The sequence below is a fragment of the Nocardioides oceani genome (assembly GCF_030412965.1).
GTDB lineage: Bacteria > Actinomycetota > Actinomycetes > Propionibacteriales > Nocardioidaceae > Nocardioides > Nocardioides oceani.
This window is the reverse complement of record NZ_JAUHJQ010000001.1, coordinates 803,281-858,830: the sequence shown is the minus strand read 5'-3', so window position 1 is coordinate 858,830 and position 55,550 is coordinate 803,281. Positions and strand designations below refer to the sequence as shown.

The window sequence follows — 55,550 nt, the reverse complement described above, 5'->3', positions numbered from 1 at the left end:
GCTCGAGGAGTGAGCGGGCTTCCCGAGCGGGCGTTGCCGGACCGGCCTACCCTGGGTGGGGGAGCTCGGGAGGGAGGACCTGTGGGACCGATGCGTGCCCGGAGCGTGCCGCTCGTCGTGGCCGCGGCGCTGCTGCTCGGCGCGTGCGGTGGCGGGTCCGAGCCCACCCCCGCGCCGGCTCCCGGGACCCCCGCCGGCGGCACGACCGCGGCCGCCGCGCCGCAGTCGGGCGGCAGCACCGCCGCGCCCGCGGGCGACTTCGCCGTCGAGCCGCCCGGCCCGCTGCGCGGCACTCCGCTGCAGGGGCCGGACATGCTGGTCTACAGCCAGGACTCGCTCAGCGCCGACATGGTCGAGCGGATCGAGGGACTGAAGGGCGTCGACGCGGTCGAGCCGCTGGCGATGGCGCAGGTCCCGGTCGAGGACAAGGTCATCAACCTCGCGGCCGTCGACCCGGCGACGTACCGCCGCTTCCTCGAACCGCCCAGCGCCCGCCTCCTCGAGGCGTGGAAGCGGGTGGCCGCGGGCGAGATCGCCGTGCTGCCGACGATGAAGAAGAAGATCCCCATGGACCGGCAGGGGTTCCTCTCCCTCGGCAACGCCACGGGCGCGCCCAAGGCCCACGTCGGCGCGTACGTCGCCCAGGTCCCCCAGATCGACGCCGTCGTCAACGAGAAGTGGGGCGAGCTGCTGGAGATGAAGCCCGGCAACGCGCTGCTCGTCTCGGCCGACATCACCTCGCCGCAGGCGCTGCGCAAGCCGATCCAGCAGATCGCCGGTGACGAGGCCTCGGTGCAGATCCTCGGGCCCGACCTCGACACGAGCGTCCAGCAGACCGCGTTCCTCGTCGGCAGCGTCGCCGACGCGGTCGGCACCTTCAACTACACCGTGCTCGGCGGCGGCCGGATCGCACCCGACCCGGCCTGGGTCACCGAGCACATCCGCACCGAGCCGGTGCCGATCCTCGGCTCGGTCACCTGCAACAAGGCGATCTTCCCGCAGCTGCGCGCCGCGCTGACCGAGGTCGTCGAGCGCGGCCTGGCCGACGAGATCCACCCCGACGAGTACGCCGGGTGCTACTACCCGCGCTTCATCGCCGGCTCCACCAAGCTCTCCAACCACTCCTTCGGCCTCGCACTCGACTTCAACGTCCCCGGCAACCTGCGCGGCACCGTCGGGGAGATCGACCGCACGGTGGTGAGCATCTTCAAGAAGTGGGGCTTCGGCTGGGGCGGCGACTGGCGCTACACCGACCCCATGCACTTCGAGATGGTCGCCATCGTCGAGCCGCGCACCTGAGCGGTCAGCCGGACCGAGCCGCCGGCCGCCGGCCCTCGTCTAGCCTGCCCGGCATGGAGCCGGCGCCGACGACCGTGTTCGCCGGCCGCTACCGTCTGCTCGACCTCCTCGGTGAGGGCGGGATGGGCACGGTGTGGCGCGTCGTTGGACGAGCGCGAGCAGCGGGTCGTCGCGGCCAAGGTGCTGCGCCAGACCGACGCGGCCTCGCTGCTGCGGTTCCTGCGCGAGCAGGCCACCCGGGTCGAGCACCCCCATGTGCTCACCCCGCTCGGCTGGGCCGGCGAGGACGACCTCGTGCTCTTCACGATGCCGGTCGTCGAGGGCGGCTCGCTGGAGGACCTGGTACGCCGGCGGGGACCGCTGCCGCCGCTGCTCGTCGCCGAGCTGGTGCGCCAGCTGCTCGCGGGGCTCGGCGCGATCCACGACGCCGGCGTCGTCCACCGCGACGTCAAGCCGGCCAACCTGCTGCTGCGGGCGACCGGCCCGGGCCGGCCGCACCTGCTCGTCTCCGACTTCGGGGTCGCCGTCGACCTCGCCGGCCCGCGGCTGACCGAGACCGGTGCGGTCGTCGGCACCCCGGGCTACCTCGCCCCCGAGGCGGCGGGCGGCGCCGCCCCGGCCACCCCCACCGACCTGTACGCCGCCGGGCAGGTCGCCCTGTTCCTCCTCACCGGAGTCCCCTCCGCCGCCCCCGCCGTGCTCCCTGCCCGGCCCGACCGGGTGCCGGACCCGCTCTGGTCGCTCGTGGGCGACCTGCTCCTCGCCGACCCGGGCGCGCGACCGACCGCCGCGGCGGCGCTGGCGCGCCTGGGCCACCCCGCGCTGGCCTGGCACCCCGACGCCGTCGGTGACGTCCGCCTCGACGCCGTCACCGCGCCGGTCGCGCCCCCACCGCGTCCGACCGCGCCGGAGCCGACCAGGGTGCGTTCCCCGCAGCCCGGCCCACGGCCCTCGGCGGTCCGCGCCGCGCTGCTCACCGCGCTCGTCGCCGGGGCCGTCGTGGCGCTCGTGCTCGCGCTGTGGCGGCCCTGGGACCGGCCGGTCGAGCAGGAGGACGGTCCCCGGCCGACCCCGACGACCTCAGCCGCCCCGTCGGCTCCTGCCACACCCTCCGCCCCGGCCTCGCCGTCGGACCGCGGGTCGGTGGACGTCGGCCGGGTCGTCACCCGGGTCGGCCAGCCGTGCGAGACCGCCGAGCTGGGGCTGCGGGAGACCACGCTGACCGGGGTGGCCGTCGTGTGCCGGACCGCCGGTGGCGCCGACCCCGCCTGGCGCCGGGCGGGCTGAGCCGGGTACCGGCCGGCCGGGTCGGCCCTCAGCCCCGGCGGCGGACCAGCACGCCCGCGACCACGGCCAGCACGACCACGAGCCCGGCGCCGCCCAGGATCCACGGGAGTGCCGAGCCGGAGCCCTCGCCGGCCGCCCCGTCGGACCCGCCGGACCCCCTGGACCCGTCGGCCGCGGCGGTGTCCTCCTCGGCGGCCGGCGACTCCTCCGCGATCGGGTCGGCGCCGTCGTACGCCGGGGCGCCGGCGGGCTCGCCGATGACGGCGGTCCGCAGCCGCAGGGTGATCGGTGCGGCCTCCGGGGTGCCGGGCTCGGCGGCCGCGCGGGAGACGACGAAGTAGTAGTCGCCGGCGAGGGTGGCCTTGCGCAGGTTCACGTAGGAGTACCCGCGTGCGCTGGACGGCTCCGCGGCACGGTTGCGGTAGCGGACCTCGGGGACGTAGCGCGACGCCTGCAGCGAGGAGGTGCCCGGGCCCAGGGAGGGCAGCGAGCCGACGTCGGTGAGCTCCGCGCGGGCCGGGGTGTAGGTCTGCAGGTCGAAGTGGAGGTAGGAGGAGCGGGGCACGACCTCTCCCGGAGCCGGCAGGTCGACGGTGAACGCCGCCGACTGCCCGTGCTGGACGGCCACCCGGTAGAAGATCTGCTCGCCCGGCAGCAGCGTCTCGCGGTAGGTGCCCGGCGCCAGCAGGAGGGCGTCGGAGAACCCGCCGCCGCCGACCACCGGCGTGCCCCGGCCCTCGGCCGGGGCGACCAGCGGCTCGATCGTGGCCGCGTCGAGGGGCTCGGGGAGGTCGCCGAGGTTCGTCACCGGGGGCTCCTCGACGTAGAGCACCTCGACGGGGACGGGGGCGCCACCCTCGATGCGCTGCACCGCGACCACGAGGCGCTCCGCCTCGACGCAGGGGTCCGCGGGCACGCCGGCCGGGCTGGCTGTCGGGCTGGCTGTCGGGCTGGCTGACGGGCTGGGCGAGGCGGACGCGTCCGAGGACGGCGTCGCCGTGGTGCCCACGGTCTCCTCGAGCCCGTCGACGTGGACGTCGACGACCAGGGCCTGGGTCAGCCCGGCGGGGTCGAACCGGCTCCCGCGCGCGCTCGCGCACTGCTCGCCCTCCGGTGTCCGCACCTCGAGCGTGAGGCTCTCGCGGTTGTACGGGTCGGCGCTCGCGAGCGGGCGCGAGACGACGGAGAAGCGGACCGTGGACCCGGGCCGGCGCAGGAGCTGGTAGTAGCGGACGGGGGTGCCGACGGCGAAGCGGTCGGTGTACTGGCCCGGCTCGAGCTCGGGGCCCTCCTCGGGGAGCTCGGTGGCCTCGACGGGCTCGCCGACGACCGTGAAGGGCCGGGTGGCGCGCTGGGAGAGCTTCCCCAGGGAGGCGGTGAGGGCCTCGGCGTCGGCGGCGTCGTAGTAGGTGCCGCCGCCGGCCTCGGCGATGCAGCGCAGCTGGCCACGGGCGGCGGCGCCGACGCCGAAGCCGACCGTGTCGATGCGCAGGTCGACGCCGGAGCCGACGAGGGCGCGGACGGCCTTGCACGGGTCGGGCGCGCACGTCTCCTCGCCGTCGGAGACGAGCACGATCGTGCGGCGGCCCTCGGGGCCGAGGTCCTCGACCGCCTGGCGCAGGGAGTAGGCGATCGGGGTCTCGCCGGTCGGCTCCGTCCGTGCGATCGCCGCACGGAGCGCGGCGCGGTCGAGGGTGGTCAACGGGGCGACGAGGCGGGAGTCGGTGCAGGAGTCGCTGCGGTCGCCGTAGACCCGCAGCCCCACCGTGGCGTCCTCCGGCAGGGTGTCGACGACGCTGGTGAGGGCCCGCTTGGCCGCCACCATCTTGGTGGTGCCCGACGGGTCGGGCTCCTTCATCGAGCCCGACGCGTCGAGCATGAGCAGCAGCTGGCCGGGTTCGCCGTCGGCTCGCGGGGCAGCAGGGGCAGCAGGGGCAGCAGGGGCAGCAGCACGGGCAGCAGCAGGGGCGGTGGAACCGGCCGGTGCGGTCGTGGCGGGTGCGGGCGCCAGCAGCAGCACGACGAGCCCGAGCAGGACGGACAGTGTTCGGGTGGCGGTCCCCATGGATGGACTCCTCGGCAGCGCTGGCGGTCACCCCACCCTCCCCGCGCCGCCGGGGCGGAAACCCCGCTACGGTCGGCGCGTGCGGGTCGTCGAGGTCCACCGGTGGCCGGTGAAGTCGCTGCGCGGTGAGTCCCTGGACCGGGCCGAGGTGGGCGCACGCGGCCTCGACGGGGACAGGTTGTGGGCGCTGCGCGAGCCCGACGGGAAGCTGGGCAGCGGCAAGTCGACGCGGCGGTTCCGGCGGATGGCCGGCCTGCTCGAGCTCGCGGCGACGTACGACGGTCCGGTCGGTGCGGGGCCCGTGGTCTCGCTGCCCGGCGGCCGCTCCTGGCGCGGCCCGGACCCGGACCTCGACGCCGCGCTCACGGCGTACGTCGGCAGGCCGGTCGGCCTCGCGCGCGAGGACCGCGTCGCGCACCACGACGAGGGGCCGCTGCACCTGGTGACCACCGCGACGCTCGGGCGGCTGGGCACCGACGGGGCGACCCTGCGCGCGAACCTGGTGCTCGACGCGCCGGGGCTCGAGCCGTTCGCCGAGGACGCCTGGTCCGGGCGGGAGCTGCGGCTCGGCGACGGCGGGCCGGTGCTCGTCGTGCGCGAGCCGATGCCGCGGTGCGTGATGGTGGGCGCCGCCGTGCTGCAGGAGGTCACCCGGGCCAACGACGGCTGTGCGGGCGTGGTGGTCGACGTGGTCGCGGGCGGGACGGTCGCGGTGGGCCAGCACGTCGTGCTGGGCCACCGAGCGCCCGCTCGGTAGCCTCCCTCCATGCGCGCCGCCAGAGTCCTCGCCACCACCGGTCCCGCCGACGTCCGCGTCGAGGAGGTCGACGAGCCCACGCCGGGCGAGGGCGACGTCCTGGTCGAGGTGCACAGCGTCGGGGTGTCCTTCCCCGACCTGCTGCTGAGCCGGGGTGAGTACCAGATGAAGCCGGAGCCGCCGTTCACCCTCGGCGTCGACTTCGCCGGCACCGTGGTCTCCGGCCCCGGCTTCGAGCCGGGGCAGCGGGTGGCCGGCGTCGGCGGCTGGGGCGGCGCGGCCGAGCGGGTCGCCAACCCGGCCGGCTTCGTCTTCGCGCTGCCGGACGCGCTGTCCCTCGACGAGGGCGCGGCGCTGCCGATGAACTACCTGACCGCCGACTTCACCCTCCACGAGCGCGCCGGCCTCCGCGAGGGCGAGACCGTCCTCGTGCACGGCGCCGCCGGCGGCGTGGGCACCGCGACGATCCAGGTCGCCAAGGGCATGGGAGCGCGGACCATCGCGGTCGTCTCCACCGAGGAGAAGGCCCAGGTCGCCCGGGACGCCGGCGCCGACGAGGCCGTGCTCGTCGAGGGCTTCAAGGACGCCGCCAAGGAGCTGACCGGCGGCACGGGCGTCGACGTCGTGGTCGACGTGGTCGGCGGGGACCTGTTCACCGACTCGCTGCGGGTGCTCGCGCCCCAGGGCCGGCTGATGGTCGTCGGCTTCGCCGCCGGCCAGGGCATCCCGCAGGTCAAGGTCAACCGGCTGCTGCTCAACAACGTCGACGTCCGCGGCGTCGGGTGGGGCGCCTACGCGATGGTCCGCGACGGCTACATGCACCAGCAGTGGGACCGGCTGGTGCCGATGATGACCTCCGGGGTCGTGAAGCCGCCGATCGGCTCGACCTACGCGCTCGAGGACTTCTCCCAGGCGCTCCTCGACATGGACGCCCGCCGGACGCTCGGGAAGTCGGTCGTCCGCGTCCGTGGCTGACGCCGGGCCCGCCTTCCTCCCCGCCCACCGGCAGCCGGACCACCGGGTCCGGCTGGAGTGGGGCCCGACCGGCGCCACCGCCGTGGTCGGCGGGGACCGGCCGGCCGACGTCGCGGTCGTGGTGGACCTGCTCTCGTTCACCACGACGCTCGGCATCGCCGTCGAGCGCGGCACCACCGTGCTGCCGTTCCGGTGGAGGGACGAGCGGGCCGAGGCGTACGCCGCCGCGCAGGACGCCGTCCTCGCGGTCGGCCGGCTCGAGGCCCGCTCGCTGCCCGCGGGAGCCGCCCCCGTCCCGACCCTCTCGCCGGCCGCGATGACCCGCGTCGCCGGCGTCCCGCGACTGGTGCTCCCCTCGCCCAACGGCTCGACGATCTGCGCGGCGCTGGCCGCCGGCGGGGCCACCGTCGCGGCGGCCTCCCTCCGCAACGCCGACGCCGTGGCCGCGTGGCTCGCGCCGCAGGTGGCCGACGGCGCGACGGTCGCCCTCGTGCCGGCCGGCGAGCGGTGGCCGGACGGCTCGCTGCGGCCGGCCGCGGAGGACCTCTGGGGCGCCGGGGCCGTGCTCGCCGGGCTCCCGCCCGGGGTTCTCGACGACCCGACCGTCGCCTCGCCCGAGGCCCGGGTGGCCGTCGCCGCGTGGCGGGCCGTCGCCGACCGGCTGCCCGCCGAGCTCGCCGCGTGCGCGGGCGGTCGCGAGCTGGCCGACCTCGGGTTCGCCGACGACGTGGCCGTCGCCTCCGAGGTCGGCGCCTCACGCGTCGTACCGCTCCTCGTGGCGGGTGAGTTCCGCCCGGCCCCGGTCATGTAACGGACCGTTCGCCGCTGTTCCTGCACGCTGCAACGTGCAGGAACAGCAGCGGACGGTGCGTTACATGTCCCGCCGGGGGCGCCCGCCGGCGAGCGCTCAGACCGCCCGCAACGGGTAGATCGCGACGTCGCCGGCGAGCACCGGACCGAGCACGCCGAACGCCTCGGCGACGTGCGGAGCGGCCATGTGGGCGTCGATGGCGGCCTGCGACTCCCACGCCTCGATGGTGATGAACGTGCCGGGCGCGGTGGCCGACTCGAAGGCGTCGTACTGCAGGCAGCCCTCGTCGTGGGCGAGGGAGGCGGCGGCGAGCGCGGCGAGGGCGGTGCGGGCGGCGTCGGCCTGGTCGGGTTGGACGGGCAGCGTGGCGACGACGCGGATCGGGGTGCTCATGGCCGAGAACCTAGCGGCCACGGGGCCGCCGGCGGGGTGGTCGTGGCGGTTAGGGTCGGTCCCGTGACGATCCTCGATGACGCCCGCCCGGGCATGGACACCGACATCCGTCCGCAGGACGACCTGTTCGGCCACGTCAACGGCCGCTGGCTGGCCGAGACCGAGATCCCGAGCGACCGGTCGAGCTGGGGCCCGTTCGTGCAGCTCGCCGACGCGGCCGAGGCGCACGTCAAGGAGATCATCGAGGAGCTCGCCGCCGGCGACCCGGCGACGATGACCGAGGACGCCCGCAAGGTCGGCGACCTCTACGCCTCCTTCATGGACACCGAGGCGATCGCCCGGCGCGGCACCCGCCCGATCCGGGCGCTGCTGGACGCGGTGGAGGGGCTGCGCGACGTGCGCGACCTGGCGGCGTTCCTCGGCGAGTTCGAGCGCGTCGGCGGCCACGGCCTCTTCGGCTCCTACGTCGACACCGACGACCGCCGCTCGGACCGCTACCTCTTCCACGTGGTGCAGGGCGGCCTGGGCCTGCCCGACGAGTCCTACTACCGCGAGGAGAAGTTCGCCGAGATCCGCGAGGCCTACCTCGCCTACCTCGAGCGGCTCTTCACCCTCGCCGAGCACCCGCACGCCGAGGCCGCCGCCCGCACGGTGCTGGAGATCGACACCCGGCTCGCGGCCGGCCACTGGGAGCGGGCGGAGACGCGCGACGTCCAGAAGACCTACAACCTGATGACGCTGGCCGAGATCAAGGCGCTGTGCCCGGCCTTCGACTGGGACGCCTACGTCACCAACCTCGGCGGCAGCGACCAGACCCTCGCCGAGGCGTGCGTGCGCCAGCCGTCGTACCTCGGCCACCTCTCCACGGTCCTGGAGGAGGTGCCGATCGACGCGTGGCGCCCGTGGATGCTCAGCCACGTGCTGCGCAGCTCCGCGCCCTACCTCACCGACGACTTCGTCGAGACCAACTTCGACTTCTACGGCCGGACCCTCAACGGCACCCCCGAGCTGCGCGCCCGCTGGAAGCGCGGGGTCGCGTTCGTCGAGGGCGCGATCGGCGAGGCGGTCGGCCAGGAGTACGTCGCGCGGCACTTCCCGCCGACCGCCAAGGCGCTCATGGACGACCTGGTCGCCAACCTGCTCGCGGCGTACCGCGAGTCGATCTCGCAGCTGGACTGGATGACCGAGGAGACCAAGCAGCGGGCCTACGAGAAGCTCGCGACCTTCCGGCCCAAGATCGGCTACCCGGAGAAGTTCCGCGACTACTCCGCGCTCCACGTCACCGCCGACGACCTGCTCGGCAACGTCGCGGCCGCGGCGGCCTTCGAGACCGACCGGCAGCTGGCCAAGATCGGCTCGCCGGTCGACCGCGACGAGTGGTTCATGCTCCCGCAGACCGTCAACGCCTACTACAACCCCGGCACCAACGAGATCTGCTTCCCCGCAGGCATCCTGCAGAAGCCGTTCTTCAGCGCCGACGCGCACGCGGCGGAGAACTACGGCGGCATCGGCGCGGTCATCGGCCACGAGATCGGCCACGGCTTCGACGACCAGGGCGCGCAGTACGACGGCGAGGGCAACCTCAACGACTGGTGGACCGCGGACGACAAGGCCGCCTTCGAGGTGAAGTCGAAGGCGCTCATCGAGCAGTACGACGGGTTCGAGCCGCGCAACCTCCCCGGCGAGCACGTCAACGGCGCCCTGACCGTCGGCGAGAACATCGGCGACCTCGGCGGCCTGACGATCGCGCACAAGGCCTACCTGATCTCCGAGGGCGGGACGGCCGCGGAGGAGGACCGCCGCCGGCTGTTCCTCAACTGGGCCTACGTCTGGCGGACCAAGCGCCGCCAGCAGCAGGAGCAGCAGTACCTCACCATCGACCCGCACAGCCCGCCGGAGTTCCGCGCCAACATCGTGCGCAACCTCGACGAGTTCCACGAGGTCTTCGGCACCCGCGAGGGCGACGGCCTGTGGCTGGACCCCGACCGGCGCGTCCGGATCTGGTGACCAGCTGAGCGCCGCGCCCTCCTCCGGGAGGGCGCGGCGTACGCCGCCGGGCTAGCGGCCGTCGCGGCCGAGCCGTGCGGTGTACTCCCCGAAGAGCGCGCGCTCGCTCTCGGCGCGCACCAGCTCGGGCCGGGCGTCGAGGACCGGGCGGAGCGCGACGAGGAGCGGGTCGATCGTCTGGACCTGCTGGCGGGTGACCTTGATGCCGGTGCGCCGCCCCTCGGGCGTGCGGCCGAGCAGCACCACGGCCTTGTTCCACAGCTCCGGGGTGACGATGCCGGCCGAGCCGTCGACGACCGGGCGGACCTCGGTAAGGTCGGCGTAGCGCAGCCGGCGGCGCACCGTCGAGCCCGAGCAGACCGTCACCTCGTCGGGGCCGACGAGGATCCGCTCGCGCAGGAGCCGCCACGCCGCCCACAGCGGCAGGACGACGAACACCAGCGCCACGACGGCCGCCACGGCCACCGCGGCCGCGCCCTCCTCGTCGACGGCGCCGAGCGCCACCACCGGGATCGGCGCGCACCCGATCCCGACGACCAGGGCCGCCCAGGCCAGCGTGCGGCGCGGTGGGAGCTCTCGAGCCGGCGGGTGCACGTCTCGGAGGTTAGGGGATGCGGACCCGGGGCGTCGGCGGCACGGACGACCGGACGCCGTACGCCGCCACGTGACCGCTCACACGGCGGCCGGCTCCGGCCGGGCGGCCTCGCCGCCGGCGACGGGGGCGAGGTCCTCGGACAGGTCGCGGCCACGGGTCTCGGGCAGCAGCCGGGCGCAGACCAGGCTGATGGCGGCGACCACGACGTTGTAGGTCGCGACGAGCCACAGCGTGCCGTCGCCCTGGGTCACCAGCCAGGCCGCGATGAGCGGGGTCAGGCCGGAGGCGAGGATGCCGGAGACCTGGTAGAGCGTGCTGAGCGCGGAGTAGCGGTAGCGGGTGTCGAACAGCTCGCTCCAGAACGCCGCGAGCGGGCCGTAGACCCAGCCGTAGATGATGCCGAGCCCGCCGACGAAGGTCAGGAAGACGCCGAGCGTCGTGCCGGTCTGGATCAACCACGCCGCCGGGAAGGCGAAGACCAGGGCGAAGGCGGCGCCGGAGGCGAACACCGGCCGGCGGCCGACCCGGTCGCTCAGCCGCCCGGAGACCAGCACCAGCACGACGCCGAGCAGGGCGCCGACCATGATGCAGTTCAGCGCGGTGGACTTGGTGACGCCGACCTCGTCGACGGCGTAGGCGAGCAGGTAGACCGAGAACAGGTTGAACGTGAACCCCTCGATGAACCGCGTGCCCATCCCGAGGAGGAGGGTGCGGCCCTGGCGGGCGAACAGCTCGGTCACCGGCATCGCCGAGACCTGCTTCTCCTCCTGCACCCGCTGGAAGGACGGCGTCTCCATGACGCTGAGCCGGATCCACGCGCCGATGGCGAGCAGCACGATGCTCAGCAGGAAGCACGCGCGCCAGCCCCACGCCAGGAACGCCTCGTCGGGCAGCTGCGAGGCGATCGCGAACGCGCCGCTGGCCAGGAACAGGCCGCCCGGCACCCCGATGTGGGCGAAGCTGCCGAAGAAGCCGCGCCGTCGCGCCGGCGCGAACTCCACCGCGAGCAGCACCGCCCCGCCGTACTCCCCGCCCACGCCGATGCCCTGCAGCACCCGCAGCACGACGAGCAGCACCGGCGCCCACACGCCGATCTGGTCGTACGTCGGCAGCAGCCCGATCACGGCCGTGCCGATCCCCATGATCATGAGCGTCCAGATCAGCATGGTCTTGCGGCCGACCCGGTCGCCGAAGTGGCCGAAGACGAGCCCGCCGACGGGCCGGGCGAGGAACCCGACCGCGAAGGTGCCGAACGCCGCGAACTGGGCCGCTGGTCCGTCGAGGCCGTTGAAGTAGAGCTCGTCGAAGACCAGGCCGGCCGCCGTGCCGTAGAGGAAGAAGTCGTACCACTCGATCGTCGCGCCGACGGCCGAGGCCATCGCGACCCGGCGCGGGTCGGCCGCCGCTGCTCCCGCGGCCCCGGTCGTCGCGGTGCCTGTGCTGCCTGCCATGTCGGGCTCCCGTCATGTCCCACAGTTGTGGATACGTTTGTGGACTGAAAAACGCGACTAACCATAGAAGGCTTTGCCTGCCACTGGTGTGTCCGCCGTCTCGCGGAGTGGCAGGAGGTGCCGATGGCCGGTTCGGCGAGTCCTGTCGCCTGTGGAGGGCCGGTCCGGACCGTCCGCGGCCGCTGGTAGACAGGGCGGCATGACCACTCCCGCCACCGCCCCGTCCCCGAGCGCGACCGACGTCCGCGAGCAGGCCGAGGCGCACCTGCGTGCACTGGTCGGCAGGGACGACGCGGTGCTCCGCGAGGACCAGTGGTCGGCGATCGAGGCGCTGGCGGTCGACCGGCGCCGCGCGCTGGTCGTGCAGCGCACCGGCTGGGGCAAGTCGGCGGTCTACTTCGTCGCCACCCTGCTGCTGCGCGGCCAGGGGGCGGGACCGACGGTGATCGTCTCCCCGCTGCTGGCGCTGATGCGCAACCAGATCGCCGCCGCGGAGCGTGCCGGCATCCGCGCGGTGACGATCAACTCCACCAACATCGAGGACTGGGAGCCGACCCACCAGGCGATCCGCGACGGCGAGGTCGACGTGCTGCTGGTCGGCCCCGAGCGGCTCAACAACCCGGGCTTCCGGGACGAGGTGCTGCCGAAGCTCGCGGCGACCTGCGGGCTGCTCGTGGTCGACGAGGCGCACTGCATCTCCGACTGGGGCCACGACTTCCGGCCCGACTACCGCCGGATCCGCACGCTGCTGGCCGAGCTCCCCGACGGCATCCCGGTCCTCGCGACCACCGCCACCGCCAACGAGCGGGTCACCGCCGACGTCGCCGAGCAGCTGGGCCCCCTGGGCCAGCAGGTGCTGGTCCTGCGCGGGTCGCTGGACCGCGAGTCGCTCCGCCTGGGGGTGGTGCGGCTGCGCACGGCCGAGCAGCGGCTGGCCTGGCTGGCCGACCACCTCGCCGAGCAGCCGGGGTCGGGCATCGTCTACTGCCTGACCGTGGCCGCGACCCAGGAGATCGCGGACTACCTGCGCTCGCGGGGCCACGACGTGGCGGCGTACTCCGGCCAGACCGACACCACCGAGCGCCAGGCGCTCGAGCAGGACCTCGCCGCGGGCCGGGTCAAGGCGCTGGTCGCCACCAGCGCGCTCGGGATGGGCTTCGACGCGACGCTCGGGTTCGTGGTCAACATGGGCGCACCGTCCTCGCCGGTGGCCTACTACCAGCAGGTCGGCCGCGCCGGCCGCGGCACCGACGAGGCGGTGGTCGTGCTGCTGCCGGCCACCGAGGACCGCGACATCTGGAACTACTTCGCCTCGCTGGCCTTCCCCCGGGAGGAGCTGGTCCGCCAGACGCTGCAGGTGCTGGCCGAGGAGGGCCGCCCGATGAGCACCGCCGCGCTCGAGACGCGGGTCGAGCTCAACCGCACCCGCCTGGAGACGATGCTCAAGGTGCTCGACGTCGACGGCGCCGTGCGTCGCGTGCGCGGCGGGTGGGAGTCGACCGGGCGCGAGTGGGCCTACGACGAGGAGCGGTACCGCCGGGTGACCGAGGCGCGCGAGCGCGAGCAGCAGGCGATGCTGGACTACATCGCCACCGACCGGTGCCGCATGCGCTTCCTGCGCGACCAGCTCGACGACCCCGAGGCGGCCGACTGCGGCCGCTGCGACAACTGCGGCGGGCTCGCGGTGTCGACCGAGGTCTCCGCGGCGGCGCTGGAGGAGGCCGGTGCCCGGCTGGCCCGGCCCGGCGTCGTCGTCGAGCCGCGCAAGATGTGGCCCACCGCGCTGGCCAACCTCGGTGTCGACCTCAAGGGCAAGATCGGGGAGGGCGCCGCCGAGGGCCGCGCCGTCGCCCGGCTCACCGACCTCGGGCACGGGCAGGCGCTGCGGGAGCTGTTCGCCCCGGGCACGCCCGACGGCCCGGTGCCGGTGCCGCTCGTGCGGGCGGTCGTCGAGGTGCTCGAGGAGTGGCGACCGCGGGTGGACGCGATCGTCGTGGTGGAGTCGGCGAGCCGACCGACGCTGACCACCGACCTGGCCGCCGGTCTCTCGCGCTACCTCCAGGTGCCGGTCGTCGGGACCTGGGCCGTGGTGGACCCCGACGTCGCGCCGGGCCAGGGTGCGATGAACTCCGCCCAGCGGGTCGCGGCGGTCGGTCGCCGCTCGGCGCTGCACGCCGACGTGCCGGAGGGCGCGCGCGTGCTGCTGGTCGACGACCGCACCGACACCGGCTGGAGCCTGACCCTCGCCGCCCTGGCGCTGCGCCGGGCCGGCGCCGCCGAGGTGCTGCCGCTCGTCCTGGCCGTCACCGGCTGACCCCCTCGAGTGCCTCGTGCTGCCCACCGTGCGCCGGAGCGCACGCTGGACAGCACGAGGAGGTGGAGCGAGGACCGGGTCAGTGACCCATGAGCGCGGTCTGGTCGACCGGCTCGGCCGGGGGCCGGCGCGGCAGGAAGAACGCCGGCAGGAGCACGACGGCCACCATCACCGTGGCCACCCAGAAGGTGCTGCTGAAGACGCCGGCCAGGTCGTCGGCGATCGCGACCGGGTTGCCGGAGGTCATGTCGACGTCGTTCTTGATGCCGTTGGTCAGCAGCACGGAGAAGATCGCGGTGCCGATCGAGGCGGCGACCTGCTGGACGATGTTGAGCAGCGTCGAGCCGCGGGCGACGGTGTGGCCGCGGAGCGTCTGCAGCGCCGCCGACATGATCGGCATCATCGTCGCGCCCATGCCCAGGCCCATGACGAACAGCGCGCCCATGAGGAACGTGTACGACGTGGTGGCGTCGAGGGTGGCGAACATGCCCATGCCCACGGTGATCACCGCGATGCCGGCGAGCACGATCTTGCCGGGGCCGATCTTGTCGCTGAGCACGCCGGCGACCGGCATGACGAGCATCGCGCCGACACCCTGCGGGGCGAGCAGCAGGCCGGCGTCGAGGGCGCCCTCACCCCGGACGTTCTGGAAGTAGAGCGGGAAGAGCAGGCTCGCGCCGAAGAAGGCGATCGCGAACAGCGACATCGCGATGACGGCGACCGTCATCGTGCCGTTGGCGAACAGGCGGAGGTCGACGAGCGGGTGCTTGTTGGACCGGGCGAGCGCCCACGGGACGAACGCGGCGATGAGCAGCACGCCGACCACGGCCGGCACCAGGACCTCCGCGTCCCAGACCGTCCCGGTCTCGGGGATGGTCGAGACGCCGTACAGGAACGCCGCGAGGCCGGGGGAGAGCAGCACCATGCCCAGCCAGTCGAAGGTCTCCGACGGCTCGACGGAGTCCTTCGGCAGCACCTTGGCGGCGTACACGATGGCGACGAGGCCGATCGGGACGTTGATGAGGAAGATCCAGTGCCAGCTGGCGTTGTCGATGAGCGCGCCGCCGATGATCGGGCCGAAGATCGGGCCGAGCAGCATCGGGATGCCCATGACGGCCATGACCCGGCCGATCCGCTCCGGGCCGGCGGCCCGGGTCAGGATCGTCATGCCGAGCGGCACCAGCATGCCGCCGCCCAGGCCCTGCAGGACGCGGAAGGCGACGAGCACCTCCAGCGAGTCCGCCACCGCGCACAGCGCCGAGCCGGCCGCGAAGAGCGCGATCGCGATCAGGTACAGGCGCTTGGTGCCGAACCGGTCCGAGGCCCAACCGGTCAGCGGGATGACGCTGGCCAGGGCCAGGGTGTAGGCCGTCATCGTCCACGCGACCTGGGCCGTCGTGGCGTCGAACTCCCGCTGGAAGGTCTCGAGGGCGACCGAGACGACGGTGATGTCGAGGATGGACATGATCGCGCCCAGGACGACGACGCCGGCCACCACGAGGACCTGGCGGTCGAGCTTGTCCGGGGCGGGGGCGCCCGGGTGACCGGGCGTGCTGCTGGAGAGGTCTGTGCTCACCGGGGGAGGTTAGTCGGCCCTCTTACCCCCGGTCACCCGACTTCGGTCGGGGCGGGCCGTGGGGTTGGTCACCCGCCGGCCGGGCCCCTCCGCCGGGGTGAGGCGCCGGGGTCAGGCCGGGGTCAGGCCGGGGTCAGGCCGGGGTCAGGCCGGGGTCAGGCCGGGGTCAGGCGCCGGCGCTGGAGGCGAGCGCGCGCGCCGCGTCGCGCACCCGCGGGTCGTCCGGCTCGACGCCGGGCCGGAAGCGTGCGACCACGTGGCCGCTGCCGTCGACGAGGAACTTCTCGAAGTTCCACTGGACGTCGCCCGCCTCGCCCTCCTCGTCGGGGGTGCGGACCAGCTGCTCGTAGACGGGGTGCCGGCCGGCGCCGTTGACCTCGATCTTCTCGGTCATCGGGAAGGTCACGCCGTACGTCGAGGAGCAGAACTGCTCGATCTCCTCGGCCGTGCCGGGCTCCTGGCCCAGGAACTGGTTGCAGGGCAGCCCGACGACGGTGAAGCCGCTGCCCGCCAGCTCCTCGTGGAGCGCCTCGAGGCCGGCGTACTGCGGGGTCAGCCCGCACTTGCTCGCCACGTTGACCAGCAGGGCGGGCTTGCCGCCGGTGATCTCGCCGAGGGTGGCCGGCGTGCCGTCGAGGCGGTTGATCGGCTCGTCGAGGATGCTCATGCCGCGACCGTACCGGCCTGTCGGCGACACCGGTTACGGTCTCGCGGGTGAGCTTCGTGCCCGTCACCGGACCGGCCACGTTCCGGCCGGGCGTTCCGCCGCGCGAGGGCGTGGTCGAGTTCAGCGACGACCGCCGGTCGGTCGCCCTGCCGGTGCGCGCGGCGCTGCCGGTGCTGACCAAGGCGCACGCCCGCGACGACCTGCACCCGAGCGTGCGGCTGCTCTCCGGCGCCGCCCTGCTGGGCCTGCGCCTGGTCGCCGCCGGGCGGCTCGAGCCCGCCGACGGCGACGGGCCCCCGTCGTGGCGGGTCGCCGGGCTGGACGCCTCCGACACCGACCGCGTGGAGATGCTCGCCCGCTCGCGGACGTACGACGGCACCGACGCCGTGGCCGCGGAGGCGCTCGTGCGGCAGGTGCTCGACGCGGTGGCCGACGCCGTGCCCCGCACCGCACCCCGGGCCGGCCGGCGGCCGGCGACCGCCCCGGCGACCCGCCCGGCCCCCGGTCCACGGGCGGCTGCGGGCCCACGGGCGGCCGATCCCGGGTTCGCCGCGCGGCTGCAGGCCCGGATCGACCGGCACCGCACCGGCGACGGCCGCGTCGGCGAGCTGCCCCAGCTGGTCACCGTGTCGCTGCGGGTGGAGGCCGACGAGGAGGAGCTGGTCGCCGGCGCCGTCCGGCTGGTGCTGCAGGTGCACGACGAGCAGGACCCGCTCCACGTCTGCGACGCGGCCCGGCTGTGGACCGAGACCGGGCCGGACGCCACCCACGGGTTCGGCGAGCGGGCGCGCACGCACGCCACGATCGCGCTGCGGGCGGCGGCCGAGGCCTGGCCGGTGCTGGACCGGATGCTCGAGCTGCGCGTCCCCGACCAGGTCACCCTCGACACCGACGAGATCGTGAGCCTGCTCGAGGACGGCGTCGCCGCGCTGCGCGAGCGCGGGGTCGACGTGCTCTGGCCGCGCAGCCTGGGCCGGGACCTGACCGCCACCACGGTCCTCGACGCCGCGCCGGCAGGGGGGTCGGCGGGCGGCAGCGGGGTCCGGGAGGAGCCGCTCGACAAGCCGCTGCTCGGCACCGAGGACCTCTTCGCGTTCCGCTGGCAGGTCGCGCTGCACGGCGAGCCCCTCACCGACGAGGAGATGGACCAGCTGGCCCGGGCCGCCTCGCCGGTGCTCAAGCTGCGCGGCAGCTGGACCGTGGTCGACCCGGCGACCGCCCGCAAGGCGCGCAAGCGGCTGGTGCGCACCGCCACGCCCGCGCAGGCGGTGGCCGCCGCGCTGACGGGGACCGTCCAGGTGGAGGAGGCCGAGGAGCAGGTCGTCGTCGGCGCCAGCCTCCAGCGGGTGCGCGAGCGGCTGACGACGGCGGCCACCCGGGGGCCGGTGGAGCCGCCGGCCGCGCTCCGCGCCGAGCTGCGCGACTACCAGCGCCACGGCCTGACCTGGCTGGCCGAGCTGACCTCGCTGGGCCTCGGCGCGTGCCTGGCCGACGACATGGGCCTGGGCAAGACCGTCACCCTGATCGCGCTCCACCTCCACCGGCGCGAGCGCGGGGCCACCGGCCCGACGTTGGTGGTCTGCCCGACCAGCCTGCTCGGCAACTGGGAGGCCGAGGTCGCGCGGTTCGCGCCCGGCACGCCGGTCCGCCGCTTCCACGGCTCCGGCCGGGACCTCGCCGGCCTCGAGGAGGGCCTGCCCGGCACCGACCCCGGCTTCGTGCTGACGACGTACGGCACCGCCCGCCGCGACGCCGCCGTGCTGGGCGCGGTCGGCTGGGACCTCGTGGTCGCCGACGAGGCGCAGCACGTCAAGAACGCCCGCACCGCCACCGCTCGCGCGCTGCGGACCATCCCCTCGCGCGCCCGCGTCGCGCTGACCGGCACGCCGATCGAGAACGACCTGACCGAGCTGTGGTCGGTCCTCGACTGGGCGACGCCGGGGCTCCTCGGCAGCCGCAACGCGTTCCGGAAGGTGTGGGCCGCGCCCATCGAGTCCGGCCAGGAGCCGACCAAGGCCCGCCGGTTCGCGGAGCTGATCGGGCCGTTCCTGCTGCGGCGGCGCAAGTCCGACCCGGGCATCGCGCCGGAGCTGCCCGCCAAGACCGAGACCGACCACCCGCTGCGGCTGACCCGGGAGCAGGTCGTGCTCTACGAGGCGTTCGTCCGCGACACGATGGAGCGCATCGAGCGCGCCGACGAGGACACCCGCCGCGGGCTGGTCCTCGCGCTCCTCACCGGCCTGAAGCAGATCTGCAACCACCCCGCCCAGTTCCTCAAGCAGTCCGGCGCCGTCCGGCTCGGCGGCCGCTCGCAGAAGCTCGACCTGCTCGAGGAGCTGCTCGGCACCGTCGTGGCCGAGGGCGGCGCGGCGCTCGTGTTCACCCAGTACGTCGCGATGGCCCGCCTCGTCGAGGCGCACCTGACCCGGCTGGGCATCGGCCACCAGCTGCTCCACGGCGGCACGCCGGTCCGCGAGCGCGAGGCGATGGTCGCCCGTTTCCAGGGCGGCGCGCCGGACGGGGTGCCCGCGGTGCCGGTCTTCCTGCTCTCGCTCAAGGCCGGCGGCACCGGCCTCAACCTCACCCGCGCCGACCACGTCATCCACCTCGACCGCTGGTGGAACCCCGCGGTCGAGGAGCAGGCGACCGACCGCGCCTACCGGATCGGGCAGACCAAGCCGGTCCAGGTGCACCGGATGGTCACCCGCGGGACGATCGAGGAGCGGGTCGCCGAGCTCCTCACCCGCAAGCGGGCGCTGGCCGACTCGGTCCTGGCCAGCGGTGAGGCGGCGTTCACCGAGCTGTCCGACGCCGACCTGCGCGAGCTGGTCACCCTGCGACCGGAGGCCTGAGGTGGCCGGGCCGGGCACCCGGGTGGTGCACCCGCGCGTGCCGCCGCGGCGCGGGGGCGCGCGGTCGGCCAGCTGGTGGGCGCGCGCCTGGTCGCGGGCGGTCGAGGAGGCGGCGTACGACGAGGCCGACCTGGTGGCCGCCCGGCGCCTGGCCCGGTCCGGCCGGATCGGCGGGATCATCGTCGACGCGGGGTCGTTCGTCGCCGCGGTCGAGGACGACGGCGGGCTCTGGACCACGTCGGGGACGATCCCGGTGCTGGACGCCGCGGGCACGGAGACCTTCGTGGAGACCGTGGCGGCCGAGGCCGGCCGGGTCGCGGCGCTCCTGGCCGGGGACCTGCCGCACAGCCTGGTCGAGCACGCCGAGGACGCCGGGGTCGAGCTGCTGCCCTACGGCGGGGAGCTGGGCTCGACCTGCACCTGCGAGGGCTGGACCGACCCGTGCGTGCACGCCCTCGCCGTGCTGCACCAGCTGGGCTGGTTGATGGAGGGCGACCCGTTCGTGCTGCTCCACCTGCGCGGGCTGCCGCGGGAGGAGCTGCTCGCGCGGCTGCACGCCCGCGCAGGCCCGGCGCCGGTCGAGGACCCGGTCGCCACCGACGACGACACGGCGTACGACGCCGCGCTCCGCGCCGCCCGGGCGCTCGACCTGCTCGCCGAGGGGCACGCGGTCGACCACCTGCTCTGAGTCGCCCGGCGGCCGGGCGCAGGGTCAGAAGTCGTAGCCGCCGCAGGCGCGGTCGCGGATCGCGCGCCACGACGACTCGTCGACCGGGTTGCCCGGCTCGATGTCGTGGAAGGCCTGCAGCGGCGCCATCCGCGCGGCGGTCGCCTCGTCGTACCGGCCGGTGACGCGCTCCTCGGGGAACCGCCCGGGGTCGATGTCGACGAGCATCCCCTGCAGCGCGCGGACCCAGATGCCGAGCTCGGGGTCGACCGGCATCCCGAGGTGCAGGTCGGGCATGACGGCGGTCGGCAGCACGCACACGCACCGGACGAGGTCGGTCGTCCCGTCGGTGAGCACGGTGACGCTGTCGCCCTTGTGGTCGAGCGTCATCCGGGCCGCGCACGGCTCGGTGAGGTCGGCGTAGGGGCCGAGGTACGCCGCCCACGTCGGGGTCGGCCGGTCCTCGTCGGCGCTCCAGCGGGTGGCGCAGGAGTCGGCCGTGCGCAGGTAGCGGACCTGCTCGCCGTGGTCGGCCACCGCCCCGCGCAGGGCGGTCGGGGTGTCCCCGACGGCGACGACCAGCAGCGCCTCGCCCGTGCAGCCGCGGTCCTCCTGGGCGACGCCCAGCCGCAGCGGGTCGGCCGCGGCCGGCCCCGACCCCGGCCGGTCGAGGAGCGCGGCGGTCGCCCCGCCGCCGGCCCCGAGGACCGCGGCGAGGACCAGGACCACGAGCCGGCTGCGCACCCGTCGAGCCTAGGTGGCCGGCCCGGTCCGCGGCGCCACCCCGAGCGCGGCCAGGGCCATGTCGGCCAGCAGCGCGTGCATCGGGTCGTCGGGGAGCAGGCCGCTGTGTGGCGTGGAGTTGAGCAGCCCGAACGCCGCGTGCGCCATCGCCCGCGCGCGGTCCGGCTCCAACCCGTCGTGCACCAGCCGCAGCTGGTCGGCCCACAGGTCGACGTACGCCCGCTGCAGGGCGCGCACCCGCTCCCGGGCGGTCGCCGGCAGCGACTCCCAGTCACGGTCCTGCACCACGATGAGCGCCCGCTGGCCCAGCGCGAACGACGCGTGCCAGTCCACCAGCGCCGCCAGCGCCGCCGCCGGGTCCGCGGCCTCCTCCACCCGCGCCCGGCCGACCGCGAGCAGCTCCTCGCTGATCGAGACGAGCATCTCGGCGAGCATCGCGTCCTTGGACGGGAAGTGCTTGTAGAGCGCCGGCCCGCTGATCCCGCACGCCGCCCCCAGGTCGGCCACGGACACCCCGTGGAACCCCCGCGCCGCGAACAGCTCGGCCGCGGTCGCCAGGATCTGGGTGCGGCGGCTCACCGGGGCAGGTTAGCGGCTGTTAACCGGGGGCAGGCGTACCGCGGGCTCAACGTCCCAAGTTCACTTGGGACCTTGAGGCTTCGCGGCCATCGCGATGGCCGAGAACCTCCAACATCCCAGGTTCACTTGGGATGTTGGCACTCCGCGGCCTTTCCCTCCGGCCCGCCGAGGAACAGCCTCAGTCGACCAGGAACGCCCGCAGCCGCTCGTGGTAGCCGGGCGGCTCGAGGAGGAACGAGTCGTGCCCCCAGGGCGAGGGGAGCTCGGCGAGGTCGACGTCGACGCCGCAGGCGGCCAGCTCGCGGGCCATCCGCTCGGACTGGGCGGTGTCGAAGCGCCAGTCGGAGTCGAAGGAGGTGACCTGGAAGCGGGTGGCGGTGGAGCGCAGCCGCTCGGCGGTCCAGGGGTCGGCGAAGGGGTCGAAGTAGTCGAGCAGCCGGGTGAGGTAGAGGTAGGACAGAGCGTCGAACCGGTCGAGGAACGTCTCGCCCTGGTGCTGGAGGTAGTGCTCGACCTCGAAGTCGGGTCCCATCCGCCAGTCGTCGCCGGTGCTGGTGCGGCGGTGGCCGAACTTCGCCTCGAGGGACGCCGCGGAGACGTAGGTGATGTGGGCCATCATCCGCGCGACCTTCTGGCCCAGCCGCGGCTGCACGCCCTTCTCGGCGTACCGCCCGTCGTGGAAGTCCGGGTCGCTCATGATCGCCTCGCGCGCGACGGAGGAGAACGCGATGTTCTCCGGCGTCAGCCGCGAGGACGCCGCCACGACGACGGCCCGGTCGATCTCGGAGGGTGCGTCGACGACCCACTGCAGCACCTGCATCCCGCCGAGCGAGCCGCCGACGGCCGCGTGCAGCCGGGTGACGCCGAGGGACGCGAGCAGCCGCCGGTGCACGGCGACGAGGTCGCTCATGTGGAGCAGCGGGAAGTCCAGGCCGTACGCCGCGCCGGTGGCCGGGTCCGTCGACAGCGGCCCGGTGGTGCCCGAGCAGCCGCCGAGCAGGTTGGCCGAGACCACGAAGAACCGGTCGGTGTCGACCGGCTTGCCGGGGCCGATCAGGTTGTCCCACCAGCCGCGCTTCTTCGCACCGAGGTGCAGGCCGGCGGCGTGGGCGTCGCCGGTGAGGGCGTGGCAGACGAAGACCGCGTTGTCGCACTCGGCCGAGAGCTCGCCGTACGTCTCGTAGGCGACCTCGACGTGGTCGAGCCGGCCGCCGCCACGCAGGACCAGCGGGTCGTCCCCGGTCGCGAGGACGACCCGCTGGGTCTCGACGTGCCCGAGCGGGCCGGTCACGGGTGCGTCACTTGGTCGCGGTCAGCGCCTGCTCGAGGTCGGCGATGATGTCGTCGACGTGCTCGATGCCGATCGAGAGCCGCACCATGTCCTCGGGCACCCCGGCGGCGACGAGCTCGTCGGGCGTGAGCTGGGAGTGGGTCGTCGTGGCGTTGTGGATCGCCAGCGACTTCGCGTCGCCGATGTTGGCCAGGTGGCTGAACAGCTGCAGCGACTCGATGAACGTGCGGCCGCCGTCGCGCCCGGCCTTGAGGCCGAAGCTCACCAGGCCGCCGTACCCCTTGCCGGTGAACGTCCGGTCCGCGACCTCCTTGTAGGCGCTGGACTCCAGGCCGGGGTAGCTCACCCACGACACCGCGTCGTGCCCCTCGAGGTAGCGGGCGACCGCCAGCGCGTTCTCGCTGTGCCGCTCCATGCGCAGGTGCAGGGTCTCCAGGCCCTGGAGGAACAGCCAGGAGTTCATCGGCGTGATGGCCGCGCCGGTGTTGCGCAGCAGCACCGTGCGCGCCCGGATGATGTACGCCGCCGGGCCGGCCGCCTCGGTCCAGACCGCGCCGTGGTAGGCCGGGTCGGGCTTGGTCAGGCCGGGGAACCGCTCGGAGTGCGCGGCCCAGTCGAACTTCCCGGAGTCGACGATCACGCCGCCGATGGAGGTGCCGTGGCCGCCGATGTACTTGGTCGCGGCGTGCACGACGACGTCCGCGCCCTGCTCGATCGCCCGCACGAGGTAGGGCGAGGGGGTCGTGTTGTCGATGACCAGCGGCAGGCCCTGGGCGTGGGCGGCCTCGGACCAGGCGGGAATGTCGATGACGTTGATCCGCGGGTTGCCGATGGTCTCGCCGAAGACCATCTTGGTCTTCTCGTCGACGTGCTGCGCGAGCTCCTCGGGCTTCTCGGGGTCGACGAAGCGGACCTCGATGCCGAACTGCGGCAGCGTGTGGGCGAACAGCGCGTAGGTGCCGCCGTAGAGCGTGGACAGCGCCACGATGTTGTCGCCGGCGTAGCAGAGGTTCAGCACGGCGTACGTCGTGGCCGCCGAGCCGCTGGCCGTGGCGAGCGCGCCGACACCGCCCTCGAGCTGGTTGACCCGGTCCTCGAAGACCGACTGGGTCGGGTTCATGATCCGCGTGTAGATGTTGCCGGGCTCGGCCAGCGCGAACAGGTTCGCGGCGTGCTCGGTGTCGTTGAAGACGTAGGACGTCGTCTGGTAGATCGGGACGGCGCGCGCGTTGGTCGCCGGGTCGGCCTGCTCCTGGCCGGCGTGGACGGCGAGGGTCTCGGGGCTGTGCGGCACGGTGTTCCTCCTGGGTGGGGTCGGGCGCGGGTCAGCGTATTGTCGACTGATCCAGTGGACAATGCGCGTCCGCGGACCGGACGCGCCCGGGCGCTCGACGCTACCGGTTAACGATCGCTAACCTGCGGGGGTGACCCAGGACCTGAGATCGCTCGTCGCGGACCTCCGCGAGCGCCTCGCGACCGCCCGGCTCGGCGGCTCGCAGGCGGCCCGCGACAAGCACACCGCCCGCGGCAAGATGCTGGTGCGCGACCGGGTCGACCGCCTGCTCGACCCCGGCAGCGCGTTCCTCGAGCTGAGCCCGCTCGCGGCGACCGGGATGTACGGCGCGCCCGGCGAGACGCCCGTCCCCTCGGCGGGCGTGGTCACCGGCATCGGCCGGGTCAGCGGCCGCGAGTGCGTGGTGGTCGCCAACGACGCCACGGTCAAGGGCGGCACCTACTACCCGGTGACGGTCAAGAAGCACCTGCGCGCCCAGCAGGTCGCAGCCGACAACCACCTGCCGTGCGTCTACCTCGTCGACTCCGGCGGGGCGTTCCTGCCGCTGCAGGACGAGGTCTTCCCCGACCGCGAGCACTTCGGCCGGATCTTCTTCAACCAGGCCAACCTCTCCGCGCGCGGCATCCCGCAGGTCGCCTCGGTGATGGGCTCGTGCACCGCCGGCGGCGCCTACGTCCCGGCGATGTCGGACGAGACCGTCATCGTCAAGGAGCAGGGCACGATCTTCCTCGGCGGCCCGCCGCTGGTGAAGGCCGCGACCGGCGAGGTCGTCACCGCCGAGGAGCTCGGCGGGGGCGAGGTCCACGCGCGCACCTCCGGCGTCGTCGACCACCTCGCCGAGGACGACGCCCACGCGCTCGCGATCGTCCGCTCGATCGTCGCGACCTTCGAGCGGCCCCCGCACCGGGGCGACGGGTCCGCGCCGTGGCAGGTGCGCGAGGTCGAGGAGCCGCTGGAGGACCCCGAGACGCTGTACGACGTCGTGCCGGCCGACACCCGCACGCCGTACGACGTCCGCGAGGTGATCCGGCGGGTCGTCGACGGCAGCCGGTTCCAGGAGTTCAAGAAGCTCTACGGCGAGACGCTGGTGACCGGGTTCGCGCACGTCTGGGGCCACCCGGTGGGGATCGTCGCGAACAACGGCATCCTCTTCGGCGAGTCGGCGCTCAAGGGCGCGCACTTCATCGAGCTGTGCAACCAGCGCGGGATCCCGCTGGTGTTCCTGCAGAACATCTCCGGCTTCATGGTGGGCCGGGAGTACGAGAACAAGGGGATCGCCCGCGACGGCGCCAAGCTCGTCACCGCGGTCGCGTGCTCGGTCGTCCCGAAGCTCACCGTCGTCATCGGCGGCTCCTTCGGCGCCGGCAACTACGGCATGTGCGGGCGGGCCTACGACCCGCGGTTCCTGTGGATGTGGCCCAACGCGCGGATCTCGGTCATGGGCGGCGAGCAGGCCGCGTCGGTGCTGGCCACGGTCGCCGGGAGGCCGGAGGACGACGACTTCAAGGCGCCGATCCGCGAGCAGTACGAGACCCAGGGCTCGCCCTACTACGCCACCGCCCGCCTCTGGGACGACGGCGTCATCGACCCGGTCGACACCCGCCGGGTGCTCGGCATGGGCCTCGCGGCCGCCGCGCACGCCCCGATCCCGGCGCCCTCCTACGGCATCTTCAGGATGTGAACGCGATGGACATCCGCACCCTGCTCGTCGCCAACCGCGGCGAGATCGCGCTGCGCGTCTTCCGGACCGCGGCCCGCCTCGGCATCCGCACGGTGGCGATCCACACCGACCTCGACGCCACCGCGCCGCACGTGCGTGCGGCCGACGACGCGGTCCGCGTGGGCAGCTACCTCGACGTCGACGCGGTCGTCGCGGCCGCTGTCGCGGCCGGCGCGGACGCGGTCCACCCCGGCTACGGCTTCCTCTCCGAGCGGTCCGCCTTCGCGGCCGCCCTCGAGGCGGCCGGGATCGCCCTGGTCGGCCCGAGCGCCCGGGTCATGGAGCAGATGGGCCGCAAGGACCTGGCCCGCGACGTCGCGGTGGCCGCGGGCGTGCCGGTCGTGCCGTCGTACTCCCTCGAGGCAGACCCCGCCACCCTCGCCTACCCCGTCCTGGTCAAGGCCGCGGCCGGAGGCGGCGGCAAGGGCATGCGCGTGGTCCGCTCGGCCTCGGAGCTGCCCGAGGCCCGGGCCGCCGCGGCGCGGGAGGCGGCGAGCGCGTTCGGCGACGACACCCTGTTGGTCGAGCGGTACGTCGAGCGCGGCCGCCACATCGAGGTGCAGGTCGTCGGCGACACCCACGGCACCGTGCTGTCCTTCGGCGAGCGGGACTGCTCGACCCAGCGCCGGCACCAGAAGGTGCTCGAGGAGGCGCCCGCCCCCACCCTCGACGAGACCACGCGGGCGGAGGTCGCGGCCGCCGCGGTCGCGCTGACGACCCAGGTGGGGTACGTCGGCGCCGGCACCGTCGAGCTGCTGCTCGACGCCGACACCGGCGAGTTCTGGTTCCTCGAGATGAACACCCGGCTCCAGGTGGAGCACCCCGTCACGGAGCTCGTGCACGGCGTCGACCTGGTGGAGCTGCAGCTGCTCGTCGCGGCAGGTGGCCGCCTCGACGGGCTCGGCCCGTTCGCGGCGTCCGGCCACGCCATCGAGGCCCGGGTGTACGCCGAGGACGCGTTCGGCGGCTTCCTGCCCCAGGCCGGCCGTGCCGACATCGTCCGGTGGCCGACCGGCCCGGGCATCCGCGTCGACCACGCGCTGGAGAGCGGGCAGGTCGTCTCGACGGCGTACGACCCCATGCTCGGCAAGGTCATCGCCCACGGGCCCGACCGCGAGTCCGCGCGGCTGGCGCTGCTGCGCGCGCTCGACGAGACCGCGGTGACCGGGCTGACCACCAACACCGGCTTCCTCCGCGCGCTGGTGGCGGGCGAGGACTTCCGCGACGCCACGATCGACACCGCCTGGCTGGACCGTCACGAGGTCCCGGCTCCCGGCGACGACGAGGCCCGGCTGTTCGCGGCGTGGACCTCGGCGTTCCTGCTCTCCCCGGGCGTCGGCGGGGACCCGCACCCGTTCCAGGCCGACGGCTGGCGGCTCGCCGGGCCGCCAGCCCCCGTCGTGGTCGAGCTGGACCGCCCAGTCGTCGTCGAGCACGCCCGGATCGGCGCGGCCGGCACCGTCGACGGCGTGCCGGTGACCGCGGTCGGCGCGCAGCGGCACGTCGTCGTCCTCGAGGTCGAGGGGCGCCGCCGCCGGGCGGTCGTCGACGCGCAGGCGCACACCGTCGAGGTGGTCCTCGACGGCCAGCGGCACGTCTTCACCCGGCCCGACGTCACCGCGGACTCCGGCGCCGCCGCGGGCGACGGGACCGTCGCCGCCCCGATGCCGGGCACCGTGCTCGACGTACGCGTGACCGAGGGCCAGCAGGTGACGGCCGGGGAGGTGCTCGGGGCGCTGGAGGCGATGAAGATGGAGTTCGCCCTCACCGCGCCGTACGACGGCACGGTCACCGCGGTCGACGCGGTGGCGGGCCGGCAGGTCGCGCTCGGCGCGCGCCTGTTCGAGGTGACGGGTACCGACCAGGCATGACCACCGCACCGACGCCGCAGCTCCCCGAGCACGTCACCGTCTACGAGGTCGGCCCGCGCGACGGCCTGCAGAACGAGGCAGGCCGGGTGCCGACCGACGTGAAGGCGGAGTTCGTCGAGCGGCTCCTGGCCGCCGGCCTCCCGGTGGTCGAGGCGACCAGCTTCGTCCACCCCCGCTGGGTGCCGCAGCTCGCCGATGCCGCCGAGCTGCTCGAGCTCCTGGTCGACCGGATCGGGGATCGCGCCCGCGACCTGCCCGTCCTGGTCCCCAACGACCGCGGGCTGGACCGCGCGCTGGAGCTGGGCTGCCGCCACGTCGCGATCTTCGGCTCGGCCACCGAGACCTTCGCCCAGCGCAACCTCAACCGCTCCCTCGACGAGCAGTTCGCGATGTTCGAGCCGACGGTTCGGCGCGCCCGCGACGCCGGCATGCAGGTCCGGGCCTACCTCTCGATGTGCTTCGGCGACCCGTGGGAGGGCGCCGTGCCCGTCGAGCAGGTCGTCACGGCCGGTCGCCGGCTGCTCGACCTCGGCGCCGGTCAGCTCAGCCTCGGCGACACCATCGGCGTCGGCACGGCCGGTCAGGTCGGCGACCTGGTGGCGGCGTTCGCCGCGGCGGGCGTCGGCCCGGACCGGCTCGCGATGCACTTCCACGACACCTACGGCCAGGCGCTGGCCAACACCTACGCCGCCCTCCAGGCCGGCATCACGACCTTCGACGCCAGCGCCGGCGGGCTGGGCGGCTGCCCGTACGCCGAAAGCGCCACCGGCAACCTCGCCACCGAGGACCTGCTGTGGATGCTGCGCGGGCTCGGCATCGGCACGGGGGACCCGGCCGGGGTCGACCTCGACGCGGTCGTCGCCACGAGCGCGTGGATGGCGCGGCAGCTCGGGCGGCCCAGCCCGTCCGCGGTCGTCCGGGCCCTGGCAGGATCGGGGTCGTGAGCACCCGCCGCGTCTACCTCCACGTCGGGGCGCCGAAGACCGGCACGACGTACGTCCAGGACCGGCTGACCCTCAACGCCCGGCTGCTCGCCAAGCACGGCGTGCACGTGCCGACCGGCTCGCCGCTGGTCACGCCGGCCCTCTTCCACTTCCGGGCCGCGCTCGACCTGCTCGGCCAGGACTGGGGCGGCGCCCCCGGTCACGCCGAGGGCGCCTGGGACGCGCTCGTGCGCAAGGTGCGCCGCACGTCCGGGACGGTCGTGGTCAGCCACGAGATCCTCGCGCCGGCCGGGCCGGCCCAGATCGCCCGCGCCAAGCGCGACCTCGGCGGGCCCGGCACCGAGCTGCACGTCGTCTACAGCGCCCGCGACCTGGCCCGGCAGGTGCCGGCCGCGTGGCAGGAGAGCATCAAGCAGGGCCGCAAGTGGAGCTACCGGCGCTACCTCGCCCGCACCCGCGAGGGCCGGCCGTGGTTCTCCCGCGCCTTCGACTTGCCCACCGTGCTGGGCAGGTGGGGCGCGGACCTGCCGCCGGAGCGGATCCACCTGGTCACGGTGCCGCCGCGGCGCGTGGTGCAGGAGCGCAGCGACGAGCTGTGGCTGCGGTTCTGCCGCGCGCTCGACATCGACCCCGCGTGGGCGCCCCGCGACAGCGACCGCGCCAACCAGTCCCTCGGGATCACCGAGACCCAGGTCGTGCGCCGGCTCAACCGGCGGATGGACCGCGCGACGCGGCGGGAGGCGGCGTACGACGAGCTGATCCGCGAGATGCTCGCCCAGGAGGCGCTCGTCGGGCGGACCTCGGCCCCGGTGCGGCTGCCCCCGGAGATGTACCCCTGGGCCGACGAGCAGGCCCAGCGCTGGATCGACTGGGTCCGCGAGTCCGGCGTCCACGTGGTCGGTGACCTCGAGGAGCTCCGCCCGGGACCGCCGCCGGACGAGCCGTGGCGCGACCCCGACCGGGTGCCGCCCAAGCAGCAGCTGGTCGTCGCGCTCGACGCCCTCGGGGCGATGACCCGCGAGGCCGCGCGCCGCCACGACCCCGACCAGGCGCTGCTGCGCAAGGCCCGCACCCAGCTCGATCGGCTGCGCCGGCAGTGACGTCCGGCGGGACCTCGGGCGAGCGGCGTGCCTGGGGCTGGGTCGCCTCCCTGCGTGAGGGCGGCACGACGCCGTGGTCGGCGTGGACCGGCGAGGCGCAGGCGCGCGGTCGCGTGCTGCCCGGGGCGCAGCAGCTGGAGCTGCTGCGCCGGGTGAACCTCGCCGGCCGCCCCACCCCCGAGCTGGTACGCCGCGTGCTGGGGGCGTCCGCGCCCGGTCGGGGCCGCCCCGACCTCGAGCTCGTCGGCGCGGTCGACCCGGGGCCGTTCGGCCCCCGGCCGGTCGACCCCGCCGACCTGCCGACCGACGAGCTGGTCCGGGTGGCCACCTCGGTGCTGGCCGACGACCTCGTGGCGACCGCCCTGCCGGAGGCGCCGTCCGCCCGCCGGCCGTGGCGTCGGCGCTTCCGGCTCGTGGGCGACCCCTGGCTCGCCGACGCGGCCCGCGCCGAGCTGCGCGCCCGGGGCCGGGCCGCGGGCGGCCGCGGGTCGGTCGCGCTGGTCCTCGCCACCGACCTCGGCACGATGCTCACCCACGCCTGGGCCCACCGGGTCACCGGCGAGGGGGCGCCGCCCTGGCGCGCCTGGCTCGCCGAGGCGGTCGCCCGCGACCGGGTGCCGCCGCGGGCCGACGTGCTGCACGCCCTGCGCGCGTGGGACGCCCGGGTCGGGCGCGAGCGGGTCCGCCTGGTCCTCGATCCGGCCGCGCTGCCGGGGCTCACCGGCACCCGGCGCCCGCTCGCGGCGCCCCCGGCCCTGTCGGCCGACGGGGCGGAGCTGGCGCGCCGCACCGCCCCGGTGCTCGGCCTGCTCGTGCGGCCCGAGCGGCGCACGCGGGTGCTGCGCGAGGTGCTGGTCCCGCGGGTGGTCGCCCTCGGCGGCCCGCCGCTCGTCGTATCCCCGGAGCACGCGGCGTGGGTCGCCGCGCAGGCGGAGCGGGTGCACCGGACCGTCCGGGCGGCTGGCTACCCTGTCGTCGGCGACCCGGGCGCCCTGCTGCCCCGGGAGCACGCGGGGGTCGCGGAGCCGTCGGAGGACGGCGTGCTGGCGCTCGCCGTGCGCCTGCTGCTGGCAGGCCCAGCCGAGAGCGACAGCCGAGACCGACGGGGGGACGAGGACCGATGAGCGCCAAGGTGCTCCTCCACGTCGGCACCCCCAAGACGGGCACGTCGTACCTCCAGGACGTGCTCTTCCGCAACCAGCGGGTGCTCGCCCAGCACGGCATCCTCTACCCGGCCGACCGGTTCGACGCGCACTTCCTGGCCGCGCTCGACCTCATGCGGCTGCCGTGGGGCGGGCTGGAGACCGAGGCGGTCGGCGCCTGGGACCGGCTCGCCGCGCGGGTGCGCGAGCACGGCGGCACGGCCGTCATCAGCCACGAGATCCTCGCGACCGCGTCCCGCTCGCAGGTCGGCCGGGCGCTGGAGTCGCTCGGGCACGGCGACGGCACCGAGGTCCACCTCGTGCTCTCGGTGCGCGACCTGGTCCGCCAGATCCCGGCCGAGTGGCAGGAGAACGTCAAGCACCGCAGCACGATCAGCTACGCCGCGTTCCTCGACCAGGTCCGCGACCCCGCGCGGGAGGGCCGGATCGCCACCTGGTTCTGGGGCGTCCAGGAGATCCCCGACATCCTCGACCGCTGGGGCCACGACCTGCCGCCGGAGCGGGTGCACCTGGTCACCGTGCCGCCGCCCGGCGGGCCGCCGGAGGTGCTCTGGCGGCGGTTCAGCCGTGCCTTCGGGCTCGACGACGTCGACCTCGACCTGCACGCCGAGCGCGCCAACCCCTCCCTCGGCGTCCCCGAGACCGCCCTGCTGCGGCGGGTCAACCGCGCCGCGAACCGCGTCGTGGAGCCGGCCCACTACCGGCCGCTCGTGCGGGAGCTGCTCGCGCACCAGACCCTCTCCCGGCGGACCCGGTCGCCGCGCCTCGCGCTGCCGCCGGACGTCCACCCCTGGGCCCAGCAGCTCGCGGCCTCCTGGGCCGCGGAGATCGACCGGCGGGGGTACGACGTCGTCGGCGACCTCGCCGACCTCACCGGCGCCCCGCCGCTGTCGCGCTGGTCCGACCCCGACCGGCCCGCCGAGCGGCAGGTGGCCGGGGCCGCGGTCGAGGCGATCCGCGCCCTGCTGCTCGAGAACGTCCGGCTCCGCGAGGAGGAGGCCCGGCTGCACGGCGAGCTCGCCGAGACCCGCCGCGCTCTCGAGCGGTCCTACCTGCGGCCGTCGTACCGCCTGCGGGAGAAGGTCGTACGCCGCCTGCAGACCGGCCGCGCCGGCCGCGGCGCGCTCGCGGTCTACCGCCGGTTGCGGGGCAGGAGCTCGCGGTCGGCGTAGCGGCCGACGCGCCACGTCGCGTACCCGTCGGCACCCATGCCGACGAGCCCGCCGACCACCGGCACCCGCCGTCCCACGGTCGTGGCGATGCGCTTGCCGGCCACCTTGGTGATCAGCTCCGAGGCGACCTCCGCCGAGACCACCGCGTCGAGGTCGGGGTCGTGCGCGGGCGCCGTGGCCAGCGCCATCGGCGGTGCGGGCAGCTTGCGCTTCTTGACCAGCTCGTCGACCTTGTCCTCCCCGAGGAGGGTCACCAGCACCGCGTTCCGCACCCGCGGGTCGTCGAGGTCGTAGCCGCGCAGGTGGGCGATGCCGGCGATCATCCGGCACTGGATGAGCGCCTGGCCGGTGATGTTCGCGGGGATCGTCACCGCGGCGGTGACCAGGCCGCCGACGTTCGTGGTGAAGCCGCTCGCCCCGGCGTACCGCACGTGGTTCTCGATGACCTCGTGCACCGCGCGGTCGACGTTCCCGCGCTGCTCGGCCAGCTGCTTCTCCGCCGCCGCGGCCGCCGGGGGCAGGGGGCCGACCCCGTTGATCGCCCGGTGCAGGGCCTCGCGCACGAACGAGGTGGTCAGCCCCGGCGCGAGCTGCGCGATCCGGGGCGCCAGCTGCCTGCCCAGGTGGCCGGTGACGCTGCGCTTGACGCTCATGGCGCCATCGTAGGGAGGGGCCGCTAACGTCGGCGCGTGCCCGAGCCCGCGCCTGAGCCCGTGCCGGTGCCGGGGCCGGTGTCGGCGCCCGTGCCGGTGGAGCCGCCGCCGTCCCCGTGGGCCTTCGGCGACCCGGCGACGTACGACCCCCACGACGACCTCGTCGCGATCGGCGCCGACCTCGCGCCGGGGACGCTGCTCGCGGCCTACCGCCGGGGGCTGTTCCCGATGCCGTCCGGGTCGCCCGGGGACCCGATGTACTGGTTCTGCCCCGTGCGCCGCGGGGTGCTGCCGCTCGGCGGGCTCGTGGTCTCGCGGTCGCTGCGCCGCTCCTGTCGCGACCTCGAGGTCCGGGTCGACACGGCCTTCGCGGAGGTGCTCGACGCCTGCGGCGACCCCACCCGCCCGCAGGGCTGGATCGACGAGGACATCCGGGCGGCGTACCTCCGTCTCTACGAGCTCGGCTGGGCGCACTCGGTCGAGACCTGGCGCGACGGCGAACTGGTCGGAGGGCTGTACGGCGTGGCGATCGGCGGGCTCTTCGCCGGGGAGTCGATGTTCCACCGGGCCCGCGACGCCTCCAAGGTGGCGCTCGTCGGGCTGGTCGAGCGGCTCCGCGACGAGCACGCGTCCGACCGGGTGCTCGACGTCCAGTGGTCGACGCCGCACCTGGCCTCGCTCGGCGTGGTCGAGGTGCCCCGGTCGACGTACCTGGCCCGGCTCCGGCGCGCCCTGCCGCTGCCCCCGGCCGCCGGCCTCGTCCGCACCGCGAGCGGGGACCGGCCGACGCCGGAGGAGTGAAGGCGTGCCAGGGTGGGCAGGGTGAGCCCGCGCCGTCGTGCCGTCCGGCCCGCCGCCGCACCCGCCACCGAACCGTGAGGACACCGATGCTTCCTTCCAGGCTGACCCTGCGCCGCGCCGCGGCCACCTCGTCCCTGCTGCTGCTCGCGCCCTTCGCCGCCGCGTGCGGCGGGGACGACGAAGCCAGCTCGGCGCCGCAGGACGCCTCCACCGAGGACTTCTGCGAGGCGTACAGCAGCATCTTCGACTCGTTGCTCGCGGCGCCCTCGGAGGGCAGCCAGGAGGAGCAGGAGCAGGCCGCCGTCGACGCGCTCAAGGAGTGGACCGAGCAGATGCGGGAGGTCGGCACCCCCGAGGACCTGCCCGACGACGCCCGCGACGGCTTCGAGCTGGTGCTCGACGAGGCCTCCGACATCGAGGACGTCAGCGACCTGCAGGACCTCGACGACAACCAGGACTACTCCGAGAGCGAGCAGGAAGCCTCCCAGGCGCTGAACACCTGGATCGCCGAGAACTGCGCGAACGCCATGCCGGGCCTGCCCAGCGGTGCGCCCTCGGTCGAGGCCCCGGAGCTCCCCGAGTCGAGCCTGACGGAGTCGCCGACCCCCTGAGTCCCGTGGTGCAGGAGTCCCCGGTCAACCGGGGACTCCTGCACATCCCACGGGAGATCTGCCCCGGTATGTGCAGGACTTCCGTGGGAAGTCCCGGTTCGCGGCGATCGGCGCGGGCTCAGACGACCCGGGGCGGCTGGCCGTTCTCGCTCACCATCGGCCGGCCGGCGGCCTCCCAGTCGAGCATGCCGCCGTCGAGGTTCACCACGTCGTGGCCCTGCTGGGCCAGGTAGCCGACCGCCTGCGCCGACCGCCCGCCGACCTTGCACACCACCAGCACCTGCCCGTCCGGCACGTCGGCCAGCCGCTGGGGTAGGTCCATCAGCGGGATGTGCACCGCGCCCTCGACGTGCCCGTGCTCCCACTCGATCGGCTCGCGGACGTCGAGCACGCTCAGCCCCGCCGGGAGCGGGTCGGGCACGCCGTCGATGGACACCGTCGGGATCGCGTTCATGGGTCCAGTGTGACGCGGGAGCAGCCGACGGCCGCTCGCCACCCGTCGCCCGCCGTGCGGAATATACCCCTGGGGGGTACGTGTTGCCGAGGAGCGACGCACCACCCCCGGAGGAGAGACGCGATGACCGAGCCCCACCACGCCCACGACCACGCCGGGCACGCCGGGCACGCCGGGCACGCCGGCGGCGGCATCAACGCCATGGCCGTCTCGGCGACGCTGCACTGCCTGACCGGCTGCGCGATCGGCGAGATCGCCGGCCTGATGATCGGCACCGCGCTGGGCCTGAGCACCGGCTGGACGATCGTGCTGGCGGTGTCGCTGGCGTTCCTCCTCGGCTACACGCTCTCGACCCTCCCGGTGCTCAAGGCCGGGCTCGGGCTGGGTGCGGCGCTGTCGGTGGTCCTCGCCGCGGACACGCTGTCGATCGCGACCATGGAGGTCGTCGACAACGCGGTCATGGCGCTCGTCCCGGGCGCGATGGACGCCGGCCTGGTCAACAGCACCTTCTGGCTCGGCATGATGATCGCCCTCGCGGTGGCCTTCGTCGCCGCCTACCCCGTCAACCGCTGGCTCCTGCAGCGTGGCAAGGGGCACGCCCTGACCCACCACCTCCACCACGGCGCCGCTCAGCCGACCGGCTTCCGCCGGTTCATCCCGTCGCTCCCGACGCCGGTGCTCGTGGCGGCCATCGTGGCGTTCATGCTCGGCGGGCTGGTCGTCTCGGTCGCCGACGGGACCGGCGAGGATGCCGAGGGGGCCGGGCACGCCTCCGCGGTGGTCACGCAGCGCTGACCACCCGGGGCGGCGGCGGCGCCTACTTCAGCAGCTTCGACATCCGCCGGTCGGCGAGCGGCTTGCCACCGGTCTGGCAGGTGGGGCAGTACTGCAGGCTGGAGTCGGCGAAGGACACCTCCCGCACGACGTCCCCGCAGACCGGGCACGGCTGGCCGGTGCGGCCGTGGACGGCGAGGTTCGACTTCTTCTCGCCCTTCAGCTCGCTCGCCGCGAGGCCGCGCGAGCGGGCGACCGCGTCGCCGACGGTGGTCCGCAACGCGTCGTGCAGCGTCTGGAGCTCCTCGCCATCGATCGAGCTCGCCGGCTTGTACGGCGACATCCGCGCCGCGTGCAGGATCTCGTCGGAGTAGGCGTTGCCGATGCCGGCGATCGTCCCCTGGTGGCGCAGCACGCCCTTGATCTGCTTGCGCCCCTCGCGCTGGAGGATCTCCCCGAGGCGCTCGACGGTGAAGTCGTCGGTGAGCGGGTCGGGGCCGAGCGTCGCGATGCCGGGCACGTCGAGCGGGTCGCGGACGACGTACATCGCCAGGCTCTTGCGGGTGCCGGCCTCGGTCACGTCGAGCCCCGACCCGTCGTCGAGCACGATCCGGACCGCCAGGGTGGACTTGGTGCTCGGCTTCGGCGGGATCGTCGGCACCTCCTCGCGCCAGCGCACCCAGCCGGCGCGGGCCAGGTGCAGCACCAGGTGGGTGCCGGAGCAGTCGAGGTCGAGGAACTTCCCGTGCCGCGTCACGTCGTCGACGAGCGTCCCCTCGAGCGCCGTCAGCGGCGGGTCGAAGGTCTTCAACGCGCTGAACGCGGCGATGTGGACCTTGACGATCGCGCGTCCGTCGAGCCGGCCCTTCAGGTCGAGGGCCAGCGCTTCCACCTCGGGCAGCTCGGGCACGTCGCGAGTCTAGGCAGCCCGTCCAGCCTCAGGCGTCGTACTTCTCGCGGTGCTGCTCGCGGAGCCGGCGGTACGCGGGGTCGCCGGCCGCCGCGTCCCAGGCGGCCTTGAACACCTGGGCGGCCTCGGCCTTGACCTCCGCCTTCTCGCCCTCCTGCCGGTTGGCGTACCGGCGGGCCCGCGTGTAGCCCATCTGCAGGTACTTCCGCGCCAGGTCGGCCCCCACGAAGTCGCCCTCGTCCAGGTAGCACCGGAACCGCTCGGTGATCGCGGCGCTGGCCCGCTCGGCCTTCTCGACCGTCGCGAACTCCCACAGCGGCAGCAGCTCGGACTTGTAGGGCTCGACGTGGAAGACGCCTTGCTCGCCGCGCCCCACGGCGTACAGCTCCGGGTGCTCGCGCAGGTCGAGCGAGGCGTAGTCGAGGGAGTAGTCGAAGCCGCGCACCTCCCTCCCGTACCCGCACCGCCGGCCCGGCTGACGGCCGGACCCGGTGACCGGAACCGGTGACAACCGTGCCGCGCGGGTGCACCATGGGTCGATGACCGCCGCGCGACCGCTCCCGGTCTCGGGCTCGATCCACCTCGACGCCCGAGGGGGCGACCGCGCGCTGCGGGTCTCCTGGCACCACGAGTCGGGGCTCGTCGTCCTGTCGCTGTGGCGCGACAACGTCTGCTCAGGATCGTTCCGGCTCACCGTCGACGAGGTCCCGGCCCTGATCGACGCGCTGCGCACCGGCCTCGACGAGGAGTACGACATCGCGCTCGGCCGGCGGCTGGGGTCGACCGGCTAGGAGCGTCGACACGCGTCTAGCGGATCCGCTAGAGACGCCGATATCGCCGATACGGTCGGCGGCATGGACCCCATCCGCAACCCCTACGCGCCCGGCGCCGGCCAGCGCCCGCCGGAGCTGGCGGGCCGCGACCGCGAGCTGGAGCAGTTCGAGATCACCCTCGAGCGGGTGGCGGCGGGTCGCCCCGAGCGCAGCATGGTGCTCTCGGGCCTGCGCGGGGTCGGCAAGACCGTGCTGCTCAACGCGCTGCGCGGCCAAGCCGTGCGGCGGGCGTGGGGGACCGGCAAGATCGAGGCGCGCCCCGACCGCAGCCTCCGGGTGCCGGTCGCGCAGGCCGTCCACGCGGCGGTCCGCGAGGTCGCCCACCGGCACCGCGACCCCGACCGCGTCGACGCCGTCGCCGGCGTGCTCAAGGCCTACGCCCTGCGCACCACGCTGACCGACCGCAAGGGGCTCGGGTGGACGCCGCCGCTGGACGTCCCGGCGACCAAGGGGCGCGCCGACTCCGGCGACCTCGAGCTGGACCTCCTCGAGCTGTTCACCGACGTCGCCTCGCTGGCCGGTGACCTCGGCGTCGGCATCGGGCTCTTCGTCGACGAGATGCAGGACATCGAGCCGGGCGAGCTGGCCGCCCTCTGCGGCGCGTGCCACGAGATCAGCCAGCAGGGCGCCCCGCTGGTCGTCGTCGGGGCCGGCCTGCCGCACCTGCCGGTCGCGCTGGCGGCGTCGAAGTCGTACGCCGAGCGGCTCTTCCGCTACGTCTCGGTCGACCGGCTGCCGCGCGAGATGGCCGACCGCGCGTGGCGCGTGCCGGCCGCGGAGGAGGGCGTCGAGTTCGAGCAGGACGCGCTCGACGAGCTCTACCGGCTGACCGACGGCTACCCGTACTTCGTGCAGGCCTACGGCAAGGTCGTCTGGGACGCCGCCGTCGGCTCGCCGATCACCGTCGAGGACGTCGCCGAGGCGGCGCCGCTGGCCGAGGCGGAGCTCGGGATCGGGTTCTTCGGCGCCCGCTACGAGCGCGCCACCCCCGCCGAGCGGGACTACATGACCGCCATGGCGGACCTCGGAGCCGACGGCGACGGCCCGGTCGCCACCGCCGAGGTGGCCCGGCACCTCGAGCGCAAGCCGCAGTCGCTGTCCCCGGCCCGCGACGGCCTGATCAAGAAGGGGCTCGTCTACTCCGGCGAGCGCGGCTCGGTGGCGTTCACCGTGCCACACTTCGGCCGGTTCCTGCGCGGCCGCTGAGCCGCGTGGGGGACGATGGGGCCGTGCGTCCCGACTCCGCCACGACGGCGAGCCGTCCCCAGGTCGTCGCCCACCGTGGCGCCAGCGAGGAGAAGGCCGAGCACACGCTCGGGGCGTACGTCGCCGCCCTCGACGCCGGCGCGGACGCGCTCGAGTGCGACGTGCGCCTGACCGCCGACGGCCACCTGGTCTGCGTCCACGACCGGAACCTGCGCCGCACCGCCAGCCGCCGCGGCGTGGTCTCGACGATGGAGCTGGCCGACCTCGCGGAGCTCGACTTCGCCTCGTGGAAGAACCCCTGGGCCGACCTCGACGACGAGGCGCCCGAGCGGGACGAGGAGCACGACCGCGTGCTGACGCTGCGCAAGCTGTGCGAGGTCGCCGCCGACTACGACCGCCGCATCGAGGTGGCGATCGAGACCAAGCACCCGACCCGCTACAGCGGGCTGGTCGAGAAGCGGGTCGTCGAGGTGCTGCGTGACTTCGGCTGGGACCGCGCGGGGACGCCGGCCCGGGTGATGAGCTTCAGCTTCACCGCGCTCCAGCGCGTCGAGCGGCTCGCCCCGGAGGTGCCGGTGGTGATGCTGATGGAGCGCGCGCAGTACTGGCCGGCCCTGCGCCGGGTGATCGGCAAGGACTGGCTCGTCGGTCCCGGCGTCGAGGAGCTGGCCGACCACCCGTGGCTCGGTCCGCGGATCACCCGGGCCGGCCACGGCATGCACGTGTGGACCGTCAACACCCGCGAGCACCTCGACCTGTGCCTCGAGCTCGGCGTCCGGGCGGTCATCACCGACCGCCCGGCGTACGTCGTCCGGGAGCTCGGCGCCTAGTCTTCGCGCCATGGCGAAGAAGTCCCGCACCAAGTCCCGTCCCGCAGCGCCCCTCGCCGAGGGCGAGGTCGGCCCGCGCCAGCCCTGCCCGTGCGGCTCGGGCAAGCGGTACAAGGCGTGCCACGGCGCTCCCGGCGGTGCCGCCGCGCCGTACGTCGCGCGGCCCTTCGCGGGCCTGCCCTCGGAGTGCGACATCGTCGCCATGCGCGAGCTCGTCCCGGCCGCCACCGCGCCGCTGACGCTCAAGGACGACCCCGACCGGACCGTCGTGCTGGCCTCGCTGCTGCCGATGGCGGCGCCCGCGATGGCCCGGGAGAGCGGCCAGACCTGGCTGGGGCTGCAGGTGCAGCACTCCTTCGGTGACCCCTCGCGGGACCTGGCGGCCGCCCTGGAGCAGGCGCTGGCCGCCGAGGAGCCCGGCATCATCGGCCTCGTCGAGCCGCCTGCCGAGGGTCCGCGCCTGCAGGACCTGGTCACCGGCGACAAGCTCGACGTGACCGTGCACGAGGGCTTCGAGTTCTGGATCGCCGACCTCGAGGACACCACCGGCATGGAGGCCGCGCTGGAGCAGGCCAACGGCGCGGCCACGCCGACCGCCCGGCTGACCGGTGTGGAGGCGGCGTACTGGACCAACGTCGGCACCAAGGAGCACCTGCGCTGGGTGATGCCCGAGCCGGAGGACGAGCTGCTCACCGCGCTGGCGCGGCTCCACGTCGCCGGTCGCGACGTGCTGGTGCCGGACTCCCGCTTCGTCGGCATGTTCCGCGCCCACGGGCTGCTCGCACCGGTGTGGGACCTGCCGCTCGGCACGGGCGCGGAGGCCCTGGAGGAGCCGGCCGACCGGTTCGCCCGGGACCTCGCCGAGGCACTGGCCGACACCTCCGACCTCACCTCCGAGCAGCGCGCGGCGCGCTCGGGTCTCGCGGGGCGTCAGGTCACCATCCGCTGACGGCGGCTGCTCTCAGCGGCGGCGCAGCACCCACGGCTGCAGCCGGCTGTAGCCCTTGACCGAGGCGCGCCGCAGCCGCCGGAAGCGGTACGGCGTGTCGTCGCCCTCGGCCGGCTCGTCGCGGGCGTCCTCGGAGGAGCGGTCCTCGGCCGGCTCCTCGGCGTCGTCCTGCACGCGGCCCGACAGCACCTCGTAGGCGCCGCGGTCGACCAGCACCGTGCTCGGCCGCGCGAGCGAGGTCAGCCGCGCCGCGATGTTGACGGTGGGGCCGAAGACGTCGCCGAGCCGGCTGACCACGGCGCCGTGCGCGAGCCCGGCGCGCACCTGCGGGAACGGGTCGTCCTCGTCGGCGCCGCTCTCGACCATCGTGAGCGCGATCTCGGCCGCGGCCGCCGGGTCGTCGGCGACCACGAGGACCTCGTCGCCGATGTTCTTGATGACCCGGCCGCCGTGCTCGACGGCGATGTCGGTGCACACCGCCTCGAAGCCCTCGAGCCAGGCGACCAGGCCGGCCTCGTCGAGGGACTTGCTGCGCGAGGTGTAGCCGACGATGTCGACGAAGACGACGGCCAGCGGGGCGGCCGGCGACCCGGGGGACTCCACGGCGAGCAGCCGGCCCGCCGCGCTGACGAGGTGCCGCCGCCAGACGTAGGACTGCAGCGCCTCGACCCGGGGCAGCACCTCCTCCGCGAGCTCGGCGACGCGGGCGACGGGGTCGCCGACGCCCTCCTCGAGCGCGACGTCGGCGAGCAGCGTGGTCTGCCACTCCGCGAGGCGGGCGAAGCTGCGGCCCCAGGTGCGCACGAGCGCGGCCTGCCGGTCCTCGGTGAGCACGCCGAGCTCGACCAGCTCGACCGCCTGGCGCAGCGACTCGACGTCCAGCGTGGTGAACGCGACGGCGTCGTGGTCGGCCTGCGGGAAGCCGAGCCAGCGCCACAGCTCCTCGGCGACGGCCTCGTCGACCCCGGAGCGCGCGAGCACCTCGTCGCGCGTGAAGCGCGGCTCCTCCTGGAGCAGGAACCGCTCGACGGCCTCGACGGCGCCGGTGAGGTCGAGCTGCTCCTCGCCGTCAGCCACGGGACCCGGTCAGCGCGACTCGACCACGGCGTTCAGCGCCTCGCGGAACGACGGCATCTCCTCGCACAGCTGCTCGACCGCCTCGGTCGTGAGGTGGATGAGGTCGAGCGGCGTCAGCGCCACGATCGAGGCGGTGCGCAGCGAGTGCCCCACGATCGCCTTCTCGCCCATGATGTCGCCCGGGCCGAGCTGGGCGATCTCCTCCTTGCCCCGGCGGACCGACACGCGTCCGTCGAGCAGGATGTAGGCCTTGTCCGCAGGGGTCCGCTCCGAGATCGGCGACCACCCCTCGGGCAGGTGCACGCGGGTGCCGGCGGCACTGATCCGGGCGACCTCCTGCGGAGTGAAGTTCTCGAAGAACGAGACGCTCATGTGCGTTCCTTCCTCACCGCGAACGGTGCGACGGGCGGGTCCCTCCCCGCGCTCGATCCTGACAGACCGCTCCCGAGGTGGGAAGGAGACGGGTGCCACACCGGGTCCTGGAGGGGACTCGGCGCTGCTCCTCAGGCCGGCAGCGGGTCGCGGGTGACCGGGCAGCTCATGCAGCGCGGCCCGCCGCGGCCGGAGCCGAGCTCCGAGCCGGCGATCCGGACCACCTCGATGCCGGCCGCCTCCAGCCGGTCGTTGGTCTCGACGTTGCGTTCGTAGGCCACGGCGACCCGCGGCGCGAGCGCCAGGGTGTTGTTGCCGTCGTCCCACTGCTCGCGCTCGGCGGTCACCGGGTCCAGGCCGGTGTCGATCTGGTGAAGGGCGTCGATGCCCATCGCCTTCGCGGCCGCCACGAGGAACGGCTCCGCCTCGGCCACCCGCAGGGTCAGCTCGCCGGCGTCCTGCCCGGGCTCGGCCAGCGTGACGGCGTACGCCTGGAGCGAGTCGGCGACGTTGGGGTACATCACGATCTTGTCGACGTCGACCATGGTGCAGACCGTGTCGAGGTGCATCGTGGCCCGCTCCTGGGCGATCGGGACGGCCAGGACCGTGTGCGCGAGGTCGGCGTGGAAGACCTGGCGGGCGAGCCGCTCGACGCCGGCGGGGGTGGTGCGCTCGCCGACGCCGACCGCGATGACGCCCGGTGCCAGGAGCAGCACGTCGCCGCCCTCGACGTACTCGCTGTGCCAGCCGTGGATGCGGCGGGTGCCGCGGAAGCGCGGGTGCTCGGTGTAGATGAGCTCGGTCAGCTGGGTCTCGCGCTTGCGGGCCGGCATCGACAGCGAGGTGACCGCGACCCGGTCGCGCACCCACACGCTGGAGTCACGGGTGAACAGCAGGTTGGGCAGCGGGTCGACGAGGAAGTCGTCGCTGGCCAGCAGCGAGGTCACCAGCCCGAAGCCGCCGCGGACCTCGTCGTTGCGGATGCCGGCGGTGAGGTACTCGGTCAGCTCGGCGGGCGACGCCTCGCGCAGGAACCGGGCGAGGTACGCGCGCATCGTGTCGCCGAGGTGGAGGCCCGAGAGAGCGGAGGTGATGGCGTGGTTGCGCGCCGACTCGTGCTCGAGGGTCTCGGTCAGCAGCTCGGTGAGGTAGAGCACCTCGACCTCGCGCGAGCGCAGCGCCTCGGCGAACGCGTCGTGCTCCTCCTGGGCGCGGGCGACCCACGGGATCCCGTCGAAGAGCAGCTTGTCGTTGTTGCGCGGCGTCAGGCGCTTCAGCTCCGGGCCGGGGCGGTGGAGCACGACCGTCCGCAGCCGGCCGACCTCGCTGTCGGCCCCGTGCTGGACGACCGGGGTGCTCGCGGGCTCGTTCATGGCCGGAACTGTAGGCCGGTCAGTGCACGAGCTCCCAGACCAGGAACGCCTCGAGCACCAGGCAGACCGCCGCGCCGGCGTAGAAGAGCACGTGCATCGGCACCCAGCGCATCAGCGTCCGGCCGACGACCACGGCGAGCCCGCTGACCGCCAGCAGGGCGCCGAGGGCGCCGACGAAGACCGCGAACGGCGCCTCGTACCGCGCCACCAGCGAGATGGTCAGCAGCTGGCTCAGGTCGCCCCACTCGGCCGCCAGCAGGACCAGGAAGGACGCCAGCACCGCCCGCCAGCCGGTCGCGGGCTTCGCCTTCTCGGCGAACTCCTCGCCCTCGTCGGCGGCCGCCTCGCGCTGGTGGGCACGTGCCTCCCGGAGCAGCACGAGCGCGCCCACCAGGAACAGCACCGCCGCTGCGACCTGCACGACCTCCTCGGGGAGGAACGACGCCGCGTGCCCGAGCAGCACGGCGATCGTGGTCTGCACCGCGAACGCGAGGCCGACGCCGAGCCAGACCAGCAGGGGGCGGTAGCGGGTGGAGAGCACGAGCGTCGCCAGGAACGTCTTGTCCGGCAGCTCGACGACGAAGATCGTGCCGAAGGCGATCGCCGCGACGGCGAGGTCCATGAGGTGCTGCTTTCAGGTGGGGGAGAGCCGGCCGGCAAGCCTAGGCGCCGGCGACCTCAGGTCCGGAACGGGTCGGCGGGATAGACCCCGAGCACCGAGATGTCGGTGGTGAAAAAGGCCAGCTCCTCGAGGGCGCGGGCGAGGCCCGGGTCGTCGGGGTGCCCGTCGACCTCGCAGAGGAACTGGGTGGCGGTGAACTCCCCGCCGACCATGTAGCTCTCCAGCTTGGTCATGTTCACGCCGTTGGTGGCGAAGCCGCCGAGCGCCTTGTAGAGCGCGGCCGGCAGGTTGCGCACGTTGAAGATGAAGCTGGTGACGACCGGGCCGCTGCCGGCCTCGGCCCGCACCAGCTCGGGGGAGAGCACGACGAAGCGCGTCGTGTTGTGGTCCTCGTCCTCGACGTCCTCGGCCAGCACGGTCAGGCCGTAGATCTCGGCGGCCAGGGGCGGGGAGATGGCGGCCTGGGTGGGGTCGGCGGCCTCGGCCACCTCGCGGGCGGCCCCGGCGGTGTCGCCGGAGATCACCGGCACCAGGCCGTGCTCGCGGATCACCTTGCGGCACTGCCCGAGCGCGTGCACGTGGCTGTGCACGGTCCGGACCGACTCCAGCGAGGAGCCCGGGACGCCCATGAGGTGGAAGCGGATCCGCAGGAAGTGCTCGCCGATGATGTGCAGGCCCGAGCTCGGCAGGAAGTGGTGGATGTCGGCCACGCGCCCGGCGATCGAGTTGTCGATCGGGATCATCGCCAGCTCGGCGTCACCGGCCTCCACCGCGGCGAAGACGTCCTCGAACGAGGCGCAGGGCACGGCCTCCCAGTCCGGGTAGTGCTGGGCGCACACGATGTGCGAGTTGGCTCCGGGTTCGCCCTGGTAGGCGATGCGGCGGGCGTCGGGCACGGGCGCAGTCTAGGGTCGGCGCCGTGGTCGTCCTCGCGGTGCTCTCCCTGCTGGTCGCCCTCGTGGCCGTCGCCTTCGCCGTGCTCGCGTTGCGGCGTACCGCCTCGGGTCCACGCACCGCCCCGGTGGACGCGCTGCCCGAGGACGTCCACGGCCTGCGCCAGGAGGTCGCCGCCCTGCGGGCCGAGACCCGCGACGCGCTGCGCCACCTGGCGGTGGTGCGCTACGACGCGTTCGGCGACATGGGCGGGCACCTGTCCTGGTCGCTGGCGCTGGTCGACGACGGCGGCAACGGCGTGGTGCTGACCTCGATCCACGGCCGCAGCGACTCGCGCACCTACGCCAAGACGGTCGCCGGCTGGACCTGCGAGCAGCAGCTCTCCCCCGAGGAGGAGGAGGCGATCGGCGCCGCCCGCCCCTGACCGGAGGCGGGTGCGGCCGGTGGGGCCGGGCTGGTCCTAGCGGGGCACCCGCACCAGCAGCCGGCCGTGGATGCACTCCATCCGCAGCTCACGGCCCGGGCCGATCGAGTCGCCGTCGAGCTGGCGCGGGGTCTCCTTCTCGGCCCGCACGACGACCGAGGCGCCGGTCTTGCGGTCGACGAGCTCGTCGGTGTGCGGCCGCTTGAGCATCACCCGCCAGGCCAGCGGGATCCAGGCCAGGAAGTTCCGCGGGTGCAGGATCACCACGTCGAGGGTGCCGTCGTCGATCGCGGCGTCGGGGAGCAGCGGCATGCCGGCCTGGAGGAACCCGACGTTGCCGACGACCACGGTCCGGGCGCGGTGCTTGGTGAACTCCCCGCCGTCGACGGAGATCTCGACCTTGACCGCGGGGAACATCAGCGACTTCATCCCGGCGACGACGTACGCCACCCAGCCGACCTTCTTCTTCAGCTCCTCGTTGACGCCCTCCATGATCGCGGCGTCGAAGCCCATGCCGGCCATCACCATGAAGTGGGTGTCCGGCTCGACGCCGTCGCCGTCGACCTTGACCAGGTCGATCGCGCGGTCCTGGCCGTTGAGGCCGACGTCGATCGCGGAGCGCATGTAGAGCGGGAGGCCGAGGTTGCGGGCCAGCAGGTTGCCGGTGCCGGCCGGGATGATCCCGACCGGGATGCCGGTGCCCGCCAGCTCGGCGCAGACCTCGCGCACGGTGCCGTCGCCACCGCAGACCAGGACCAGGTCCGCGCCGTCGACCGAGGCCTGCTCGGCCATGCCGGCGCCGGGGTCCTCGACGGTCGTGTAGTGCCAGGTGGGCTCCGACCAGCCACCCTCGACCGCCAGGGAGGTCACCGTCGCGCGGAACGCGTCGAGGTCCTCGACCTTGATCGGGTTGACGATGACCGCGAGCCGGTGGGCCGAGGTGAAGACCTCGGGCAGCGGCTCGCTGCGCACGGCGATGCTGCGCGGCAGCGGGTTGAGCACCGCGAGACCGAGCAGCACCATGCCGAGGCCGAGCAGCACCCCGCCGACCACGTCGGAGGGGAAGTGGCGGCCCAGCAGCACCCGGTCGAGGCAGACGAGCGCGACGAGCAGCCCGATGCCGACGTACGCGGTGCGGCGGGCGCTCGAGCGGCGCACCAGCATCCCGACCAGCACGACCAGGACCCCGCCGAACGCCGCGACCGAGGAGGCGTGGCCCGACGGGAACGACTTGGTGCTGAGCAGCGCCTCGGTCAGCTGCCACTCCGGCCGGTCGCGGCCGACCCACAGCTTGACCCCGGTCGTGGCCAGCGACGTCGCGGCCATCACCGCGACGACGTACGCCGCCGCGCGGACGTGCTTCTTCACGAACATCGCCGCCGCGACCACGACCGTCAGCACGGTCATGCCGACGGTCGCGAAGGCGGCCTCGACCCACCGGAGCGGCCCGTCGAGCCAGCCGGCGTCGACGGCCCAGTCGCGCGCGGGGTCGCCGCGGTCGTCGAAGGCGGCGAGCGGGCCCCAGCCCTGCACGACCCCCAGGCCGAGGAGGGCGAGGAGCACGAAGCAGACGACGGCCCAGGCCAGCGGGGCGACGCGGGGGCGGTCCAGCACCTCGACAGTATGCCCCGCGTCCGGCGGCCGCCCGGAACTCGCGTGAGCGGCCCGGAACCGCCCGGATAGCCTTGCCGACATGATCGACCCCCGCATCCTGCGCGACGACCCCGACCGCGTGCGCGCCGCCCAGGCCAAACGCGGCCTGTCCGACGAGGTGGTCGACCGCGCGCTCTCCGCCGACGCGGCCCGCCGCGCCGCGATCAGCGCCTTCGAGTCGCGCCGCGCCGAGCAGAAGCAGCTCGGCAAGCAGGTCGCGAAGGCGCAGGGCGAGGAGAAGGCCGAGCTGCTGGCCCGCACCAAGGCGCTGGCCGCCGAGGTCAAGGAGGCCGAGGCCGCACAGGCCGCCGCGGAGGAGGAGTGGCAGGCGGCGCTGATGTCGATGCCGAACCTCGCCGCGCCCGAGGCCCCCGAGGGTGGCGAGGACGACTTCGTCGTGCTCGAGGAGGTCGGCACCCCGCGCGACTTCGCCGCGGAGGGGTTCGAGCCCCGCGACCACGTCGAGCTCGGCCGCATGCTCGGCGCCATCGACCTCGAGCGCGGCGCGAAGGTCTCCGGCTCGCGCTTCTACTTCCTGACCGGGGTCGGCGCCCAGCTGGAGCTGGCGCTGGTCAACCTCGCGATGGAGCAGGCCCGCGAGTCCGGCTTCACCCAGGTGGTCGCGCCGTCGCTGGTCCGCCCGCGGGCGATGGAGGGCACCGGCTTCCTGGGCCAGGCCGCCGACGACGTCTACCGGATCGAGGGCGAGGACCTCTACCTGGTGGGCACCTCGGAGGTGCCGATGGCGGCGTACCACTCCGAGGAGATCCTCGACGGTGCCTCGCTGCCGCTGCGGTACGCCGCGTTCAGCCCGTGCTTCCGCAAGGAGGCCGGCTCGCACGGCAAGGACACCAAGGGCATCATCCGCGTGCACTGGTTCGACAAGGTCGAGATGTTCGTCTACTCGACCCTCGAGGAGTCCTACGCCGAGCACGAGCGGCTCCTCGGCTGGGAGAAGCAGTTCCTCGACAAGCTCGAGCTGGCCTACCGGGTCATCGACGTGGCGACCGGCGACCTCGGGCTCTCGGCGATCCGCAAGTTCGACTGCGAGGCGTGGATCCCGACCCAGGGAAAGTACCGCGAGCTCACCTCGACCTCGAACTGCACCGAGTTCCAGTCCCGCCGCCTCGACATCCGGGTCCGCCAGGACGGTGAGGTCCGGCCGGCCGCGACCCTCAACGGCACGCTCACCGCGATCCCGCGGGCGATCGTGGCGATCCTCGAGACCCACCAGCAGGCCGACGGCTCGGTGCGCGTCCCGACGGCGCTGCAGCCGTACATGGGCGGCCGCGAGGTGCTCGAGCCGGTGGCCCCGTGACCGCTCCCGCGCCGGGCACCGACGGCTGGGTCCCGAAGGTCGTCGCGCTCGACATCGACGGCACGCTGCTGAAGTGGGTCGAGGGCGCCGGCACCACCCACGAGGAGGTCGCGCCGGCGGTGTACGACGCCGTGCAGCGCGTCCGCGAGGCCGGCGGCCACGTCGTGCTCGCCTCGGGGCGCTCCCCGCACGGCATGACCACCATCGCCGACCTGCTCGACCTGCACCCCGGGGAGCACGCCGGCTCGACCCCCGAGGACCGCCTGTGGGTGGTCGCCTCCAACGGCGCCGTGGTCTTCCGCTACCCGCCGCTGGAGGTCGTCCACGAGGAGACCTTCGACGCGGGCCCCGCGGTGAAGGCGGTGCTCGACCGCCACCCGAACGCCCTGGTGGCGGTCGAGGAGCGCGGCGTGGGCTACCGGGTCACCTCGCACTTCCCGGAGGGCGAGCTGTCCGGCGACATGATCGTGACCGACCTCGAGGACCTCGTCGCCGGGCCGGTCAGCCGCGTGATCATCCGCGACCCCGAGGCGACCGCCGACGAGTTCGTCGCCCTCGCGGCGGAGCTGGGCCTGCACGGCACCAACTACATCGTCGGCTGGACCGCCTGGCTCGACATCGCGCCGGTGGGGGTCTCCAAGGCCTCCGGCCTGGAGCGGGTCTGCGCCGAGCTCGGCTGCACCGCCGCCGACGTGCTGGCGATCGGCGACGGCCGCAACGACATCGAGATGCTCGGCTGGGCCGGCCGCGGCGTGGCGATGGGCCAGGCGATCGAGGCGGTCCGCGAGGCCGCCGACGCGGTGACCGGGGAGGTCTACGAGGACGGCGCGGCGCAGGAGATCTCGCGCTGGTTCCCGGAGGGCTGAGGCGTGACCGCGCCGGCCCTGCCCGTGGTGCTCGCCTCCGAGCGGCTGCGGCTGCCGCTGTGGTCGGCCGCCGAGGTCGCCGACCTCCGCGCCGGCCGCCGGCGACCGGAGTGGCACCGTGACTTCCCGCGGCCCGACGACGCCGACGCGGCCACCATCTGGGTCGAGGGTGACACCTGGGGCCCGCGCTCGATCGTCCGCGGCCGCACCGTGCTCGGCTCCATCGGCTTCTTCGGGCCGCCCGCGGGCGAGCCGCCCGAGGCGGAGGTCGGCTACGGCCTGGTCGCGGAGGCGCACGGCTGGGGCTTCGCGACCGAGGCCCTGCACACCGTCCTGGCCGCCGCCGACGCCGTCGGGGTCGGGGTCCGCGCGGCGGTCGCCCCGGACAACCGCGCGAGCATCCGCGTGCTCGCCAAGGCCGGCTTCACCGGCCTGCGCGGCTCCGACGAGGACGGCAACCTGGTGATGGCGAGGCCGCTGCCGTGACCGGCGGCCCGCCCGCCCGACGACCGCGCCTGGTCGCCACCGACCTCGACGGCACGCTCGTCCGCTCCGACGGCACCGTCTCGGACTACACCGCCCGGGTGCTCGCGGAGGTCGAGGCGCGGGGGGTACCGGTCGTCTTCGTCACCGGCCGCCCGCTGCGGTGGGCCGAGGACGTCTTCGAGCACGTCGGCGAGCACGGGCTCGCGATCGTCTCCAACGGCGCGCTGGTGTGGGACGTCGCCCGCGGCCGCGTCCACCTCGAGCGGCCGATCCCCCCGGGCCTCGCGCTCGAGGTCTGCCGGGAGCTGCGCGAGGCGGTGCCGGGCACGGCGTACGCCGTGGAGGACCTCGACGGGATCGGTCTCGAGCCGCACTTCATGGAGCGTTACCCGATGCCGCCGGGCTCCCGCCGCGCGCCCGTCGAGGACCTGCTCGCCCGGCCCCCGCTCAAGCTGCTGGTCCGCCACGAGGAGCTCGGGCCCCAGGACTTCTGGGACCGCGCCGAGGAGGTGAACGCCGGGCGGCTGACGTTCACCTGGTCCTCCTCCACGACGCTGCTCGAGGTGAGCGGGCCGGGCGTCACGAAGGCCTCGACCCTCGAGCTGCTCGCCCGCGACCTCGGCGTCGGGGCGGAGGACGTGATCGCCTTCGGCGACATGCCCAACGACCTGCCGATGCTGTCCTGGGCCGGCACGGCGTACGCCATGGCCGACGCGCACCCCACCGTCACCGCCGCCGCGACGCACGTCGCACCGGGCCACGACGAGGACGGCGTCGCGCGGGTGCTGGCTGGTGTCTTCGACCTCTGATCTGTTGTGATGCTCCCCGTGCCCGGCCTCCGACGTACCCTCGCGACCGCCCTCCTGGGCGCCGCGTGCGTCGCCGGGCCGGTCGCCGGCACCGCCGGGCCGGCCTCGGCCGCCCGGGCCGCGCTCCCGCCGCAGTGCCCGGCCGTGACCGTGCAGGACGCGACGCGGCAGGCCGACGCGGTCTTCCGCGGCACCGTCGAGACCGTGACCCGTGCGGGCGGCTCGTCGGGGACGGCCCGCTACGACCAGGAGGTCACCGTCAGCCGCGTCTGGAAGGGCGGGCTGTCGACCGAGCAGGTCGGCGTCCGCACGCAGCGGGCCGACCGCTCGCGCGGCCCCGACTGCGCGACCGGGCTCGGGGGGCTGACCGTGGGCACGGAGTACCTCTTCTTCGTCGACCGCCGCGCCGACGGCTGGATCGCCGACGCGGCCAGCCGCACCGCCCCGGTCGACGACCAGCTCCTCGGCCAGGTGACCCGCCTGCTGGGGTCGGGCACCACGCCGGTCCCGCCGCAGGCCGAGACCGCCGAGTTCACGCGGGTGGCCGACAGCGAGCCGGCCCCGCTCACCCGGACCGCCGCCCCCGGCCTGGCGATGGTGATCGTCGGGCTGCTGGGGCTGGCCGTCGTCCGGCGCCTCGGCCGCCGCTGACCCACCCCGCGCGGCCCGGACCGTGGTGCGGGCTAGAGGTACATGCCCCCGGAGTCGCCGGGGGTGGGGCCGGGGTCCTGCCGCGGCTGCTGGCCCATCGACGGCATGCCGCCGGTGGCACCTGGTACGGCGCCGGGCGGGAGCGCACGGCGCATCTGCTCGAACTGTGCGCGGGCCGCGACCTGCTGGGCGTAGATCGCGGTCTGGATGCCGTGGAAGAGGCCCTCGAGCCATCCGACCAGCTGCGCCTGGGCGATCCGCAGCTCGCCCTCGGAGGGGGTCGCGTCCTCGGTGAAGGGGAGCGCGAGCCGGCTGAGCTCCTCGACCAGCTCGGGGGCCAGGCCGGCCTCCAGCTCCTTGATCGAGGCGGCGTGGATGTCCTTGAGCCGGTTGCGGCTGGCCTCGTCGAGGGGCGCGGCCTTCACCTCCTCGAGCAGCTGGCGGATCATCCCGCCGATCCGCATCACCTTCGCGGGCTGCTCGACCAGGTCGGTCACCGACCGCTGCTGCTCCTCGTCGTCCTCGCCGCCCTCGGCCGCCGGCTGCTGCTGCAGCGCCGAGACGGGGACCGTGCCGAGGGGCTGCCCGTCGGGGCCCACGACGACGACCTGCTGCTCCTGCTCCTCGGGACCCGTCATGGTCTCGAACATAGCGACTGCTCCCCAGCGCCTCAGAGGGTGAGGACGATCTTGCCGCTGTGCTCGCCGGACTCCATGAGGGCGTGGGCGCGGGCGACGTCCTCGAGCGGCATCGTGTCGTGGACGACGACGCGGACCGACCCGTCGGCGAGCAGCGGCCACACGTGCTCGACGACCGACGCGCAGATCGCGGACTTGCCCTCGACCGGCCGCGACCGGAGCGAGGTGGCGATGACCGCGCCCCGCTTGCCGAGCAGCTTCGCGATGTCGAGCTCGGCCTTCGTGCCGCCCTGCATGCCGATGATGACGAGCCGGCCCTCGGGGGCGAGCGCGTCGACGTTGCGGGCGAGGTACTTCGCGCCCATGTTGTCGAGCACCACGTCGGCCCCGGCGCCCTCGGTCGCCGCCCGCACCGCCTCGACGAAGTCCTCCTCGCGGTAGTCGATGGCGACGCTGGCGCCGAGCTCACGGCAGTACGCCAGCTTCTCGGCCGTCCCGCTGGTCGTCAGGACCCGCGCGCCGGTCGCGGCGGCGAGCTGGATCGCGAACGTCCCGATCCCGCCGGCGCCGCCGTGCACGAGCACGTTCTCGTCGGGCCGCAGCCCCGCGACCATGAAGAGGTTCGACCACACCGTGCACGCGACCTCGGGCACCGCGGCGGCGGTCACCAGGTCCAGGCCGTCGGGCACCGGCATCACCTGCCCGGCCGGCACGACCACCCGCGAGGCGTAGCCGCCGCCGGCGAGCAGCGCGCAGACCTCGTCGCCGACCGCCCAGCCCTCGACGCCCTCGCCGAGGGCCGCCACCGTGCCGCTGCACTCCAGGCCGATGACCTCCGAGGCGCCCTTCGGGGGCGGGTAGAACCCCTGCCGCTGGAGCAGGTCGGCGCGGTTGACGGCGGTGGCGGCGACGGCGATCGCCAGCTCCCCGGGCCCCGGCTCGAGGTCCGGCACCTCCTGCACACCCAGGACCTCCGGCCCACCGGCCCCGTCGGCGATCACGGCTCGCATGCCGCCCACCCTAGGAGGGCCGTGGCGAGGCGGGGCCGGGGCGTCAGTCCAGGGCGTCCCCGCTGTGGTCGACGGCGCCGTCGTCGGGGACCGGCTCGTCGACGTCGTCGGGGTCCGGCGCACCGGCCGGCCGGTCCCAGGACTCCGCGAGCCGCTGGGCCCGCGCGGCCAGCCGCTCGACCTCCTCGGCGTCGGCGCCGGCCGCTCCGGCGGCGTACCCCAGCAGGTAGGAGGTGACCGGCGCGGCGGGGCGCTCGACGGCATGGGCCACGACGCGGGCCAGGTCGAGCACGAGGCCCTCGTCCATCTCGTCCTCGACCCCGAGGACGTCGCTGAGCTCGTCGATCCAGTCGTGGAGGTTCACGCCTCCCACGATGACCGAGCCCCGCCGGGGCCCGCAACCGCTCACAGGTCGCGCAGGTCCGCCCAGCTGTCGACGTCGCGGTGCTCGCGGCCCTCGGCCGGGACCATGGCGAGGTCCAGCGGCTCGAGGAGGCGGTGCAGGGCCGCGCCGTGCTGCTGCTCGTGGTCGGGACGCACGGCGTCGAGCCGGGCGACGTCGAGCACGAGCGCCAGCTGCCGGCGGCCGTCGGGGCCGACCAGCGCCGCGCCGTCCCGGCCGGCGGCGGCCTCGTGCAGCCGGCGGAGCGTCCACGGGGTGACGTGCGGCATGTCGACGGCCAGCACGGCGAGGGTGGGCGTGCGCCGCAGGAGCGCGCCCCGGCCGGTGAGCAGGGCGGCGACCGGGCCGCCGTACCGCGGGCTCTCCCGCACGAACGTCACCGGCCGCTCGGTCGGCACCGGGTCGCCGACGACCACGACCTCCGCGGCGTCGACCACCGCGTCGAGCGCGTGCGCGAGCAGGGTGCGGCCGGCGACCTCGACCGAGGCCTTGTCGGCCCCGCCGAGCCGGGCGGCGCGACCGCCGGCGAGCACCACCGCGCAGAAGCTCTCGAGCACGGCTCGATCCTCCCCCACCGCTCCGAGGGTGGCACGCTGGGCCCGTGCGCTCCCCGCTGCGTGTGGCCCTCGTCCAGGAGGCCGCCGGCCTCGACCCCGCCGCCAACCGGGCCCGCCTCGCCGAGCTCGTGCCGGCCGGCGCGGACCTGGTCGTGCTGCCCGAGGCCTTCGCGCGCGACTTCGGCGAGGCCGGCTCCGACGTGAGCACGTACGCCGAGCCGGTCGACGGCCCGTTCGCGGCCGAGGTGGCCCGGGTGGCCGCCGAACGTGGCACGACGGTGGTCGCCGGCATGTTCGAGGCCGGCCCGGACCCGGCCCGCCCCTACAACACCCTCGTCGCCCGCGGCGCTGCGGAGGCGGCGTACCGCAAGGTGCACCTCTACGACTCCTTCGGCTACCGCGAGTCCGAGCGGCTCGCCGCCGGCGAGGTCGAGCCGGTGGTCGTCGAGGTCGCCGGGACCCGGGTGGGGCTGATGACCTGCTACGACCTGCGCTTCCCGGAGCTGGCCCGGTTGCTCGTCGACCACGGCGCGGAGGTGATCGTGGTCCCGGCGGCATGGGTCGCGGGGGAGCGCAAGGTCGACCACTGGCGCACGCTGGTGCGCGCCCGCGCCATCGAGAACACCGTCTTCGTGCTCGCCTGCGGGCAGCCCGGACCGCGCTACAGCGGTCACTCGATGGTCGTCGACCCGCTGGGGGACGTGCTGGCCGAGGCCGGCGAGGGCGCCGACGTGCTGCGCGCCGAGCTGGTCCCGGAGGTGCTCGAGCAGGCCCGTCGGACCAACCCCTCGCTGGCCAACCGTCGTCTGTAACGTTGCCCGCCGTGCCCCGCACCGCCCCCCGCCGTCGCGCCGAGCCGCTCCCCCCGGAGCCGCGGCCCCGGCGGGGCCTGCCACGGCCCAGCGGCCGGACCAAGGTGACCGTCGCCTGGGTCGTGGTCGCGCTCGCCGTGGCCGCGCTGGTGGCCGCCATGGTGCCGGTCGGCCCCGGGTGGCTCCCGGGCGTCGGCTCGGTCGCGGTCGCGACGACGTACACCTGGGCGCTGGCGGCGCGCACCGGCGGCCGGCCGCTGGTCTTCAGCGGCCTGGCGCTGGTGCTCGGCACCGCCGCGCTGGTGCTCGACGAGGAGGCCCTGCGCACCGGGGCGGCCGTGCTGACGTGCGTGGTCAGCGCGGTGCTGGCGGTGATGGGGACGGTGCCGGCACGGCGGTTCCGGCAGGCGGCGCGCGAGTGCGGCTTCGCGCTCCTCGTCGCGGCGGTCGGCGCCCTGGCGACGGTCGGCTTCGAGCCGCGGATCGCGCTGGTCCGCTTCGAGTACGTCACCCTCGGCCTCGCGCTCGTCGCCGCCTTCGTCCTCGTCCACCGCCTCGGCGCGGGCCTGCACGGCCTCGGCCGGCGCGGCGTCGCGGTCGTGCTGATCGGCACCGTGCTGCTCGCGGTCACGCTGGCCTACGCCGAGCTGCTGCGCCGCTACGGCACCCCCGGCCTGGTCACCTCGCTGCTCGACGCCGTCCGCTGGAGCCGCGAGAACCTCGGCGCGTTCCCGCGGCCCATCGAGACGGTCCTGGGCGTCCCGGCCCTGGTCTGGGGCTGCCACATGCGCGCCCGCCGCCGTCAGGGCTGGTGGGTCTGCGCGTTCGGGGTCTGCGCCACCGCGCCGGTCGCCAACGCGCTGGCCAACCCGTCGATCTCGCTGCTGGAGTGCACGCTCTCGGTCCTGTACGGCGCCGTGGTCGGGCTGCTGCTGGGGTACGCCGTCATCCGCGCCGACCTCGCGCTGACCGGACCCCGTGGCCGGCGCTCGCGGCGAGCCGAGGAGGCCGCGGCCGGGCGCCCGGAGCCGCGCCGCACCGACGCGCTCCTCTGACGACCCGCAGCCGACCCGCAGCCGACCCGCGGCCGACCCGGCTAGAGCAGGACCTCGAGCAGGACGTCGCCCTCCTGGACGACGTCGCCGGCGGCGACCTTGACCGCGCGGACGGTCCCGGCGTGCTCGACGACGACCGGGATCTCCATCTTCATCGACTCCAGCAGCACCACGGTGTCGCCGGGGGCGACGGCGGCGCCGGGCTCGACGACCACCGACATGACGTTGGCGACCATCTCGGCGACGATCTCGCTGACCTGCTCCCGGGGCATGCTGGCGACGCTAGCCGTTACCGGGGGGTACCCGCGCATCGGTCGCGACCGGGCCGTTCCTGGCAGAGGGGGCGGGATTCGAACCCGCGGTAGGTCTCCCTACGACCGCTTTCAAGGCGGTTCCGATCGGCCACTCCGGCACCCCTCCGTGCCGGCCGCCGCTGTGCGCCGGTCCGACGGGAGGAGTGTAGGAGACGGCTAGTCCGAGCCGCCGAGCTCCAGCTCGACCTCGTCGTAGGCCAGGTCGTGCAGGCGCTGGACGTGGCGGCCGAGGTCGACCAGCAGCCGGTCGAGCTCGCGACGTACGACGGGTGCGTCGCCGTCGGCGAGGACGTGCGCGCCGGTGGTGCCGAGCCGGGCGAGCAGCGTGCCGCGCTCCCGGGAGGTCGTGCCGCCGCGCGCGGCCAGCCACGCCTCGGACTGGCCGCCGACCTCGGCTACGAGCGCGTCGCGGACCGCGCCCATCCGCCGGTGCACCTGCCAGCGCCACGCGCCGGAGGAGGTGCCCTGCGGCGGGGAGGCGGCCGCGACGAGGCCGGCGAGCGCGTGCTCGAGGCCGACGGCGGGGGCGGGCTGGGCGGCGAGCGTCATGACGACCTCCCGAGGACGGGGCGCGGGCTTCGAGCATGGACCCGGCGGCCCC

General features: G+C 74.7%; 57 protein-coding genes and 1 tRNA gene (1 of these 58 running past the window's edge). 31 read left to right on the top strand and 27 right to left on the bottom strand.

Annotation, left to right across the window (positions count from 1 at the left end; translation table 11 throughout):
• From QWY28_RS04130 to QWY28_RS04120, 3 genes are all read left to right on the top strand, one after another.
• Positions 1–13, top strand: the 3' end of a protein-coding gene (locus QWY28_RS04130; RefSeq protein ID WP_300951033.1) for an MFS transporter. 1,379 nt of this gene lie to the left of the window's left edge; 13 of the gene's 1,392 nt are visible here — the last part of the coding sequence; its start codon lies off the left edge, out of view; it ends in the stop codon at positions 11–13.
• A gap of 77 nt (positions 14–90) precedes the next feature.
• Positions 91–1,299: a M15 family metallopeptidase gene (locus QWY28_RS04125; RefSeq protein ID WP_300951032.1), complete on the top strand. Its 1,209-nt coding sequence runs from the start codon at positions 91–93 to the stop codon at positions 1,297–1,299.
• Positions 1,300–1,443: 144 nt separating this feature from the next.
• Complete coding sequence (locus QWY28_RS04120; RefSeq protein WP_300951031.1) at positions 1,444–2,586, top strand: serine/threonine-protein kinase; 1,143 nt, start codon at positions 1,444–1,446, stop codon at positions 2,584–2,586.
• Between the two features lie 28 nt (positions 2,587–2,614).
• Here QWY28_RS04120 and QWY28_RS04115 read toward each other — a convergent pair whose 3' ends face one another.
• Positions 2,615–4,651 carry a vWA domain-containing protein gene (locus tag QWY28_RS04115; RefSeq protein WP_300951030.1) on the bottom strand — a complete coding sequence of 679 codons (2,037 nt, stop codon included), beginning with the start codon at positions 4,649–4,651 and terminating at the stop codon, positions 2,615–2,617.
• Positions 4,652–4,730: 79 nt separating this feature from the next.
• On the opposite strand from QWY28_RS04115, the gene QWY28_RS04110 reads away from it, so the two are divergent.
• Genes QWY28_RS04110 through QWY28_RS04100 form a run of 3 tightly spaced genes read left to right on the top strand, consistent with a single transcriptional unit; the run spans position 4,731 to position 7,194 of the window.
• Positions 4,731–5,408 carry an MOSC domain-containing protein gene (locus QWY28_RS04110; RefSeq protein WP_300951029.1) on the top strand — a complete coding sequence of 226 codons (678 nt, stop codon included), beginning with the start codon at positions 4,731–4,733 and terminating at the stop codon, positions 5,406–5,408.
• Between the two features lie 9 nt (positions 5,409–5,417).
• Complete coding sequence (locus tag QWY28_RS04105; protein WP_300951028.1) at positions 5,418–6,383, top strand: NADPH:quinone oxidoreductase family protein; 966 nt, start codon at positions 5,418–5,420, stop codon at positions 6,381–6,383.
• On the top strand, positions 6,376–7,194 hold the full coding sequence (locus QWY28_RS04100) for a 2-phosphosulfolactate phosphatase (protein ID WP_300951027.1): 819 nt from the start codon (positions 6,376–6,378) through the stop codon (positions 7,192–7,194). Before QWY28_RS04105 ends, QWY28_RS04100 begins: the two co-directional genes overlap by 8 nt.
• Before the next feature lie 96 nt (positions 7,195–7,290).
• On the opposite strand, the gene QWY28_RS04095 is transcribed toward QWY28_RS04100, so the two are convergent.
• Positions 7,291–7,587: a putative quinol monooxygenase gene (locus QWY28_RS04095; protein WP_300951026.1), complete on the bottom strand. Its 297-nt coding sequence runs from the start codon at positions 7,585–7,587 to the stop codon at positions 7,291–7,293.
• Positions 7,588–7,650: 63 nt separating this feature from the next.
• On the opposite strand from QWY28_RS04095, the gene QWY28_RS04090 reads away from it, so the two are divergent.
• Positions 7,651–9,594 (top strand): M13 family metallopeptidase, encoded by a 1,944-nt coding sequence (locus tag QWY28_RS04090; protein WP_300951025.1) that lies wholly within the window; start codon positions 7,651–7,653, stop codon positions 9,592–9,594.
• Positions 9,595–9,645: 51 nt separating this feature from the next.
• On the opposite strand, the gene QWY28_RS04085 is transcribed toward QWY28_RS04090, so the two are convergent.
• On the bottom strand, positions 9,646–10,188 hold the full coding sequence (locus QWY28_RS04085) for a hypothetical protein (RefSeq protein ID WP_300951024.1): 543 nt from the start codon (positions 10,186–10,188) through the stop codon (positions 9,646–9,648).
• A 78-nt stretch (positions 10,189–10,266) separates the two neighbouring features.
• Positions 10,267–11,640 (bottom strand): MFS transporter, encoded by a 1,374-nt coding sequence (locus tag QWY28_RS04080; protein ID WP_300951023.1) that lies wholly within the window; start codon positions 11,638–11,640, stop codon positions 10,267–10,269.
• Between the two features lie 199 nt (positions 11,641–11,839).
• Here QWY28_RS04080 and QWY28_RS04075 point away from each other — a divergent pair, with 199 nt between their 5' ends.
• Positions 11,840–13,954 (top strand): RecQ family ATP-dependent DNA helicase, encoded by a 2,115-nt coding sequence (locus QWY28_RS04075; RefSeq protein WP_300951022.1) that lies wholly within the window; start codon positions 11,840–11,842, stop codon positions 13,952–13,954.
• 79 nt (positions 13,955–14,033) lie between these two features.
• On the opposite strand, the gene QWY28_RS04070 is transcribed toward QWY28_RS04075, so the two are convergent.
• Both QWY28_RS04070 and QWY28_RS04065 read right to left on the bottom strand, forming a co-directional pair.
• Positions 14,034–15,530: a DHA2 family efflux MFS transporter permease subunit gene (locus tag QWY28_RS04070; RefSeq protein WP_300951021.1), complete on the bottom strand. Its 1,497-nt coding sequence runs from the start codon at positions 15,528–15,530 to the stop codon at positions 14,034–14,036.
• A 166-nt stretch (positions 15,531–15,696) separates the two neighbouring features.
• The gene (locus QWY28_RS04065; protein WP_300951020.1) at positions 15,697–16,197 is read right to left on the bottom strand and encodes a glutathione peroxidase; all 501 of its coding nucleotides are present in this window, start codon (positions 16,195–16,197) and stop codon (positions 15,697–15,699) included.
• Between the two features lie 47 nt (positions 16,198–16,244).
• Between QWY28_RS04065 and QWY28_RS04060 the strand changes: the two genes are divergently transcribed.
• Both QWY28_RS04060 and QWY28_RS04055 read left to right on the top strand, forming a co-directional pair.
• Positions 16,245–19,049, top strand: a complete 2,805-nt coding sequence (locus QWY28_RS04060) for a DEAD/DEAH box helicase (RefSeq protein ID WP_300951019.1) — start codon at positions 16,245–16,247, stop codon at positions 19,047–19,049.
• Position 19,050: 1 nt separating this feature from the next.
• Positions 19,051–19,737, top strand: a complete 687-nt coding sequence (locus tag QWY28_RS04055; protein WP_300951018.1) for an SWIM zinc finger family protein — start codon at positions 19,051–19,053, stop codon at positions 19,735–19,737.
• 24 nt (positions 19,738–19,761) lie between these two features.
• Here QWY28_RS04055 and QWY28_RS04050 read toward each other — a convergent pair whose 3' ends face one another.
• The 4 genes from QWY28_RS04050 to QWY28_RS04035 form a co-directional block, all read right to left on the bottom strand.
• A complete protein-coding gene (locus tag QWY28_RS04050) occupies positions 19,762–20,460 on the bottom strand; it encodes a hypothetical protein (protein WP_300951017.1) in 699 nt (232 codons plus the stop codon).
• 9 nt (positions 20,461–20,469) lie between these two features.
• Entirely contained in the window at positions 20,470–21,039 is a 570-nt protein-coding gene (locus tag QWY28_RS04045; RefSeq protein ID WP_300951016.1) for an SACE_7040 family transcriptional regulator, read from the bottom strand.
• Between the two features lie 178 nt (positions 21,040–21,217).
• Positions 21,218–22,330: a homoserine O-acetyltransferase MetX gene (gene metX, locus QWY28_RS04040; protein ID WP_300951015.1), complete on the bottom strand. Its 1,113-nt coding sequence runs from the start codon at positions 22,328–22,330 to the stop codon at positions 21,218–21,220.
• Positions 22,331–22,337: 7 nt separating this feature from the next.
• Complete coding sequence (locus QWY28_RS04035) at positions 22,338–23,624, bottom strand: O-acetylhomoserine aminocarboxypropyltransferase/cysteine synthase family protein (RefSeq protein ID WP_300951014.1); 1,287 nt, start codon at positions 23,622–23,624, stop codon at positions 22,338–22,340.
• A 130-nt stretch (positions 23,625–23,754) separates the two neighbouring features.
• On the opposite strand from QWY28_RS04035, the gene QWY28_RS04030 reads away from it, so the two are divergent.
• Genes QWY28_RS04030 through QWY28_RS04005 form a run of 6 tightly spaced genes read left to right on the top strand, consistent with a single transcriptional unit; the run spans position 23,755 to position 31,594 of the window.
• Entirely contained in the window at positions 23,755–25,305 is a 1,551-nt protein-coding gene (locus QWY28_RS04030) for a carboxyl transferase domain-containing protein (RefSeq protein ID WP_300951013.1), read from the top strand.
• Between the two features lie 5 nt (positions 25,306–25,310).
• Positions 25,311–27,215, top strand: coding sequence for an ATP-binding protein (locus QWY28_RS04025; RefSeq protein WP_300951012.1), 1,905 nt, complete (start codon positions 25,311–25,313; stop codon positions 27,213–27,215).
• Positions 27,212–28,159: a hydroxymethylglutaryl-CoA lyase gene (locus tag QWY28_RS04020; protein ID WP_300951011.1), complete on the top strand. Its 948-nt coding sequence runs from the start codon at positions 27,212–27,214 to the stop codon at positions 28,157–28,159. The genes QWY28_RS04025 and QWY28_RS04020 overlap by 4 nt, the downstream gene beginning before the upstream one ends.
• A complete protein-coding gene (locus tag QWY28_RS04015) occupies positions 28,156–29,259 on the top strand; it encodes a hypothetical protein (RefSeq protein WP_300951010.1) in 1,104 nt (367 codons plus the stop codon). The genes QWY28_RS04020 and QWY28_RS04015 overlap by 4 nt, the downstream gene beginning before the upstream one ends.
• Positions 29,256–30,383, top strand: coding sequence for a hypothetical protein (locus QWY28_RS04010; RefSeq protein ID WP_300951009.1), 1,128 nt, complete (start codon positions 29,256–29,258; stop codon positions 30,381–30,383). The genes QWY28_RS04015 and QWY28_RS04010 overlap by 4 nt, the downstream gene beginning before the upstream one ends.
• Positions 30,380–31,594: a hypothetical protein gene (locus QWY28_RS04005; protein ID WP_300951008.1), complete on the top strand. Its 1,215-nt coding sequence runs from the start codon at positions 30,380–30,382 to the stop codon at positions 31,592–31,594. Before QWY28_RS04010 ends, QWY28_RS04005 begins: the two co-directional genes overlap by 4 nt.
• Here QWY28_RS04005 and QWY28_RS04000 read toward each other — a convergent pair.
• On the bottom strand, positions 31,555–32,247 hold the full coding sequence (locus tag QWY28_RS04000) for an EcsC family protein (RefSeq protein WP_300951007.1): 693 nt from the start codon (positions 32,245–32,247) through the stop codon (positions 31,555–31,557). The genes QWY28_RS04005 and QWY28_RS04000 overlap by 40 nt on opposite strands.
• A 36-nt stretch (positions 32,248–32,283) precedes the next feature.
• Here QWY28_RS04000 and aat point away from each other — a divergent pair, with 36 nt between their 5' ends.
• Complete coding sequence (aat, locus tag QWY28_RS03995; RefSeq protein ID WP_336622402.1) at positions 32,284–33,048, top strand: leucyl/phenylalanyl-tRNA--protein transferase; 765 nt, start codon at positions 32,284–32,286, stop codon at positions 33,046–33,048.
• Positions 33,049–33,134: 86 nt separating this feature from the next.
• A complete protein-coding gene (locus QWY28_RS03990; protein WP_300951006.1) occupies positions 33,135–33,659 on the top strand; it encodes a hypothetical protein in 525 nt (174 codons plus the stop codon).
• A gap of 118 nt (positions 33,660–33,777) precedes the next feature.
• On the opposite strand, the gene QWY28_RS03985 is transcribed toward QWY28_RS03990, so the two are convergent.
• Positions 33,778–34,113, bottom strand: a complete 336-nt coding sequence (locus QWY28_RS03985; protein WP_300951004.1) for a rhodanese-like domain-containing protein — start codon at positions 34,111–34,113, stop codon at positions 33,778–33,780.
• Between the two features lie 123 nt (positions 34,114–34,236).
• On the opposite strand from QWY28_RS03985, the gene QWY28_RS03980 reads away from it, so the two are divergent.
• Entirely contained in the window at positions 34,237–34,908 is a 672-nt protein-coding gene (locus tag QWY28_RS03980) for a DUF4396 domain-containing protein (RefSeq protein WP_300951003.1), read from the top strand.
• A 22-nt stretch (positions 34,909–34,930) separates the two neighbouring features.
• Here the strand turns inward: QWY28_RS03980 and QWY28_RS03975 are convergent, their stop codons facing one another.
• A complete protein-coding gene (locus QWY28_RS03975; RefSeq protein ID WP_300951002.1) occupies positions 34,931–35,797 on the bottom strand; it encodes an Fpg/Nei family DNA glycosylase in 867 nt (288 codons plus the stop codon).
• Between the two features lie 28 nt (positions 35,798–35,825).
• Positions 35,826–36,242: a DUF4385 family protein gene (locus tag QWY28_RS03970; RefSeq protein WP_300951001.1), complete on the bottom strand. Its 417-nt coding sequence runs from the start codon at positions 36,240–36,242 to the stop codon at positions 35,826–35,828.
• Between the two features lie 94 nt (positions 36,243–36,336).
• Here QWY28_RS03970 and QWY28_RS03965 point away from each other — a divergent pair, with 94 nt between their 5' ends.
• The 4 genes from QWY28_RS03965 to QWY28_RS03950 all read left to right on the top strand — a co-directional run bounded on the left by QWY28_RS03965 (position 36,337) and on the right by QWY28_RS03950 (position 39,615).
• Entirely contained in the window at positions 36,337–36,588 is a 252-nt protein-coding gene (locus tag QWY28_RS03965; protein ID WP_300951000.1) for a hypothetical protein, read from the top strand.
• 63 nt (positions 36,589–36,651) lie between these two features.
• Entirely contained in the window at positions 36,652–37,836 is a 1,185-nt protein-coding gene (locus tag QWY28_RS03960; RefSeq protein ID WP_300950999.1) for an ATP-binding protein, read from the top strand.
• A gap of 23 nt (positions 37,837–37,859) precedes the next feature.
• Positions 37,860–38,666 carry a glycerophosphodiester phosphodiesterase family protein gene (locus QWY28_RS03955; RefSeq protein ID WP_300950998.1) on the top strand — a complete coding sequence of 269 codons (807 nt, stop codon included), beginning with the start codon at positions 37,860–37,862 and terminating at the stop codon, positions 38,664–38,666.
• A gap of 10 nt (positions 38,667–38,676) precedes the next feature.
• Positions 38,677–39,615, top strand: coding sequence for a DUF5926 family protein (locus tag QWY28_RS03950; RefSeq protein WP_300950997.1), 939 nt, complete (start codon positions 38,677–38,679; stop codon positions 39,613–39,615).
• Between the two features lie 12 nt (positions 39,616–39,627).
• Here the strand turns inward: QWY28_RS03950 and QWY28_RS03945 are convergent, their stop codons facing one another.
• From QWY28_RS03945 to QWY28_RS03925, 5 genes are all read right to left on the bottom strand, one after another.
• Positions 39,628–40,692 carry an adenylate/guanylate cyclase domain-containing protein gene (locus QWY28_RS03945; protein WP_300950996.1) on the bottom strand — a complete coding sequence of 355 codons (1,065 nt, stop codon included), beginning with the start codon at positions 40,690–40,692 and terminating at the stop codon, positions 39,628–39,630.
• 9 nt (positions 40,693–40,701) lie between these two features.
• Positions 40,702–41,064, bottom strand: a complete 363-nt coding sequence (locus QWY28_RS03940; RefSeq protein ID WP_300950995.1) for a Crp/Fnr family transcriptional regulator — start codon at positions 41,062–41,064, stop codon at positions 40,702–40,704.
• Between the two features lie 131 nt (positions 41,065–41,195).
• Complete coding sequence (locus QWY28_RS03935) at positions 41,196–42,437, bottom strand: arginine deiminase (RefSeq protein ID WP_300950994.1); 1,242 nt, start codon at positions 42,435–42,437, stop codon at positions 41,196–41,198.
• A gap of 19 nt (positions 42,438–42,456) precedes the next feature.
• Entirely contained in the window at positions 42,457–43,059 is a 603-nt protein-coding gene (locus QWY28_RS03930) for a TMEM165/GDT1 family protein (protein WP_300950993.1), read from the bottom strand.
• A 56-nt stretch (positions 43,060–43,115) separates the two neighbouring features.
• The gene (locus tag QWY28_RS03925) at positions 43,116–43,955 is read right to left on the bottom strand and encodes a prephenate dehydratase (RefSeq protein WP_300950992.1); all 840 of its coding nucleotides are present in this window, start codon (positions 43,953–43,955) and stop codon (positions 43,116–43,118) included.
• A gap of 23 nt (positions 43,956–43,978) precedes the next feature.
• On the opposite strand from QWY28_RS03925, the gene QWY28_RS03920 reads away from it, so the two are divergent.
• Positions 43,979–44,377, top strand: coding sequence for a DUF4446 family protein (locus tag QWY28_RS03920; protein ID WP_300950991.1), 399 nt, complete (start codon positions 43,979–43,981; stop codon positions 44,375–44,377).
• Between the two features lie 36 nt (positions 44,378–44,413).
• On the opposite strand, the gene QWY28_RS03915 is transcribed toward QWY28_RS03920, so the two are convergent.
• Complete coding sequence (locus QWY28_RS03915; protein ID WP_300950990.1) at positions 44,414–45,991, bottom strand: bifunctional phosphatase PAP2/diacylglycerol kinase family protein; 1,578 nt, start codon at positions 45,989–45,991, stop codon at positions 44,414–44,416.
• Positions 45,992–46,070: 79 nt separating this feature from the next.
• On the opposite strand from QWY28_RS03915, the gene serS reads away from it, so the two are divergent.
• From serS to QWY28_RS03890, 5 genes are read left to right on the top strand one after another with little or no spacing between them, the layout of a single operon-like run.
• The gene (gene serS / locus QWY28_RS03910; protein ID WP_300950989.1) at positions 46,071–47,348 is read left to right on the top strand and encodes a serine--tRNA ligase; all 1,278 of its coding nucleotides are present in this window, start codon (positions 46,071–46,073) and stop codon (positions 47,346–47,348) included.
• Positions 47,345–48,214 carry an HAD family hydrolase gene (locus tag QWY28_RS03905; RefSeq protein WP_300950988.1) on the top strand — a complete coding sequence of 290 codons (870 nt, stop codon included), beginning with the start codon at positions 47,345–47,347 and terminating at the stop codon, positions 48,212–48,214. Before serS ends, QWY28_RS03905 begins: the two co-directional genes overlap by 4 nt.
• A gap of 3 nt (positions 48,215–48,217) precedes the next feature.
• On the top strand, positions 48,218–48,700 hold the full coding sequence (locus QWY28_RS03900) for a GNAT family N-acetyltransferase (protein WP_300950987.1): 483 nt from the start codon (positions 48,218–48,220) through the stop codon (positions 48,698–48,700).
• On the top strand, positions 48,697–49,509 hold the full coding sequence (locus QWY28_RS03895) for an HAD family hydrolase (protein ID WP_300950986.1): 813 nt from the start codon (positions 48,697–48,699) through the stop codon (positions 49,507–49,509). Before QWY28_RS03900 ends, QWY28_RS03895 begins: the two co-directional genes overlap by 4 nt.
• Before the next feature lie 9 nt (positions 49,510–49,518).
• Positions 49,519–50,160: a hypothetical protein gene (locus QWY28_RS03890; RefSeq protein ID WP_300950985.1), complete on the top strand. Its 642-nt coding sequence runs from the start codon at positions 49,519–49,521 to the stop codon at positions 50,158–50,160.
• 32 nt (positions 50,161–50,192) lie between these two features.
• Here the strand turns inward: QWY28_RS03890 and QWY28_RS03885 are convergent, their stop codons facing one another.
• Genes QWY28_RS03885 through mobA form a run of 4 tightly spaced genes read right to left on the bottom strand, consistent with a single transcriptional unit; the run spans position 50,193 to position 52,768 of the window.
• The gene (locus QWY28_RS03885; RefSeq protein ID WP_300950984.1) at positions 50,193–50,798 is read right to left on the bottom strand and encodes a bacterial proteasome activator family protein; all 606 of its coding nucleotides are present in this window, start codon (positions 50,796–50,798) and stop codon (positions 50,193–50,195) included.
• 32 nt (positions 50,799–50,830) lie between these two features.
• Positions 50,831–51,808: an NAD(P)H-quinone oxidoreductase gene (locus tag QWY28_RS03880; protein ID WP_300950983.1), complete on the bottom strand. Its 978-nt coding sequence runs from the start codon at positions 51,806–51,808 to the stop codon at positions 50,831–50,833.
• 43 nt (positions 51,809–51,851) lie between these two features.
• Positions 51,852–52,172, bottom strand: coding sequence for a DUF6457 domain-containing protein (locus tag QWY28_RS03875; RefSeq protein ID WP_300950982.1), 321 nt, complete (start codon positions 52,170–52,172; stop codon positions 51,852–51,854).
• Positions 52,173–52,213: 41 nt separating this feature from the next.
• Positions 52,214–52,768 carry a molybdenum cofactor guanylyltransferase gene (gene mobA / locus QWY28_RS03870; protein WP_300950981.1) on the bottom strand — a complete coding sequence of 185 codons (555 nt, stop codon included), beginning with the start codon at positions 52,766–52,768 and terminating at the stop codon, positions 52,214–52,216.
• Positions 52,769–52,812: 44 nt separating this feature from the next.
• Here mobA and QWY28_RS03865 point away from each other — a divergent pair, with 44 nt between their 5' ends.
• On the top strand, positions 52,813–53,580 hold the full coding sequence (locus QWY28_RS03865; protein WP_300950980.1) for a carbon-nitrogen hydrolase family protein: 768 nt from the start codon (positions 52,813–52,815) through the stop codon (positions 53,578–53,580).
• Between the two features lie 11 nt (positions 53,581–53,591).
• Positions 53,592–54,635, top strand: a complete 1,044-nt coding sequence (locus QWY28_RS03860) for a hypothetical protein (protein ID WP_300950979.1) — start codon at positions 53,592–53,594, stop codon at positions 54,633–54,635.
• 41 nt (positions 54,636–54,676) lie between these two features.
• Here the strand turns inward: QWY28_RS03860 and QWY28_RS03855 are convergent, their stop codons facing one another.
• The 3 genes from QWY28_RS03855 to QWY28_RS03845 all read right to left on the bottom strand — a co-directional run bounded on the left by QWY28_RS03855 (position 54,677) and on the right by QWY28_RS03845 (position 55,498).
• Complete coding sequence (locus QWY28_RS03855; RefSeq protein WP_300950978.1) at positions 54,677–54,907, bottom strand: biotin/lipoyl-binding carrier protein; 231 nt, start codon at positions 54,905–54,907, stop codon at positions 54,677–54,679.
• 60 nt (positions 54,908–54,967) lie between these two features.
• Positions 54,968–55,055: transfer RNA gene (locus QWY28_RS03850), tRNA-Ser, on the bottom strand.
• Between the two features lie 50 nt (positions 55,056–55,105).
• Positions 55,106–55,498 (bottom strand): hypothetical protein, encoded by a 393-nt coding sequence (locus tag QWY28_RS03845; RefSeq protein ID WP_300950977.1) that lies wholly within the window; start codon positions 55,496–55,498, stop codon positions 55,106–55,108.
• Between the last annotated feature and the right edge of the window lie 52 nt (positions 55,499–55,550).

Excerpts from the sequence above, each read along its gene's own strand:
- QWY28_RS03960 (WP_300950999.1), top strand. The coding sequence starts at position 36,652 with ATGGACCCCATCCGCAACCCCTACGCGCCCGGCGCCGGCCAGCGCCCG.
- QWY28_RS03845 (WP_300950977.1), bottom strand. The coding sequence starts at position 55,498 with ATGACGCTCGCCGCCCAGCCCGCCCCCGCCGTCGGCCTCGAGCACGCG.
- QWY28_RS04075 (WP_300951022.1), top strand. The coding sequence starts at position 11,840 with ATGACCACTCCCGCCACCGCCCCGTCCCCGAGCGCGACCGACGTCCGC.
- QWY28_RS04025 (WP_300951012.1), top strand. The coding sequence starts at position 25,311 with ATGGACATCCGCACCCTGCTCGTCGCCAACCGCGGCGAGATCGCGCTG.
- QWY28_RS04065 (WP_300951020.1), bottom strand. The coding sequence starts at position 16,197 with ATGAGCATCCTCGACGAGCCGATCAACCGCCTCGACGGCACGCCGGCC.
- QWY28_RS03950 (WP_300950997.1), top strand. The coding sequence starts at position 38,677 with ATGGCGAAGAAGTCCCGCACCAAGTCCCGTCCCGCAGCGCCCCTCGCC.
- QWY28_RS03855 (WP_300950978.1), bottom strand. The coding sequence starts at position 54,907 with ATGCCCCGGGAGCAGGTCAGCGAGATCGTCGCCGAGATGGTCGCCAAC.
- QWY28_RS03980 (WP_300951003.1), top strand. The coding sequence starts at position 34,237 with ATGACCGAGCCCCACCACGCCCACGACCACGCCGGGCACGCCGGGCAC.
- QWY28_RS03965 (WP_300951000.1), top strand. The coding sequence starts at position 36,337 with ATGACCGCCGCGCGACCGCTCCCGGTCTCGGGCTCGATCCACCTCGAC.
- QWY28_RS03930 (WP_300950993.1), bottom strand. The coding sequence starts at position 43,059 with ATGGACCTCGCCGTCGCGGCGATCGCCTTCGGCACGATCTTCGTCGTC.
- QWY28_RS03935 (WP_300950994.1), bottom strand. The coding sequence starts at position 42,437 with ATGAACGAGCCCGCGAGCACCCCGGTCGTCCAGCACGGGGCCGACAGC.
- QWY28_RS03990 (WP_300951006.1), top strand. The coding sequence starts at position 33,135 with ATGCTTCCTTCCAGGCTGACCCTGCGCCGCGCCGCGGCCACCTCGTCC.
- QWY28_RS03885 (WP_300950984.1), bottom strand. The coding sequence starts at position 50,798 with ATGACGGGTCCCGAGGAGCAGGAGCAGCAGGTCGTCGTCGTGGGCCCC.
- QWY28_RS04105 (WP_300951028.1), top strand. The coding sequence starts at position 5,418 with ATGCGCGCCGCCAGAGTCCTCGCCACCACCGGTCCCGCCGACGTCCGC.
- QWY28_RS04005 (WP_300951008.1), top strand. The coding sequence starts at position 30,380 with ATGAGCGCCAAGGTGCTCCTCCACGTCGGCACCCCCAAGACGGGCACG.
- QWY28_RS04080 (WP_300951023.1), bottom strand. The coding sequence starts at position 11,640 with ATGGCAGGCAGCACAGGCACCGCGACGACCGGGGCCGCGGGAGCAGCG.
- QWY28_RS04095 (WP_300951026.1), bottom strand. The coding sequence starts at position 7,587 with ATGAGCACCCCGATCCGCGTCGTCGCCACGCTGCCCGTCCAACCCGAC.
- QWY28_RS03985 (WP_300951004.1), bottom strand. The coding sequence starts at position 34,113 with ATGAACGCGATCCCGACGGTGTCCATCGACGGCGTGCCCGACCCGCTC.
- QWY28_RS04115 (WP_300951030.1), bottom strand. The coding sequence starts at position 4,651 with ATGGGGACCGCCACCCGAACACTGTCCGTCCTGCTCGGGCTCGTCGTG.
- QWY28_RS03940 (WP_300950995.1), bottom strand. The coding sequence starts at position 41,064 with ATGAGCGTCTCGTTCTTCGAGAACTTCACTCCGCAGGAGGTCGCCCGG.
- QWY28_RS04125 (WP_300951032.1), top strand. The coding sequence starts at position 91 with ATGCGTGCCCGGAGCGTGCCGCTCGTCGTGGCCGCGGCGCTGCTGCTC.
- QWY28_RS03880 (WP_300950983.1), bottom strand. The coding sequence starts at position 51,808 with ATGCGAGCCGTGATCGCCGACGGGGCCGGTGGGCCGGAGGTCCTGGGT.
- QWY28_RS04020 (WP_300951011.1), top strand. The coding sequence starts at position 27,212 with ATGACCACCGCACCGACGCCGCAGCTCCCCGAGCACGTCACCGTCTAC.
- QWY28_RS03890 (WP_300950985.1), top strand. The coding sequence starts at position 49,519 with ATGCTCCCCGTGCCCGGCCTCCGACGTACCCTCGCGACCGCCCTCCTG.
- serS (WP_300950989.1), top strand. The coding sequence starts at position 46,071 with ATGATCGACCCCCGCATCCTGCGCGACGACCCCGACCGCGTGCGCGCC.
- QWY28_RS04000 (WP_300951007.1), bottom strand. The coding sequence starts at position 32,247 with ATGAGCGTCAAGCGCAGCGTCACCGGCCACCTGGGCAGGCAGCTGGCG.